Origin of the sequence: Photorhabdus heterorhabditis, from assembly GCF_018448905.1 — a bacterium.
In the GTDB taxonomy this organism is placed as follows: Bacteria; Pseudomonadota; Gammaproteobacteria; order Enterobacterales; family Enterobacteriaceae; genus Photorhabdus; species Photorhabdus heterorhabditis.
The window spans coordinates 115344-173014 of the sequence record NZ_RCWA01000001.1 but is presented as its reverse complement, the minus strand read 5'-3'; the positions used below and the strand labels follow the sequence as shown (position 1 = coordinate 173014).

52 protein-coding genes, 1 tRNA gene and 1 pseudogene (1 of these 54 only partly in view) are annotated in these 57671 nt (G+C 43.9%); 25 read left to right on the top strand and 29 right to left on the bottom strand.

Features of this window, described 5'->3' with window-relative positions:
* The 3 genes from dppC to dppA form a co-directional block, all read right to left on the bottom strand.
* Window positions 1-428, bottom strand: partial view of a dipeptide ABC transporter permease DppC gene (gene dppC / locus EAE89_RS00710; RefSeq protein ID WP_214085191.1) — the 5' portion only. It extends 475 nt beyond the left edge of the window; only the first 428 of its 903 coding nucleotides appear in the window; its start codon is at window positions 426-428; its stop codon lies beyond the left edge, outside the window.
* A gap of 11 nt (window positions 429-439) precedes the next feature.
* Window positions 440-1459: a dipeptide ABC transporter permease DppB gene (gene dppB, locus EAE89_RS00705; RefSeq protein WP_054479547.1), complete on the bottom strand. Its 1020-nt coding sequence runs from the start codon at window positions 1457-1459 to the stop codon at window positions 440-442.
* A gap of 216 nt (window positions 1460-1675) precedes the next feature.
* A complete protein-coding gene (gene dppA / locus EAE89_RS00700; RefSeq protein ID WP_214085190.1) occupies window positions 1676-3283 on the bottom strand; it encodes a dipeptide ABC transporter periplasmic-binding protein DppA in 1608 nt (535 codons plus the stop codon).
* A gap of 1170 nt (window positions 3284-4453) precedes the next feature.
* On the opposite strand from dppA, the gene EAE89_RS00695 reads away from it, so the two are divergent.
* On the top strand, window positions 4454-5338 hold the full coding sequence (locus EAE89_RS00695; RefSeq protein WP_214085189.1) for a DUF1266 domain-containing protein: 885 nt from the start codon (window positions 4454-4456) through the stop codon (window positions 5336-5338).
* A gap of 299 nt (window positions 5339-5637) precedes the next feature.
* Here the strand turns inward: EAE89_RS00695 and EAE89_RS00690 are convergent.
* The 4 genes from EAE89_RS00690 to glyQ form a co-directional block, all read right to left on the bottom strand.
* Window positions 5638-5714, bottom strand: a tRNA-Pro gene (locus tag EAE89_RS00690).
* Window positions 5715-5929: 215 nt separating this feature from the next.
* The gene (locus EAE89_RS00685; protein WP_161804229.1) at window positions 5930-6076 is read right to left on the bottom strand and encodes a hypothetical protein; all 147 of its coding nucleotides are present in this window, start codon (window positions 6074-6076) and stop codon (window positions 5930-5932) included.
* 33 nt (window positions 6077-6109) lie between these two features.
* A complete protein-coding gene (gene glyS / locus EAE89_RS00680) occupies window positions 6110-8179 on the bottom strand; it encodes a glycine--tRNA ligase subunit beta (RefSeq protein ID WP_214085188.1) in 2070 nt (689 codons plus the stop codon).
* Between the two features lie 9 nt (window positions 8180-8188).
* A complete protein-coding gene (gene glyQ / locus EAE89_RS00675) occupies window positions 8189-9103 on the bottom strand; it encodes a glycine--tRNA ligase subunit alpha (protein ID WP_012776420.1) in 915 nt (304 codons plus the stop codon).
* 195 nt (window positions 9104-9298) lie between these two features.
* Here glyQ and EAE89_RS00670 point away from each other — a divergent pair, with 195 nt between their 5' ends.
* Window positions 9299-9856: a DNA-3-methyladenine glycosylase I gene (locus tag EAE89_RS00670; RefSeq protein WP_054479539.1), complete on the top strand. Its 558-nt coding sequence runs from the start codon at window positions 9299-9301 to the stop codon at window positions 9854-9856.
* Window positions 9857-10062: 206 nt separating this feature from the next.
* Window positions 10063-11316 (top strand): valine--pyruvate transaminase, encoded by a 1254-nt coding sequence (locus EAE89_RS00665; RefSeq protein ID WP_054479537.1) that lies wholly within the window; start codon window positions 10063-10065, stop codon window positions 11314-11316.
* Window positions 11317-11550: 234 nt separating this feature from the next.
* On the opposite strand, the pseudogene EAE89_RS00660 reads toward EAE89_RS00665, so the two are convergent.
* The 3 genes and pseudogenes from EAE89_RS00660 to EAE89_RS00650 all read right to left on the bottom strand — a co-directional run.
* Window positions 11551-11724: pseudogene (locus EAE89_RS00660) on the bottom strand (helix-turn-helix domain-containing protein); the annotation flags it as partial.
* Window positions 11725-11727: 3 nt separating this feature from the next.
* Window positions 11728-11829 carry a type II toxin-antitoxin system HigB family toxin gene (locus EAE89_RS23405; protein ID WP_339423023.1) on the bottom strand — a complete coding sequence of 34 codons (102 nt, stop codon included), beginning with the start codon at window positions 11827-11829 and terminating at the stop codon, window positions 11728-11730.
* Window positions 11830-12064: 235 nt separating this feature from the next.
* The gene (locus EAE89_RS00650; RefSeq protein WP_167338262.1) at window positions 12065-12214 is read right to left on the bottom strand and encodes a hypothetical protein; all 150 of its coding nucleotides are present in this window, start codon (window positions 12212-12214) and stop codon (window positions 12065-12067) included.
* Between EAE89_RS00650 and EAE89_RS00645 the strand changes: the two genes are divergently transcribed.
* Window positions 12141-12446, top strand: coding sequence for a YceK/YidQ family lipoprotein (locus EAE89_RS00645; protein WP_054479533.1), 306 nt, complete (start codon window positions 12141-12143; stop codon window positions 12444-12446). The genes EAE89_RS00650 and EAE89_RS00645 overlap by 74 nt on opposite strands.
* 70 nt (window positions 12447-12516) lie before the next feature.
* On the opposite strand, the gene EAE89_RS00640 is transcribed toward EAE89_RS00645, so the two are convergent.
* Window positions 12517-13809: a YidR family protein gene (locus EAE89_RS00640; protein ID WP_214085187.1), complete on the bottom strand. Its 1293-nt coding sequence runs from the start codon at window positions 13807-13809 to the stop codon at window positions 12517-12519.
* Window positions 13810-13943: 134 nt separating this feature from the next.
* Here EAE89_RS00640 and EAE89_RS00635 point away from each other — a divergent pair, with 134 nt between their 5' ends.
* On the top strand, window positions 13944-14561 hold the full coding sequence (locus tag EAE89_RS00635) for a trimeric intracellular cation channel family protein (RefSeq protein WP_054479529.1): 618 nt from the start codon (window positions 13944-13946) through the stop codon (window positions 14559-14561).
* On the opposite strand, the gene ligB is transcribed toward EAE89_RS00635, so the two are convergent.
* The gene (ligB, locus tag EAE89_RS00630) at window positions 14555-16291 is read right to left on the bottom strand and encodes an NAD-dependent DNA ligase LigB (RefSeq protein WP_214085186.1); all 1737 of its coding nucleotides are present in this window, start codon (window positions 16289-16291) and stop codon (window positions 14555-14557) included. The genes EAE89_RS00635 and ligB overlap by 7 nt on opposite strands.
* Before the next feature lie 385 nt (window positions 16292-16676).
* On the opposite strand from ligB, the gene relB reads away from it, so the two are divergent.
* From relB to EAE89_RS00590, 8 genes are all read left to right on the top strand, one after another.
* Window positions 16677-17117, top strand: a complete 441-nt coding sequence (relB, locus tag EAE89_RS00625) for a type II toxin-antitoxin system RelB family antitoxin (protein WP_054479526.1) — start codon at window positions 16677-16679, stop codon at window positions 17115-17117.
* Window positions 17117-17389 (top strand): type II toxin-antitoxin system RelE/ParE family toxin, encoded by a 273-nt coding sequence (locus EAE89_RS00620; RefSeq protein WP_214085185.1) that lies wholly within the window; start codon window positions 17117-17119, stop codon window positions 17387-17389. Before relB ends, EAE89_RS00620 begins: the two co-directional genes overlap by 1 nt.
* Before the next feature lie 631 nt (window positions 17390-18020).
* The gene (locus EAE89_RS00615; protein WP_054479515.1) at window positions 18021-18341 is read left to right on the top strand and encodes a type II toxin-antitoxin system RelE/ParE family toxin; all 321 of its coding nucleotides are present in this window, start codon (window positions 18021-18023) and stop codon (window positions 18339-18341) included.
* A complete protein-coding gene (locus tag EAE89_RS00610; protein WP_214085184.1) occupies window positions 18338-18616 on the top strand; it encodes a helix-turn-helix domain-containing protein in 279 nt (92 codons plus the stop codon). The genes EAE89_RS00615 and EAE89_RS00610 overlap by 4 nt, the downstream gene beginning before the upstream one ends.
* 942 nt (window positions 18617-19558) lie before the next feature.
* Window positions 19559-20752 (top strand): RCC1 domain-containing protein, encoded by a 1194-nt coding sequence (locus EAE89_RS00605; RefSeq protein ID WP_149616159.1) that lies wholly within the window; start codon window positions 19559-19561, stop codon window positions 20750-20752.
* Window positions 20753-20822: 70 nt separating this feature from the next.
* The gene (locus EAE89_RS00600) at window positions 20823-22145 is read left to right on the top strand and encodes an RCC1 domain-containing protein (protein ID WP_054479509.1); all 1323 of its coding nucleotides are present in this window, start codon (window positions 20823-20825) and stop codon (window positions 22143-22145) included.
* A 1194-nt stretch (window positions 22146-23339) separates the two neighbouring features.
* Window positions 23340-24188 carry a hypothetical protein gene (locus EAE89_RS00595; RefSeq protein ID WP_244866033.1) on the top strand — a complete coding sequence of 283 codons (849 nt, stop codon included), beginning with the start codon at window positions 23340-23342 and terminating at the stop codon, window positions 24186-24188.
* Between the two features lie 902 nt (window positions 24189-25090).
* Window positions 25091-26395, top strand: coding sequence for an RCC1 domain-containing protein (locus EAE89_RS00590; protein WP_149616160.1), 1305 nt, complete (start codon window positions 25091-25093; stop codon window positions 26393-26395).
* Window positions 26396-26485: 90 nt separating this feature from the next.
* Here the strand turns inward: EAE89_RS00590 and EAE89_RS00585 are convergent, their stop codons facing one another.
* Complete coding sequence (locus EAE89_RS00585; protein WP_188093310.1) at window positions 26486-26629, bottom strand: hypothetical protein; 144 nt, start codon at window positions 26627-26629, stop codon at window positions 26486-26488.
* A gap of 1229 nt (window positions 26630-27858) precedes the next feature.
* Between EAE89_RS00585 and EAE89_RS00580 the strand changes: the two genes are divergently transcribed.
* The 4 genes from EAE89_RS00580 (at window position 27859) to spoT (ending at window position 32166) form a co-directional block, all read left to right on the top strand.
* The gene (locus EAE89_RS00580) at window positions 27859-28707 is read left to right on the top strand and encodes a hypothetical protein (protein WP_244866031.1); all 849 of its coding nucleotides are present in this window, start codon (window positions 27859-27861) and stop codon (window positions 28705-28707) included.
* 364 nt (window positions 28708-29071) lie between these two features.
* Window positions 29072-29695 carry a guanylate kinase gene (gene gmk, locus EAE89_RS00575; RefSeq protein WP_021326362.1) on the top strand — a complete coding sequence of 208 codons (624 nt, stop codon included), beginning with the start codon at window positions 29072-29074 and terminating at the stop codon, window positions 29693-29695.
* 54 nt (window positions 29696-29749) lie between these two features.
* The gene (gene rpoZ, locus EAE89_RS00570) at window positions 29750-30025 is read left to right on the top strand and encodes a DNA-directed RNA polymerase subunit omega (RefSeq protein ID WP_011144672.1); all 276 of its coding nucleotides are present in this window, start codon (window positions 29750-29752) and stop codon (window positions 30023-30025) included.
* Between the two features lie 17 nt (window positions 30026-30042).
* A complete protein-coding gene (gene spoT / locus EAE89_RS00565; protein WP_054480504.1) occupies window positions 30043-32166 on the top strand; it encodes a bifunctional GTP diphosphokinase/guanosine-3',5'-bis pyrophosphate 3'-pyrophosphohydrolase in 2124 nt (707 codons plus the stop codon).
* On the opposite strand, the gene EAE89_RS00560 is transcribed toward spoT, so the two are convergent.
* The 12 genes from EAE89_RS00560 to EAE89_RS00505 form a co-directional block, all read right to left on the bottom strand.
* Window positions 32098-32568, bottom strand: a complete 471-nt coding sequence (locus EAE89_RS00560) for a hypothetical protein (RefSeq protein ID WP_214085183.1) — start codon at window positions 32566-32568, stop codon at window positions 32098-32100. The two genes, spoT and EAE89_RS00560, sit on opposite strands and share 69 nt — an antisense overlap.
* A 35-nt stretch (window positions 32569-32603) precedes the next feature.
* Complete coding sequence (locus EAE89_RS00555) at window positions 32604-33095, bottom strand: CaiF/GrlA family transcriptional regulator (protein ID WP_054480509.1); 492 nt, start codon at window positions 33093-33095, stop codon at window positions 32604-32606.
* Window positions 33096-33238: 143 nt separating this feature from the next.
* Entirely contained in the window at window positions 33239-34657 is a 1419-nt protein-coding gene (locus EAE89_RS00550; RefSeq protein WP_214085182.1) for a hypothetical protein, read from the bottom strand.
* Between the two features lie 165 nt (window positions 34658-34822).
* Window positions 34823-37555, bottom strand: a complete 2733-nt coding sequence (locus tag EAE89_RS00545) for a fimbria/pilus outer membrane usher protein (protein WP_244866029.1) — start codon at window positions 37553-37555, stop codon at window positions 34823-34825.
* Window positions 37556-37639: 84 nt separating this feature from the next.
* Window positions 37640-38401, bottom strand: coding sequence for a fimbrial biogenesis chaperone (locus EAE89_RS00540; RefSeq protein ID WP_214085181.1), 762 nt, complete (start codon window positions 38399-38401; stop codon window positions 37640-37642).
* A 68-nt stretch (window positions 38402-38469) separates the two neighbouring features.
* Window positions 38470-39219, bottom strand: coding sequence for a fimbrial biogenesis chaperone (locus EAE89_RS00535; protein ID WP_244866027.1), 750 nt, complete (start codon window positions 39217-39219; stop codon window positions 38470-38472).
* 52 nt (window positions 39220-39271) lie between these two features.
* Complete coding sequence (locus EAE89_RS00530) at window positions 39272-39937, bottom strand: hypothetical protein (protein WP_214085180.1); 666 nt, start codon at window positions 39935-39937, stop codon at window positions 39272-39274.
* Window positions 39938-39997: 60 nt separating this feature from the next.
* Window positions 39998-40678, bottom strand: coding sequence for a fimbrial protein (locus tag EAE89_RS00525; RefSeq protein ID WP_214085179.1), 681 nt, complete (start codon window positions 40676-40678; stop codon window positions 39998-40000).
* Window positions 40679-40745: 67 nt separating this feature from the next.
* Complete coding sequence (locus EAE89_RS00520; protein ID WP_244866025.1) at window positions 40746-41372, bottom strand: fimbrial protein; 627 nt, start codon at window positions 41370-41372, stop codon at window positions 40746-40748.
* Window positions 41356-42099, bottom strand: a complete 744-nt coding sequence (locus EAE89_RS00515; protein WP_054480526.1) for a fimbrial biogenesis chaperone — start codon at window positions 42097-42099, stop codon at window positions 41356-41358. The genes EAE89_RS00520 and EAE89_RS00515 overlap by 17 nt, the downstream gene beginning before the upstream one ends.
* Before the next feature lie 125 nt (window positions 42100-42224).
* A complete protein-coding gene (locus EAE89_RS00510; RefSeq protein ID WP_054480528.1) occupies window positions 42225-42827 on the bottom strand; it encodes a fimbrial protein in 603 nt (200 codons plus the stop codon).
* 427 nt (window positions 42828-43254) lie between these two features.
* The gene (locus EAE89_RS00505; RefSeq protein ID WP_054480532.1) at window positions 43255-43821 is read right to left on the bottom strand and encodes a tyrosine-type DNA invertase; all 567 of its coding nucleotides are present in this window, start codon (window positions 43819-43821) and stop codon (window positions 43255-43257) included.
* Window positions 43822-44251: 430 nt separating this feature from the next.
* Between EAE89_RS00505 and recG the strand changes: the two genes are divergently transcribed.
* The 6 genes from recG (at window position 44252) to EAE89_RS00480 (ending at window position 49548) form a co-directional block, all read left to right on the top strand.
* A complete protein-coding gene (gene recG / locus EAE89_RS00500; RefSeq protein ID WP_214085178.1) occupies window positions 44252-46333 on the top strand; it encodes an ATP-dependent DNA helicase RecG in 2082 nt (693 codons plus the stop codon).
* A gap of 1100 nt (window positions 46334-47433) precedes the next feature.
* Window positions 47434-47712, top strand: a complete 279-nt coding sequence (locus EAE89_RS00495) for a hypothetical protein (RefSeq protein WP_214085177.1) — start codon at window positions 47434-47436, stop codon at window positions 47710-47712.
* Window positions 47713-47804: 92 nt separating this feature from the next.
* Window positions 47805-48065: a hypothetical protein gene (locus tag EAE89_RS00490; protein ID WP_214085176.1), complete on the top strand. Its 261-nt coding sequence runs from the start codon at window positions 47805-47807 to the stop codon at window positions 48063-48065.
* A 700-nt stretch (window positions 48066-48765) separates the two neighbouring features.
* Window positions 48766-48897, top strand: a complete 132-nt coding sequence (locus tag EAE89_RS23945; protein ID WP_262499899.1) for a type II toxin-antitoxin system CcdA family antitoxin — start codon at window positions 48766-48768, stop codon at window positions 48895-48897.
* Window positions 48898-49012: 115 nt separating this feature from the next.
* Window positions 49013-49273 carry a type II toxin-antitoxin system prevent-host-death family antitoxin gene (locus EAE89_RS00485; RefSeq protein ID WP_214085175.1) on the top strand — a complete coding sequence of 87 codons (261 nt, stop codon included), beginning with the start codon at window positions 49013-49015 and terminating at the stop codon, window positions 49271-49273.
* A gap of 2 nt (window positions 49274-49275) precedes the next feature.
* Window positions 49276-49548, top strand: a complete 273-nt coding sequence (locus EAE89_RS00480) for a type II toxin-antitoxin system RelE/ParE family toxin (RefSeq protein ID WP_214085234.1) — start codon at window positions 49276-49278, stop codon at window positions 49546-49548.
* A gap of 340 nt (window positions 49549-49888) precedes the next feature.
* Here EAE89_RS00480 and EAE89_RS00475 read toward each other — a convergent pair whose 3' ends face one another.
* Both EAE89_RS00475 and EAE89_RS00470 read right to left on the bottom strand, forming a co-directional pair.
* Complete coding sequence (locus tag EAE89_RS00475) at window positions 49889-50923, bottom strand: Rpn family recombination-promoting nuclease/putative transposase (RefSeq protein ID WP_214085174.1); 1035 nt, start codon at window positions 50921-50923, stop codon at window positions 49889-49891.
* Between the two features lie 422 nt (window positions 50924-51345).
* The gene (locus EAE89_RS00470; RefSeq protein WP_054476421.1) at window positions 51346-52119 is read right to left on the bottom strand and encodes a Fic family protein; all 774 of its coding nucleotides are present in this window, start codon (window positions 52117-52119) and stop codon (window positions 51346-51348) included.
* 287 nt (window positions 52120-52406) lie between these two features.
* On the opposite strand from EAE89_RS00470, the gene EAE89_RS23940 reads away from it, so the two are divergent.
* Window positions 52407-52538, top strand: coding sequence for a hypothetical protein (locus tag EAE89_RS23940; protein WP_262499901.1), 132 nt, complete (start codon window positions 52407-52409; stop codon window positions 52536-52538).
* A 30-nt stretch (window positions 52539-52568) separates the two neighbouring features.
* Here the strand turns inward: EAE89_RS23940 and gltS are convergent, their stop codons facing one another.
* Window positions 52569-53777 carry a sodium/glutamate symporter gene (gene gltS / locus EAE89_RS00465; protein ID WP_214085173.1) on the bottom strand — a complete coding sequence of 403 codons (1209 nt, stop codon included), beginning with the start codon at window positions 53775-53777 and terminating at the stop codon, window positions 52569-52571.
* Between the two features lie 242 nt (window positions 53778-54019).
* Between gltS and EAE89_RS00460 the strand changes: the two genes are divergently transcribed.
* On the top strand, window positions 54020-55405 hold the full coding sequence (locus EAE89_RS00460; protein ID WP_214085172.1) for a uracil-xanthine permease family protein: 1386 nt from the start codon (window positions 54020-54022) through the stop codon (window positions 55403-55405).
* 90 nt (window positions 55406-55495) lie between these two features.
* Here EAE89_RS00460 and EAE89_RS00455 read toward each other — a convergent pair whose 3' ends face one another.
* Window positions 55496-57049 carry a 4-hydroxyphenylacetate 3-hydroxylase family protein gene (locus EAE89_RS00455; protein ID WP_149616174.1) on the bottom strand — a complete coding sequence of 518 codons (1554 nt, stop codon included), beginning with the start codon at window positions 57047-57049 and terminating at the stop codon, window positions 55496-55498.
* Window positions 57050-57671: the final 622 nt, after the last annotated feature.

The window sequence follows — 57671 nt, the reverse complement described above, 5'->3', positions numbered from 1 at the left end:
GCCAGCATAATATCAACGATACGCATGATGATAATATCCACCACACCACCGAAATAACCCGCCAATACGCCCAGCATCACCCCCATAAGCAGGGATAACACCACAACCAGACACCCCACCAGCAATGACAGCCGGGCGCCATACATCAGACGTGAAAGTAAATCACGCCCTACATCATCAGTACCCAGAATAAACTGCCAGCTTCCTCCTTCTTGCCACACCGGTGGCGTCAGCAAGGAATCACGGAACTGCTCAGCTGCACCATGCGGAGCAAATACCCCCGCCAACAGCGCAATCAATAACATCAGGACAATATAAACCAGGCCAACAACCGCCCCTTTATTGCGCTTAAAGTAATACCAGAACTCCTGTATCGGCGTCATAATCTTAGGCGCATTGTTTGCTACAGGCTCAGTCACTTGAGACATAATGTGCCCCCCTATTTCTTATGACGGATACGTGGGTTAACAATGCCATACAACACGTCAACCACCAGATTCACCAAAATGATCATGAGCGCCACCAGCAATACGCCACCCTGCACCACCGGATAATCACGGCGTTGAAGGGCATCAATCAACCAGCGCCCAAGCCCCGGCCAGGAGAAGATGGTTTCAGTCAGGATTGCCCCCGCCAGCATAATACCCACCTGCAAGCCTATAACGGTCACAACTGGTAGCAACGCATTGCGCAGGGCATGAACCACAATCACTCGGATACGACTTAAGCCTTTGGCGCGTGCAGTACGGATATAATCCTCACCCAGCACTTCCAACATAGAAGAACGGGTCATACGAACAATGACCGCCAGTGGAATCGTCCCTAAGACAACAGCAGGCAAGATCATGTGCATCATGGCATCTTTGAAATCACCTTCTTCCCCCCAGATAAGGGTATCAATCAGCATAAAACCCGTCAGCGGATTGCTGTCATCAAGGAAAACGATATCGCTTATCCTCCCGGATACCGGAGTCAGATCCAACTGGACAGAAACCAGCATGATCAACATGATCCCCCACCAGAAGATCGGCATAGAATATCCGGTTAGGGAAAGCCCTATCGCAGTATGATCAAAAACCGATCCACGCTTGACTGCCGCCAGTACTCCAACTGGAATACCTACAGCAATAGCGAACAACATGGCGCATATTCCCAGTTCGAGGGTTGCTTTGAAACGGGGAACAAATTCTTCCCACACAGAGATGCGACTTTTTAGGGAGATGCCAAGATCTCCGTGTAATACACCGTTTACATAATGAAAGTACTGCTGCCAGAGTGGTTTATCCAACCCCATTTCAGCCATTAGTTGAGCATGGCGCTCAGCAGATATTCCACGTTCCCCAGCCATAATAGTCACCGGGTCTCCGGGGATCATATGGACAAAAGCAAAAGTCAGCAAAGTAATGCCGATAAACGTTGGGATCACTAACCCCAGACGTCGGAGTATGAACTGCAACATATCCCGAACTCTCTTTTTTTAAATGCCGGTTACAGCTCTCAGGCCGCTTGGCTTGATAAGGGGGAGGACTTTCCCCCTTTCGCTCACAACTCAATGAACTTCCTGCCTCTACTTGTTTGTCAGCCTTTCCCCGGCGATAACGGATAGTCGGGGAAAAGCCGCCATCTCCGTTAAAAAATCAGGAAGATGGCCTATCACAACCGAGTAAAAATAAGATTATTCAAGAGATACGTTGCTGAAAATATGCCTGCCCAGAGGATCAACGACATAACCTTTCACCTCTTTACGTACCGGTTCATAAACCGTGGAATGAGCGATAATCAGCGCCGGAACCTGCTCGTGCATTACAGCCTGAGCCTGTTTATAAAGCTCAACGCGTTTAGCATGCTCAGAAGCGATCCGTGCTGGCTGAATGACATCTTCAAACGGCTTGTAACACCATTTAGAGTAGTTGGAACCTCGTTCTTTGGCTGCGCAGCTAAACAACGTTGCGAAGAAGTTATCTGGGTCGCCATTGTCCCCCGTCCAACCCATCATCACAATCTGATGTTCGCCATCTTTAGCCCGTTTTAAGTATTCACCCCATTCATAGCTGACAATTTTGGCCTTAACACCAATTTTCGCCCAGTCAGCTTGAACCATTTCAGCCATGCGGCGAGCATTCGGGTTATATGGTCGTTGTACTGGCATTGCCCACAAATCGATAGCAAAACCATCACTCATCCCTGCTTCTTTCAGTAACTGCTTCGCTTTTTCCGGAGAGTACGAGTAATCTTTAAGAGCATTGTCGTAACTCCACATGGTTGGTGGGATCAGGTTTTTGGCTTTCTGACCAGCGCCCTGATAAACCGCATCAATGATAGCGTCTTTATTGACAGCCATTGCCAGCGCCTGGCGAACTTTGACGTTATCCAGTGGCTTTTTGGTGACGTTGAAAGAAACATAACCGACATTCAGACCAGGCTTTTCCATCAAGACGATATCTTTATCCTTCTTCATGCGGGCAATATCCGCTGGATTTGGATAGGGCATGATCTGACATTCATTTTTCTGTAATTTTGCATAGCGAACGGATGCATCAGGAGTAATAGAGAAAACTAACCGGTCAACTTTGGCTTTATCTCCCCAGTATTCTTTGAAGGCTTTATACAGAATGCGAGAATCTTTCTGATATTGCAGCAACTTGAACGGGCCTGTACCAATTGGATTCAGATCGACTTTCTCCGGCGTACCGGCTTTCATCATCTTATCAGCATATTCTGCGGACAGAATAGAAGCGAAATCCATTCCTAAGTCAGCCAGGAATGGCGCTTCCGGGCGGCTAAGTTCAATTCGGACAGTATAATCGTCTATTTTTTCAACCTTATTGATCATCTCACCCATACCCATACCAATAAAATACTCATAGCTGCCGCCTGACACCTTGTGGTATGGGTGATTTGCATCTTTTTGCCGCATGAAAGTGTAGATCACATCATCAGCATTGAACTCTCGGCTGGGTTTGAACTCTTTGTTATCGTGCCACTTAACGCCTTTGCGCAGATGAAAAGTGTAAACTTTACCGTCATCACTAACATCCCATTTTTCAGCCAGACTCGGGATAATTTCCGTTTTACCTGTTTTGAAATCAACCAAACGGTTATACAGTGGTCTTGAACTGGCATCATAAGTTGTACCCGCCGTGAACAGTTGTGGGTTAAATCCTTCTGGTGAGCCTTCAGAGCAGTAAACCAATGTTTTTGCCTGAACGCTGGCAGTGACGGCCAATGCAATTAAGCTGATCCCTAGCTTCAATAACCCTGTCTTTTTAGAGGAAGTTGTCATTCTCTTGCACTCCATTTGTGATGTTGTTGTGTACAGCAAGAACCTAGATTTTGTTTCAGGAACTGTGCTGTTTGGGGTTTTTTATTATTTTCAGCTTATCAATTAAACAACTGTTGTCTCTTGCGTCAATAAGATCTCAACAGATGTCATAAGCAACAGGAAAACACAAAGGAAACCTATTATTAACATAATTAGCACAAAAACATGACACAATGCACATTTTGCAGCCAAAAAAACCATAATAAGGTGATGGTTATAGCATGAGTAACTATTAGCCCATACGCAAAATTTGCGGTTAAATGCTTAAATAGTAAACGATTGTTTCAGTAGGAAAGGTAAAAACTGGCACAAAATATTGTATGCCGAATAAAATTGGCACCTGAAAAGTGAATCAAATAAGTGTAATACTCATCATGTCAATCAATATAAAAACCTGTTAGTGGTTTATTTAATTTTATAACTTCTGGCGGCCCCCATTTTATTAATGATATTACCAGCAAACAGATAATATCCAAACAGCCAAACCTGACCACGTAACCCAAAGTAGTTCCTGGGAAATGTTACCTAATCCTTAATCCAGTTTTTCAAATTAAAAATCCAGCAATTGTAATTAAGCAGAGCATCAATACCGCCTTATTTACCCTTCATCTTTCAAGCTGCTGCTTTGTTGGCTGCGTTCACTTACCCCAGTCACAGAGTTATCTATGCTCCTGGGGATGCGCTCACTTGCCGCCGCCCTGCAACTTGAAATCTATTGGGTATTAACTCATTAATTCCTAATAACAGTAAACATACTAAGTGAAACTCCTACATTCTTATCGATGCTCTGGAAACACAATTAATTTCTTAATATAAATTTAATAATTAGGCTTTATATTTAATGATAAAATTGTTAATATGTAAAACATGAGTTACTTTTTCATTTTATTTAAATACCCAATACCCATATCGTCACCGGTATCTTATCTTTTAAGGACATCGTATTACATTATATCGAGACTAATACAAGTTACCTATTTAACTAACTCATACAAATAACACGTTTTTTATATTAAATAAGGAATAGCCATAATCATGCTTTCAGATTTATTCTCAGATTGGAGATGGTATCACTATACTTTAGTTACCATTGTTTCTATTATTCTCTTTATTATCTTCGCTGTTATCATTATGAAATCAATTGTTGAGAGAAAAATCCTTAATAATTTGAGAAATGAATACCAAAGTCGAGCATCCGGCAAATTACCAAAATTTGAACCCAAAGACTGGGCTTATACACTGGGAACTCCCTATGCTGCTGTTGAAGAATATCCCTGTAATGATCCGATTATTATTCCCGGCAGCAAAGATGCAGGCTCACTTCAGACTGCCTGGGGTATTAATGACAGAGAAAGCCTGATTGCTCAATTATTTCATTTATTAACTAATGGTCATCGGCATAAATTCCGCCAAGAAGTCTATTTCTTCTCTGACATATCCGAATCAGACTATGAGCAAATAAAGAAAGACATTCAAAAAGAAGATGATGAAGATGGAGAAGCTAAAGAACTTCTCTGGCGGGCCGAAGTTGTTCGTAAAAATTTAAACAATATTCAAACAGTAAATTTTCTTGCCTGGGATTACGTCCGTTATATCAAGTTAATTTGCAATGGTATCAGTACAGAATATCTGAGTCGGGAAGAAGCAGACAATTTTGTACAAATTATCACTCACACCGTTCAGCGAGAATATAAGAGCTGGGAAGAGTTCTGGCATCACTTTTTACTGGGAAGATGGTACTGGAGCAGTACAGATATGCGCTGGACTATTACACAAGATCTCTATGGGAAAATCGTCACACTTATTAATGAAGAACCAGGCGGCCCATCCAACACATTAAACTGGAATACAAACTTATCAGAAGCTGATATCGCTCCCTTTGTTAATGCTGTTTTAACATTAGACTATGAAAATGAAGAGGGAGAAAAATTAGGAGAGGATGAAATAAAGAATATGATTCGGTCAACACTGGAAAATGGTGGATATTTTCCTGAGCCAGCCGAAATACAAGCCTAATTACTCAGCCAAAGATAAGGTTATTTTATCTCAATAATTATCCAATCGATAATTATGAATTAGATAATTATCGATTATTCTCCGAACAGAAATGTCCTATAAGAAAATCAATCTTTGTTATTCGATTATTGACTATCTTAATGACCGCAATAAAAAGCCATGAAAAAGACAAATAATCCACAAAACGGAATCTGGCAAATTTAAAGCAATAACGACAAAAAGCCTTACAGCGATAACTGTAAGGCTTTTCTACTTTCTTTTAAGTCTGCGGACTTATTCAACATCCCCAAACTATTAACTGGTCGGCGAGAGAGGATTCGAACCTCCGACCCACTGGTCCCAAACCAGTTGCGCTACCAAGCTGCGCTACTCGCCGAAAACGAGGCGAATCTTACTGCGCTCGTTACAGGCCGTCAATACCTTTTTGATAATCATGGGTTAGTTGCTGATAAAAACAGCGTGAATGCCGTTATGTCGCACTCTCACACAGTTTTTACAAAAAATACGTCATACGTAAAAGCCATGTCGTGGCTACTAAGCTATTTTGAACTTTTCTTTTCCTTCCTTAACCTGAATATTTTGGCTAACTCATCAGATACCAAGCTGCTCGAATAAACCATCAGCATCCTTTGTCTGATGAATATCTTCACCGCAATCGCTCTTAGCCAAAATACCTTTTCCTTCGCAACTTTCGTCAAGGTGATATCCACCAGAGCAATTAGATTCCGGCCATTGCATCTCACAACAGCCGGAATTGACTATTTCAGGTTATTATTGCAGTAACGAAATATCCGCAACTTTCAGGAATAACTCACGCAATTCACTTAACAAAGTTAAGCGATTCACTCGCACCTGCTGGTCTTCATCCATCACCATCACATTGTCAAAGAAAGCATCAACAACTTCACGCAAAGAGGCTAACTCAACCAGAGCTTCCTGATAGCATCCTTCAGCAAACAAAGGCGTCAACTTATCTTGTAAAACCACCAAATGCGTTGTCAGTTTCACTTCTTCAGGCGCTTTCAGCACAGAAGCACTGACTTTCTCATTCAACGTCTCCTCTGACTTCGCCAGAATGTTAGAAACGCGCTTATTCGCAGCTGCCAACGCTGCGGCTTCATCCAAGGTACGGAAGTGAGTCACCGCCTTAACGCGGGCATCGAAATCAGCGGGTTGGGTTGGGCGGCGGGCCAGCACAGCTTGAATGGTATCAATGCTGTAACCTTGTTCCTGATACCAAGCACGGAAACGGCCAAGCATAAACTCCACCACGTCATCTGTGACTTTGGTATTCGTCAGCTTGTCACCATACAAACGAACCGCTTCTTCTGTCAGTGCCTGCAAATCCAGCGGCAGTTTTTTCTCAACGATAATACGCAAAGCACCCAGCGCAGCACGACGCAGCGCAAACGGGTCTTTATCGCCTTTTGGATGCTGACCAATGCCAAAAATACCCGCCAGAGTATCCATTTTGTCCGCAATGGCTAATGCACAAGAAACACCGGAAGAAGGCAATTCATCACCGGCAAAACGCGGTTGATACTGCTCATTCAGTGCCAGAGCAACCTCTTCCGCTTCACCGTCATGACGGGCGTAATGCATCCCCATCACACCCTGCGTATCGGTGAACTCAAATACCATGTTGGTCATCAAGTCACATTTAGACAACAGGCCCGCACGGGTAGCATGATTAACATCAGCGCCGATCTGCCCTGCAATCCAGCCAGCCAACGCCTGAATACGATCCGTTTTATCACGCAAAGTACCAAGCTGTTTCTGGAACAGAACCGTTTCTAACCGAGGTAGATTATCTTCCAGACGCTGTTTACGATCCGTCTTAAAGAAGAATTCTGCGTCAGCCAAGCGTGGACGAACCACCTTTTCGTTACCAGAAATAATTTGCTGTGGATCAGAAGATTCAATGTTGGTGACAAAAATAAAATTCGCCATCAACTTGCCAACATTGTCGTAAACCGGGAAGTATTTTTGGTCACCTTTCATGGTGTAAACCAATGCTTCAGCGGGCACATCAAGGAATTTCTCTTCAAATTTCGCCGTCAGTACCACCGGCCATTCAACCAGAGAAGTGACTTCTTCCAGCAGACTGTCACTGATATCAGCAACACCACCCAATTTAATCGCCGCCTGTTCTACATCCTGCTTAATCAGCGCTTTACGGATTGTATAATCTGCAATCACTTTACCGCGTTGTTGCAAAATCTCTGGATACTGTTCCGCGTTATCAATCGTAAACTCAGATTCACCCATAAAACGGTGACCACGAATGACACGAGCGGATTTAATTCCCAGAATTTCTCCCTCAATCAATTCATTACCAAACAACATGGTAACGGTATGAACCGGGCGAACAAACTGAGTCTCTTTATCGCTCCAACGCATCAGTTTAGGAATTGGCAACTTACTCAGTGCATGGTTGACCATATTCGCCAACAACTCTTTGACACTGCGGCCTTTAACCAGCGCACGATACAGTAACCATTCACCTTTATCTGTTACCAACCGTTCAGCCTGAGCCGTCGTAATACCACAACCACGAGCCCAACCTTCTGCCGCTTTTGTCGGTTTACCCTCGGCATCGAATGCCTGAGCAATCGCCGGACCGCGCTTTTCGACTTCACGGTCGGCCTGAGCTTCATCCAAATTAACAACTTTCAGTGCCAAACGGCGCGGGGCTGCAAACCAGCTCACCTCACCATGCGCCAAATCCGCGTTATCTAACTCCGCCGCAAAATTAGCGGCAAATGCTTCAGCCAATGAACGAAGAGCCTTCGGCGGCAACTCTTCTGTGCCGATTTCCACCAGGAAAGTCTGTTGAGTCATGACAGCCTCTTAGTTCTGATTCTTTTTACACATAGGGAAACCCAACGCCTCACGGGAGGCATAATACGCTTCTGCAACAGCTTTGGTCAGGGTGCGGATACGCAGGATATAACGCTGACGCTCAGTCACCGAGATAGCTTTACGGGCATCCAATAAGTTGAATGTATGACCGGCTTTGAGGATTCGTTCATAAGCAGGCAAAGGCAGTGGTGTTTCCAGCGCCAGCAAATCCTGAGCTTCTTTTTCATATTGTTCGAAGCAGGTAAACAGGAAATCGACATCCGCATGCTCAAAGTTATAGGTGGATTGTTCCACTTCATTTTGGTGATAAATGTCACCATAAGTGGTTTTGCCCAGCAGGCCATCACACCAAACCAGATCATAAACACTGTCTACGCCTTGGATATACATTGCCAGACGCTCAAGACCGTAAGTGATCTCGCCGGTGACGGGTTTACATTCAAGGCCACCTACCTGTTGGAAGTAAGTAAACTGAGTCACTTCCATCCCATTAAGCCACACTTCCCAACCCAGTCCCCAAGCACCCAAGGTTGGGTTTTCCCAGTTATCTTCGACAAAACGGATATCATGAACCGTTGGGTCTAATCCTAGTTCCTTCAGAGAACCCAGATATAACTCCTGAATATTGTCTGGTGATGGCTTAATAATGACCTGAAACTGATAGTAATGTTGTAAACGGTTAGGGTTTTCACCGTAACGGCCATCCGTCGGACGCCGGGAAGGTTGCACATAAGCCGCAGCTATTGGCTCCGGGCCAAGTGCACGCAAGCAAGTGATTGGATGAGAAGTACCAGCGCCAACTTCCATGTCCAATGGTTGGACAATGGTGCAGCCCTGGCGCGCCCAATAATCCTGTAATGTCAGGATCAGCCCCTGAAAGGTTTTGGTATCAAACTTTTGCATGTTGGATTCGCACGCGATACATATGAATTTGAAAGGAAGTGGGTCAGTATACCCTTTGACCTTAAGATATACAGCCCTGAATTAATGTTCAATTCGGCCCTGAAATAAAAAAATCCTCATCTGACTATTTCACTTGTATGTATATACAGTTAAAGTATGATCAATTCTCAACCAACAGCACAGGAAATTATAACCATGGAATTAACACGCTGTCATTGGGTTACCTCTGATCCTAGCTATCTGGCTTATCACGACCACGAGTGGGGAAAGCCACAAAAAGACAGCCAGAAGCTGTTTGAAATGATCTGCCTGGAAGGCCAACAACCTGGGTTATCTTGGCTGACTATCTTGAAAAAACGCGAAGGCTATCGTCGATGCTTTCATCAATTTGATCCGATAAAAATTGCCGCTATGGATGAAAATGATGTTGAACGGCTGATGCTTGATCCCGCCATTGTCCGTAATCGTGCCAAAATTAACGCCATTATCAACAATGCGCGAGCATATCTTAAGATGCAGCAACAAGGAGAAGAATTCAGCACTTTTATCTGGCGCTTCGTCGATAACAAACCCATTATTAATCAGTGGAAAACGATTACAGAGGTCCCGGTAAAAACAGAGATTTCAGATGCATTATCACAAGCGCTGAAAAACAGAGGTTTTAAATTTATCGGCAGTACCACTTGTTATGCATTTATGCAGGCTGTAGGTTTAATCAATGATCACATAACAAGCTGTTTTTGTAGAAAATAAATTCAGTGAATTGCCATTGTCTCCTTAGATTCAACGAGTAATAAAGATGGACTTTAAACAAACGCTTAGCTCTTTATTTTAAATGTTAAATTAAATGCAATATTAAATAACCAATAGTCATAATTTTCCAGATTGCACCCCGATAATACGCGGGGTATGGTGTTATTTCTCCTAATTCAAACAACACACCGATAACGAACACGGCTATGATTTTTTCTCAATTCGGCAACAAATTCACACAAGATGCAGGTATAACCCGCCTGATGAATGATCTTAATCAAGGGTTGAGGACTCCCGGTGCAATTATGCTAGGCGGTGGCAATCCGGCACATATCCCGAAAATGGATGACTATTTTCAGCAATTACTCACTGAGATGGCCGCAAGTGGTCAACTGGCTGACACGCTATGTAACTATGATGGTCCTCAAGGTAAAGATACGCTAATTCAGGCACTGGCTGAGATGTTGCGCGAAAAGCTTGGTTGGGAAATTGGCACACAAAATATTGCCCTGACCAATGGTAGCCAAAGTGCATTTTTCTATCTGTTTAATCTGCTTGCTGGGCGCAGTGAAGATGGTTCTATTCGTAAAGTGCTGTTCCCACTGGCACCGGAATATATTGGTTATTCTGACTCAGGGCTAGATGACGGCTTATTTGTTGCCAATAAACCCAATATTGAATTATTACCAGAAGGTCAATTCAAATATCACGTTGATTTTGACCATCTGAATATTACCAAAGATATTGGCTTGATTTGTGTTTCCCGCCCAACCAACCCAACCGGTAACGTTATCACTGATGAAGAGCTACAACGGCTAGATCGCTTGGCCCAGCGACATCAAGTCCCACTGCTGATTGATAATGCCTATGGCGTCCCCTTCCCTGGTATTATTTTCAGCGAAGCCACGCCATTGTGGAATCCCAATATTATTCTGTGCATGAGCTTATCCAAATTAGGTCTACCGGGTTCACGCTGCGGAATTATTATCGCTAACGATAAAATCATTAATGCGGTCAGTAACATGAACGGTATCATCAGCCTTGCACCAGGTGGTGTTGGTCCAGCAATGGCATTGGAAATGATCCGTCGCAATGACCTGCTTCGCTTGTCACAGGAAGTTATCCTCCCGTTCTATCAACAACGAGTTCAGGACGTGATTAAGATTATCCGTCGCTATCTGCCAACAGAGCTTTGCCTTATCCATAAACCAGAAGGTGCCATTTTTCTGTGGTTATGGTTTAAAAACCTGCCGATAACAACAGAAACGCTTTACCAAAGACTGAAAAAACGCGGTGTGCTAATGGTTCCAGGTCACTATTTCTTCCCCGGACTGGAACAGAACTGGCCGCATGCTCACGAATGTATGCGTATGAACTATGTTCCTGACCCAACAAGTATCGAAAAAGGTATTGCAATTCTGGCGGAAGAGATTGAACTGGCACATCAGCAAGCCGCCTGACATTAACAATAAAAAGCTCCTGCTGGGAAATGCAGGAGCTAAATGACAACGAGGACTTTTACATGATTATTATCAGAGTTTGTAGAATGTGTTATGCATTAAGAAAAAGAGAATAAACATTCCTTATCTATCTAATCTTCTTAAACAGTAGCTATTTAATCAGAAAATTATAAATCCAATAGCTTGAATAGGCCGGTTTTTGTGCGTTTACTGAGGGCTAGTGCAAAGCATTAGGTTTGGCGGGCCAATCGGGAAATGTTCAGTCTCGTAAGCTTCAATCAGCAAAACCATAACTTCCATATAATCAAATTCGGGAGATCCAATTTCAGGCTGATTATCAAACCATGGTGAGATGGCTTTTAAAGCTGCCTTATAATCCTGCTCTGTTCTGATTGGTTTAATATTCATAGCTTACTCCGGCTCAATTATGTTGGCGTCTATCGCATCATATTGCTGATGTGTTCCAACAAATTTCACATGCCACCAGTCAATCGGGTAAAAAATGGAAACAATTAAGTGTATTAGCTCAGACCAAATTACTTTACCCTTAAAGATGGTTTAAATTAATAGGCTACATAACGCATTATATGGCTTGAATTGCTTTTTATTCATCAAAAAGATATAGAAAAAATCGTGTGACATAAAAAATTCACCATTCTCAGGTGTTCGTCCTATGTTCAATGTTGCATAGTGTGATTATAGTAGTTGATATAGAAGCCTTTAGCTAAGCTCTCTTGGTAAATATTAGTCACCCGACAAGTAACAGAGAACTTAGGTAAAGTGGAATATTCTGGCTGTTTGACCATACGAGATCTATAGAACCGATGAAGAGTAATAAATTAATTCTATTTTGCGTCACATTAGGATGGCTGTTAACCAGCGGATGTACCAGCATCATGATGCACTCAGGACCTAGCCGCGGTTATTATCCCGGCACCAAAGCAAATATCGAAATGCTGAAAGATAATGATACTGGCTGGGTAGTGAGGCCATTGCTAGCGATTGACCTCCCTTTTTCTGCGCTGTTAGATACCCTTTTATTACCTTATGACTATATAAAATCTGATGAGGACCAGTCAGCAAGTTCACCAAAAGAACGCATTGAAAAAATAGAAAAAGCACAAAATTAGCCTAAAACCAATTAATCACTCGTTCTGATTGATTGCACCAATGGATAGAGCCAACTGGTAGCAAATATATTTATTTTAGTCCGGTCTCCACCAGGAAAATTTGCATATAGCCATCAACTTCACGCATAAAGGCAACATGACAGCTATCAGGTGAAATCACAACGGCATCCGCCGCAGGTGCTTTCTCGGTACGCTTTGTCAAACGCTGCATTTGACTATTTTGTACATCACACCACATCACACTGTTATCACAAATAAAAACAACATACTGACCGCTTCGATCCCAACTGAAAGCAGATTGAATACCATAATTACTTTTAGTTATCTGACACAGTTCGCCCCCATTTGGCGATATTGTCCACAGTTGTATAATGCTATTGTCATCTTTCATCAGAAAACCAATCTGCTCACCATCCGGTGAAGCCCGTAGCCAGTGACGCGGATTAATCACCACCCCCGGCCAGCGTTTGTGATTGGTAAATGTTAAACGGCGTTGCTTTACGCCAGCAGGCGGAGCAGGCAATGTTGTTTCCGTACCTTCCAGTGGTTTTTCCCCTGCTATTGCATAATCAGCATCCTGTTCGGGTAAATCAACAATATAAACTTCTGGTACTTTTTTCCCTGTTTCAGGGGAAATAGTATCACCAATAAATGCTAACGCCCAACGCTGCCAACTGCCATCCTCTTTACGATATCCAGCTTGACCGACCCAACACTCTTCATAGGCTCGGTTAATCTCATCACTACCCGGCTCTGGCTGAGGTGTTGTACTACTGACTACAACGGAGAAATAGCTACCATCATGTTCACGGGGATGTCGTTTAGATGATTCAACAGATTTGAGAGGCACCGCCACGGCGATATTGCGCAAATCCAATGCTGGATCAAGCTCATGCATAACATGGTCGTTATAAGTAAAACTCAGACGACTACCATCTGGGCTGAATACATGAACATGGCTACCTCCGCGTAGCGCTCCCGGTGTATAAGGTGCGGTAATATCCATGGCATCCAATGTGACCGCTTTTCTGGGTAAATCCTCACTGACAATCACCCCTCGCCGGTGATGAAAATCATAATGCCATTGCTCATCTGGGAATTCAGGCCCATGAATAAACGCGTACCGGACAGGTTCTGTTGGGCTGACCGTCACCACGCCAACATGAGCGCCCTCTTTGGCCTGATAGATAATTTCTGTTTTGCCACTGTATGCATGAATTTTTTCTATTGTTAAACCGGTAAAAGAAGCCCCATGGGGACGAACATCATAAACTAACCACTGGCTGTCTGGTGTCCAGACATTAATATTAGTAAGCTGGTGGCTACGATTGTCAAACGTGATTTGCCGTTCCTGAAAGGCCATTACATTATCCTTATATCAGGTTTTTTCGGATAAATAATAGTAATCCGAAATAGATAGAACTAAAAAATTTCAGTCGAGACTTTACCATTTCGACATTACCCTTATCTTTTTACGCTGTGCACATCGAATAATCTATGTTACTGAGTGTTCTTTATATCATTGGTATTACTGCTGAAGCGATGACGGGTGCTTTAGCCGCTGGCCGCCGTAAGATGGATATGTTCGGCGTGATTATTATTGCTTCGGTCACTGCCATTGGCGGTGGCTCCGTTCGGGACATACTTCTTGGGCATTATCCCCTTGGTTGGGTTAAACACCCTGAATATATCGTAACCGTCGCCTGCGCCGCTGTGATAACTACCTGGGTCGCCCCCATGATGAAACATTTACGCCGTCTGTTCCTGATCCTTGATGCCATTGGTTTGATTGTTTTCTCCATTATCGGCGCCCAGATTGCATTGGATATGAACTATGGCCCGATCATTGCTTCTATTGCTGCGGTTATCACCGGCGTTTTCGGTGGTGTGTTACGCGATATGTTATGTAACACCATTCCGTTAGTTTTCCAGAAAGAGATTTATGCCGGTGTCTCCTTTGCCGCTGCCTGGTTATATATTGGCTTACAACACACGCCGTTACCGCCAAACGGCATTGTTCTGATTACCCTGATCGCAGGTTTGACAGCAAGATTGGTTGCTATTCGCTACCGTCTTGGATTACCTGTCTTTAATTATGAGCACTCCGATCACTGAACCATATCAACGGGGTTAACCACGACCCCATTTTCCCGTTCAAAACCCGTTATCCCTGCTACTGACAGTTTATCTGCAATTATTTTAATCTGTGCGTCATTGATAAAATCAGACAATTTTTTCAATTGCCCGGCAGTGAACTGTTGTTTTAACTGTGCTCCGGCTAATTTCTGCTCCAGCTGCCGCCAGTGATCAACATCGTCGGACAGCTTAGCCATATAAGGCACCCCAATGCCTTTCATCCAATAAGAAAAAGGCTGATTTTTTGCCTTGCTGAATTGTGAATAAATAGACCGTGCTCGTTTATCTCCGATTCCCGGTAAGGCCGCCATTTGTTGAACTGAAAGTGCTAACCAACCGGTTAAATCAGTGACTAATTTCTGTTCAGTCAACATTGCCCAGCTACCGCTACTGACACCTGTCATGTGCAGATTTTCACCAAGCCATTTCAGTCGCGCATTAAACTGTTGTTCACAGCCCGCCGTTAACGTCAAACAACTCAGCGCATGATAACGCTGCTTATCGGGTGGCTGAATATCCTGACGCTCTTTAATCCGCCACACCACTTGATCTAATTTCGGGATACCATGACCGGCTAGTGTAAGAGTCACCCGATCCCCCGGCAACACATCCAACTGTTGCCAACGACGGACCGACCCAATATTGACTCGGCTGACTTGTCGGTCATCCAGTTTTACCTTATCCAGCCCAAGCACAACTGAGATTTTGCCCGTTCTGCCAATAGTAAAACTCACTTCCCTGACATGTGTGACCTGATGGCGTAAAGGGTGTTTCCATGCCATAGCCCAACTGTTAGATCCAGACCGCCACTGATTTCCTTTAGGTTCAATTTCCTGTTTCAGCACGATACCGTCTGTAGCGAAAGGCATGGGTTGTTCAAAATAGTGCATCCGCAGTTTCTGTACTTGTTCTGGTCTCTCTATTTTATGGCTATAGCGAAGCGCTAATGGAAAACCCATATCCGCTAGTTTTCGCAATTTATTTTCCATCTCGGCAGGACCATCCGGCCAGCTCCAGATAAACAAACCTACTTGCTTTAATTCTGGCGAATGCTCCTTGCGCATCATCAAACCCGCGACACGATTACGGGCGCCATCACTGCCAGAAGATTGCTGTATATGCCCATCCTTATGCAGAAAAAGCTCCCCTTGCAGCACCATATAAGACGGTCCATTTTCTATCTCTTGAGGAATCTCGGAGATATATTGGCTCTTCGCTGTCCAATCTATGCCTTCAGAACCATTACCCCGGCTGATTAATGAAACTAATTTTCCTTTCTGGTAAACCAATGTTACCGCCACGCCATCAATCTTTGGCTGTAACCAGACAGGTAATCTGCCCTGCAACCATCGATTAATTTCCCGTTCGTCTTTTAGTTTACTTAATCCAGTATGAGCAACCGGATGAACAAGCTTATTATCCGTAATAACTGCCACAGGAAAATCTGAATGAGGTACTTGTTTCAAACAGAGTTGCCAATGAATTAGCTCCGCCATTAATTGATCATAAACTTCATCATCGATCTCGCCGATCCCTTTCTGACGATAGAGTTGATCCCATTGAGCCATCTGTTGCATCAGACTTTTTGTTTCACGTTGTAATTTGTCTTGCGACCATGCAGGGCAATCTTTCTCTGTATCCAATGTCTCAGCCGCAACTATCGGTGCACTGAAAATAATGAACAGGATTAATATCAATAAATTAAGCATCCGTTGCTCCTTGGCTATCCATGCATAACAGCAAAATAGAGGATAAAGAGAGGCTGTCCAAGGCTAAAATAATAACTTTGCGAAGCAGTTCGAAGGAATAACTTTCTGAAATCCCAAGATAACGAACTTTTTCATATACTGCATAGAGCGGATATCACGGTGAAAATCTGATTCATTTAACTATTTATTGCATTGCAATTAATAATTAAATGCATATGCTACTCTAAATATACCCTATGGATTTCAAGATGGATCGCGGCGGCAAGGGAGCGAATCCCCGGGAGCATAGATAACTCTGTGACCGGGGTGAGTGAATGCAGCCAACAAAAAGGCAACTTGAAAGATAACGGGTATGCTTGCATATAAATAACTCAGGAGAGCATTTATGGTCACAGAAACAATCGATCATTCCACACTAAATCGGCTGGTTGAAGCCGGCGCTGTTAACTCGGTACATGTGGTAGGCCATAACGATGGATGGACTCTGATGGTGAAATATGGCGCGGTGGAGCGTCCTCTGATTGCCCAGCGCAGTCGCCAAGTACGCCTGTTTAAACGACTGGAAACCCTTGTCACTTATCTTAAAGACATAGGCATTGCACAGTTCAATGTAGATGCAGCCAATTATAATCTGGGTACACCAACGAAAACGGCCCGTCCAGACCGTGCAGAAGCTCTGAAACGGGCGCATAAGGCTGCTGCCTATGATGCATGGTTCCGTCAGCAAGTTCAGGCAGCTATCGATGATCCCCACCCCAGTGTTCCTCATGAGGAAGTTAAAGCACGGTTTGCAGCCAAAAAAGCGGCCCTACGTAAGGAGATATAATGGAGCTGGAATGGAAGCCAATGGCTTTGGCTGATCGTGAAGCTATTATGGAATATATCGCGCTGGATAATCCGCTGGCTGCAATTGAACTGGATAATGAATTTGAAGTGACGGCAGAAATGGCCTGCCAACATCCCAATATGTATAAACTTGGTAGGGTAAAAGGGACACGGGAGGCTGTCGTTCATCCCCATTACGTGATGATCTACCAGGTTCGGAGAAACCTTTTACAGGTACTCAGAGTGTTACATACCGCCCGGCAATGGCCCTAGCTATTCACGGTGATAAAATTTTTCTTACCTTGTTTTCTGATATATACCCTATGGATTTCAAGATGCATCGAGACGGCATGGGAGCGAATCCCCGGGAGCCTAGATAACTCTGTGACCGGGGTGAGCGAGTGCAGCCAACAAAGAGGCAGTTTGAAAGATAACGGGTATATCCATCTAGCTGCGAGCTGGCGCTAGAACGATCATAGCGCCTGAATATGTCATCATGTAAAAAATACCCGCTCAATCAGGGCAATTTTTCTCTGTATTCAATGTTTCAGCCGCAATTATCAATGTACTGAAAATAATGAACAGAATTAATATCAATAAATTAAGCATCCGTTGCTCCCTGACTATCCATGCATAACAGCAAAATAGAGGATAAAGAGAGGCTGTCCAAGGCTGAAATAATAACTTTGCGAAGCGGTTCGAAGGAATAACTTCCTGAAATCCCAAGATAACGAACTTTTTCATATACTGCATAGAGCGAATATCATGGTGAAAACCTGATGTATTTAATACTTGGTTCAGTGCTGCTATCAATAATCTCCGCCCCCAGTGGTTTTCATCGAAAACAGAGTCTTGACAACTTACAAACTTATCACATAAGATAAGATTAAGGGCAATATTGAATATGAACTGGAACATTGAACTCTATGATGGCGTCGAGGATGCAATCCTCAATATGCCACCCAGAATTCAGGCTCGCATGCTAAAACTGCTTGAGCTCATTGAAGAACATGGCGCTAATCTTGGAGAGCCACACACTAAGTCAATGGGAAAAGGTCTATTCAAGATTCGCGCCAAAGCGCAAGAAGGTCTAGGACGCGGATTGTTTTGCTATCTACAAGGTTCAAATATCATTGTCCTTCATGCGTTTATTAAGAAAAACCAGAAGATATCTAAAAAGGATCTTGATCTCGCTTATGAACGAATGAAAGAGGTTACAAAATGAGTAGCTTAAAGTCTCTAAAATCCCAAGCATTAGCTAACCCAGATGTAAAAGCTGAGTATGATGCGCTAGAACCAGAATTCGAGTTAATTAATACTCTATTACGCATGCGGCGTGCTGCTGGTTTAACTCAAAATCAAGTTGCACAGCGGATGGGAACGAAAGAAGCGAATATTTCCAGGCTTGAAAAAGGAAATGGAAACCCAACACTTAAAACACTATTGAACTACGCCAGAGCTTGCAATTGTGCACTGCATTTTGGTTTCAAAACAATTTAATCCAAGCGATATAGAAAAGCATCTTCGGGTGTTTTTCATATTTGTTTTCTTTTGTAATAGCCATGCGGGTGAACAACCGAAGGGTTAGCTGGGTAAGCTTCAATACCAAAGTGCATAGCGATACGGTTAGTCAATCTATTAAGTATTATTTTGTTATCACAAACCACTAATCAATGACGGAATAAAATATAATAACTCAGCCTGTCGAATATTCATTTGAAATCTCATTGCGCACTCCCGATGTTATTATCAAAATCAAATTTCAAATAAATATCAAAAGGCAATAATTTCACGAAATAGTTTGAAAATAAAACACTACCCAAAAATAACGGACTTTTTATAAATTATATAGAACAAATATTACGACAAAAATATTAATAATCATTCATTTCCAGCTTTGTGATTAATCATTAGTAAATTAATTTATACATTTACATATTATTAGCAACTATACCCAATAGATTTCAAGTTGCAGTGCGGCGGCAAGTGAACGCATCCCCAGGAGCATAGATAACTATGTGACTGGGGTAAGTAAACGCAGCCAACAAAGCAGCAGCTTGAAAGATGAAGGGTATATAATGATATAAATAAGGTTTCATAATTCTGATACACACATGGTCTTCGACCCTTACTATACATAGGATTATACGTTGTACAAGGTATAGCACTATTTTGGAATGTTATTTATATTTCCGCTAAGTTCTTCTAATCAAACTTAAAAATTGTAGTTTTTGTCACTTATTTGGTAGAAAAACAATTGAAGCCGGATTAAAAAATAGACTTGTCATTAGGTATTAATTATTTTTCCTATTATATTTAAAGAATAGACAACGTTCTTCATATCAGTAGAAATGCAGCTTAACCCGCAAGGGATAGATTTCATGACATAGACTCCCTGTGGGTAAAAGATAAATTCTATATAACCTTCATTAGGAGAATAATATGAGTCAAAATAACGATTTCTCACCAAATATGGATACCAACGATAATCCTATAAAACAATATTGGCAACCAAACAGGAATAGTGACGCTGATAATAATACGCCCATCGCCTCTACTAAAGAGGCAACTGCCATGTTATTACCAAATGGCAGAGTGATCGCTTGGGGAAATGGTCCTAGTAGTCAAATCCCGCCCAACATTGCTCAATTACAGGATATCGTTAGCCTGAGTGCAACAAATGATACTTTTACGGCACTACGGAAAAACCGGAGCGTGGTCGCCTGGGGAAACGAAAACGAAGATAACGATGGCCAAGTTCCACCCGACATTTCCCAATTAACGGATATTGTCAGCCTGAAAGCAACAAATTCTGCTTTCGTGGCTCTACGAGCAAACAGAAACATAGTCGCCTGGGGCAATGAATTTTCTGGCGGTCAAGTACCTGATGAAATTGCTCAATTGCAGGATATTACCAGCCTGAGTTCAACAATAAACGCATTTGCAGCCCTACGAGCAAATCGCAGCGTAGTCGCCTGGGGAATTAAGAATTGGGGAGGTCAGGTTCCGCCAGAAATTGCCCAATTGCGGGATATTGTCAGTATTAGTGCAATAGCTTCTGCTTTCACAGCTCTACGGTCAAACCGCAGCATCGTCACCTGGGGATTCCAAGACTTAGGTACTCAAATCCCACCAGAAATTATTCAATTGCAGGATATTGTCAGCATAAGCGCAACAAATTTTGCTTTTGCGGCTCTACGGGAAAATCACAGTGTCGTTACTTGGGGCGCCCCATCTTCGGATGGCAATATTCCGTCGGATATTGCCCAATTACAAGATATTGTCAGTCTGTGTACAACATCGAGTGCTTTCGCGGCCCTACGGGCAGATCGCAGTGTGGTTGTCTGGGAAGGTAATGATATCAAAACTCCACCCGAAATTGCCGTATTGCAGGATATTATCAGTATAAGTGCAACAGAAACCGCATTTGCAGCCCTACGGATGAACGGTAGCGTCGTTGCCTGGGGATATGGCAATTATCAAGGCAATCAAGTCCCTCCCGGGATAACTCGATTACAAGATATCGTTAGCCTTAGTGCATCAAGAAACTCATTCACAATAGTGCGAACCAATGGTCAGAGGGTAGGCTGGGGCTCTATTTACGACAATAAACTACATAATGAATATGATAGTTAGTTAATCCATTGAGCAGAAGTTTTACGGTACAGAAAAGGTAAATCCGATATGACCTTATTAGGAGAAGAAGATGAACCAAAATAACAATTTCTCACCAAACATGGATATCCGCGATAATTCTATAAAGTTATACCAACAATTTGGGACATACGGTAATAGTAACTCCAACGACAAGATCTGCATCGTCCCTACGGCCTGGTCAACCGCCATGTTATTACCAAATGGCAGAGTGATCGCTTGGGGAGATGATGATGTCAGAAATATCCCACCCGAAATTGCTCAATTACAGGATATAGTCAGCCTGACTTCAACAACCTCTGCTGTAGCCGCACTGCGGGCAGACCGTAGCGTGGTCGCTTGGGGTGATCGAGACAAGGGCGGCGAAGTCCCACCAGAAATTGCCAAATTACGGGATATTGTCAGTCTGAGTTCAACGTCGAGTGCTTTCGCCGCCCTGCGGGAAAACCGTAGTGTAGTCGTTTGGGGAGCTCCAGATCAGAAAGCGCCAAATTGTGGAAGCCCAATCCCACCCGATCTTGCTGAATTACAGGACATTGTCAGCCTAAGTTCAACACATTCTGCCTTCGCCGCCCTACGAGCGAATGGTAATGTGGTCGCCTGGGGAAATCCATATCAAGGAGGGCAAGTCCCATCTGACATTGCCCAGGACATTGTCAGAATAAGTACAACTGCGAACACATTCGTGGCCCAGCGGGCGAATGATCAAGTAGTCTCCTGGGGTAAATATTCTGTACCTTCTAATATAGACTACAAGTATTTCGTCAGCCTAAGTTCAACATGGGCTTCTTTCGCAGCCCTGCAAAAGGATGGTAGCGTACTCTCCTGGGGAGATGGAGAATCAGGCGGCAGCGTTCCGACAGAAATTGCCAATTTGAAGGATATTGTCAGCCTAAGTGCAACAGACAAAGCATTTGCTGCCCTGCGGGCAGACCGTAGTGTAGTTACCTGGGGTAATCCGAACTCTGGCGGTCAGGTTCCACCCGAAATTGCCTCATTAAAGGATATAGTCAGCCTACATCCCGCAATAAGTTCACATCTAGTAAGAGGCTCATTCGCTGCCTTGAGGGCAAACCGCAGCGTAGTCATCTGGGGGGCAAGTACCAGCATCCCACCCGAAATCGCCAACTTAACGGACATTGTCAGCCTAAGTGCAGCAAATGATGCGTTCGCTGCCTTACGGGCGAATGGTAGCGTGGTCTCTTGGGGACACTGTGGTCCAAACGTCAAACTCCCATCTGGGATAGCCCGATTACAGGATATCGTCAGCCTAAGTACAACAGGTAAATCTTTCGCAGTCTTACGACAGAATGGTCAGATATTAGCCTGGGATGTTGGTAACGATAATATAGTACATAGTGAATATGATGATTAGCCCATTGTTATTATGAATCATTAAAAAAACACTAAAACCAAGGCTGAGCCATATACCTCGGTTCAGCCTGTCGTTTATTCCATTTGAAATATCGGCTCCCTTTCCCACTGTTATTACTAAAATAACCGTCCAAATAAAGATGAAAAGACAATAATTCCACTAAACAGTTTGGAAAATAAATATTAAAAGCCTTAAAATAACTGATTTTTATAAACCACATAACACAAGAATTACGACAAAACCCTAACAACACCTTACTTCCTACTTTGCCATTAATTATTAGCAAATCAAGTTACTCATTCACGTAATAATAGTCATAAAGATGTATATCCCTGCTAAATTATTCTGCCTAAACCTCATTATTATCACTCTTTTAATTTATTTGTGGAAAATAATCTAAGACCCACTACCCACAATCAGATTTAGTGTTAACCAGAGGTTATCAGTTGATAAATTTTTTCTATTATCTTTTATTAAAAAGGTTGCTATCCTTATTTATGTCTTCATAGCAATAAAAAGTCAGCTTACACCGCAAGGGATAAGTTTTATGGCATCAACTCCCTGTGGGGTAAAGGTAAATCGGATATAACCTTACTAGGCGAGTAATATGAATCAAAATGACATTTTCTCTCCAAGCATCGATATTAGCGATAACCTTATATACCCAATAGATTTCAATTTGCAGCGCGGCGGCCAGTGAACGCATCCCCAGGAGCATAGATAACTATGTGACTGGGGTAAGTGAACGCAGCCAACAAAGCAGCAACTTAAAAGATGAAGGGTATAAAGGCAATACCGAGATCCTATTCTGGAAAAAGTAATAGCTCTCGTAGCAATACCCGTATTCTATACGCAACTCCCTAAGTTTTTGGGATAAGACTCATTATCCGGGATAGTCTTCCCTCCGGCCTCAACAATGGGCAATAGTCATGTTGGATTATCCATGTGTACGGCCAGTAATTGCTGATAAATCTGGCAGCAATAACGGAAGATGGCAGGCAAATATACCTTAAGCAATATGCCATCATCCTGGATCTTGAAAGTGATGTGAGGCAATTGAACGAAACCTGCCATTAAGGCAGGTCAGTGTAATAACGGCCTGCACGGGTGATCCGATGCAGAAAATAATCATCTGAAAAAGGAGGGCCCTCAAAAGGCCAATACAATCTGGCCGGGACAGGGTTATCACAGAGAATGAAAATTTTTAACCTAACAATCTGGGGATCATCCCCATCTGAATATTTAATGAATGCTAGCAACACATTCATCAGCGGAGTGAAACAGAATATTGGCCGGATAACGGCACATTGTCGCCGGTGGCCGATATGGGTGGGGGGAGTGAGCTTATCTGTAAGTGCGCTTTTCTCTACATCGGTTCTTGCATATACAGCTGAAGTCATGAACTGGGCTCCCCAACGAGCGATTGCTGCCCTCGGGCTGCCGGTATTGGATGGGGAAAACAATAACGGTAAGCCAGTTCGTTATCCACCAAAAGGGACAAGAAACTTAATAGGTGTTTTTCCACCCAAATCCAATATTAAATTTCCATTAACAAGTTATCCCACCGTGTTAAAAGATCTCATGCTTTGGGTTAGAGCGCAAAACCGTCTCTTCGTTGTTCCGCACGTCGTTACAGGACAGTACACCTGTGAGATGGCGGCCTACCGCAAAGACAGGACACCAGGAATAGCCAAGGCAACACTTTTTACAGATGCAATCGTTGTAAATAGGGATCTCCACCGGTTCACAGGGGATAGTAACGTGATGGAGTCCAAACTAGTAGATCTGTATTACTCTGTAACCTGTAAGGGAACAGGTTTTTCATGGCAGCGGAAACCTGAAGAGAAAGTCAAATTCGAAAGTGACTGGAAGAATGGGGTGCCGTCAATTGAAATGCGAGACTGCAAAGATCCCCGCCATTATATCTATAACGTTGTTTTCTGGAGTCCGCCAGATGGTTTAAATCCCAATTTTAAAGATCCAGCCATAGTGCTGCAATCTCACGCAGAAAACAATGATAACCAGCAGCAAGTGACCCCCTAAGCGTAAAGGTAATTTACCCGGGAGGGGTGATGGCAACAAATGGTCATCTTTAACAAGGCAGCCGGGGAACAATCCCCGGTTGAATAGGACGTGTTAGACATTCAGCCTATAAATCCCGAAATATCCACTAGCCAACTTCCCCCCCAGAAAATTTCTGTGGAAATGCATCGGTAACGCGACACGTATGAGCAGGTACGTGTATACTGTTACAAGAATTTTATTCTGCTTTATTTATACTCAATAGATTTCAAGTTACAGCGCAGCAGTAAGTGAAAGCAACAACCTGAAAGATGAAGGGTATACATTGTTATCACGAGCCACTAATCAATGACGGGATAAAATATAATAACTCAGCCTATCGAATATTCATTTGAAATCTCATTGCGTACTCCCGATGTTATTATCAAAATCAACTTTCAAATAAATATCAAAATAAAATAACTCCACTAAACAGTTTGGAAAATAAATATTAAAAGCCTTAAAATAACTGATTTTTATAAACCACATAACACAAGAATTACGACAAAATCCTAACAACACCTTACTTCCTACTTTGCCATTAATTATTAGCAAATCAAGTTACTCATTCACGTAATAATAGTCATAAAGATGTATATCCCTGCTAAATTATTCTGCCTAAACCTCATTATTATCACTCTTTTAATTTATTTGTGGAAAATAATCTAAGACCCACTACCCACAATCAGATTTAGTGTTAACCAAAAGTTATCAGTCGATAACTTTTTTTATTATCTTTTTTTTAAAAGGTTGCTATCCTTATTTATGTCCTCATAGCAATAAAAAGTCAGCTTACACCGCAAGGGATAAGTTTTATGGCATTAACTCCCTGTGGGTAAAGGTAAATATGAAATAATCGGATATAACCTTATTAGGAGAGTAATATGAATCAAAATGACATTTTCTCCCCAGATATGAGTCACAACGATAGTTTTATAAATCAGTATCGGGCATCTGGAAGAAATAGTACTTCTAGTAGTAATACCTTTATTGTATCTAATGGTGGAGCGACCGCTCTGTTATTACAAAATGGCAGTGTGATCGCTTGGGGGGATGAGCTTTATGGCGGCTTGGTTCCACTAGAAATCGCCGCTCTAAAGGATATCGTCAGCGTGCATGCAACAGGTAAGGCTTTCGTGGCACTACGGGCGAATCGTAGCCTAGTCGCTTGGGGGGATCGGGAATATGGCGGCCTCATTCCACCAGAAATTGCCGCATTAAAGGATATTGTCAGCCTGAGTTTAGCAAGTACTGCTGTCACAGCCCTAAGGGCAGATCACAGCATAGTCGCTTGGGGGACTCACGGTTGGGGCGGACAAATCCCACCAGAAATTGCCAAATTGAAAGATATCGTCAGCATAAGTGCAACAAATTTTGCTTTCTCAGCCCTACGGGCAGATCGCAGCCTAGTCGCTTGGGGATATTCGGATGCTGGTGGCAAGTTACCACCTGAGATCGCCAAATTACAAGATATTGTCAGTCTGAGTACAACAAGCCTTGCTTTCGCAGCCCTACGGGCAAACCACAGCGTAGTCACTTGGGGGAATCAAGGCCGAGAAAAAGAACAGCTTCCACCTGAAATCGCTAAATTGCAGGATATTGTCAAGCTGAGTTCAACAGGTATATCTTTCTTAGCGCAGAGAGCTGACCGCAGTCTGGTCACTTGGGGAAATTCAGATGCAGGTGGCCTACTTCCACCTGAAATTGCCAAATTACAGGACATTGTCAGTTGGAGTACAACGGGAAATTCATTTGCTGCTCTGCGGGCAAACCATAGCGTGGTCGCTTGGGGCGATGAAAAATCAGGCGGTCTACTCCCACCTGAAATTGCCAAATTGCAAGATATCGTCAGTCTGAATTCATCAGTATCCTCATTTTCAGCTCTGCGGGCAGATCGTAGCGTGGTAGCGTGGGGAAATCCGGATTCCGGCGGCCAAGTCCCATCTGAAATTGCTAAATTACAGGATATCATCACCATTGAAGCAACAATATCTGCATTCGCGGCCCTACGAGCAGATCGCAGCATAGTCGCTTGGGGTGATCCAAATTCAGGTGGCCTCATCCCACCTGAAATTGCCAAATTACAGGATATCGTCAGCTTAGATTCTGCCGGAAAAACATTTATGGCCTTACGAGCGAATGGTCAAATAGTAGCTTGGGATACTAAAGTGCATAGTGAATATGATTAGCTCACATCCATTGCATTGCTTGTTTATGTGTAGACCCAAAAAATATGCCAGTGGAAAATATACCTGAACGGTATACCGTCAAACGGGCTATTAAAGGTGAAGAGGGAAAATACATCGGGCAGTCAATACAAGGTGTTGTTTAACTTTTGGCAACACCTCCAACAGACAGCGCTGGAGTCCACCAGATAACGTCAGCAAACAACCCAATGGTGAGTTTTTTAACGACCCTGCCATCCTTGATACCCAAGAGAAGATGAAGCCCTGACAGATGAATATCATTTATCCGGGATGTAGCGGGTAGTAACAAATATAAATATTTAACAAAACAATCGGAAAGCAATTCCCGGTTGAATATCCAATGAATTATTTAAATGAATTATTTAAAGGAATACGAACATGTTTACTTCCAGATTAACGATGTTGCACTTATTATGTGAATCTACCAAAAACCTTAAAATAACTGATTTTTATAAACCACATAACACAAGAATTACGACAAAACTCTAACAACACCTTACTTCCTACTTTGCCATTAATTATTAGCAAATCAAGTTACTCGCTCACGTAATAATAGTCATAAAGATGTATATTCTCTCTAAATTCTTCCGTTCAAACCTCATTGTTATCACTCTTTTAATTTATTTGTGGAAAATAATCTAAGACCCACTACCCACAATCAGATTTAGTGTTAACCAGAGGTTATCAGTTGATAACTTTTTTCTATTATCCTTTTTCAAAAAGAGCTGCTAGTATTATCTATGTCTTATTAGTCACAGTAGAAAATCAGCTTAACCCGCAAGGGATAATTTTTATGGTATAAGCTCCCCTGTAGGTAAAAGGTAAATCCGATATAACCTTAATTTAGGCGAGTAATATGAATCAAAATGACATTTTCTCTCCTGGCATCGATATTAGCGATAATTTTATATACCCAATAGATTTCAATTTGCAGCGCGGCGGCAAGTGAACGCATCCCCAGGAGCATAGATAACTATGTGACTGGGGTAAGTGAACGCAGCCAACAAAGCAGCAACTTGAAAGATGAAGGGTATAAAGGCAATACCGAGATCCTATTCTGAAAAAAGTAATAGCTCTCGTAGCAATACCCATATTCTATACGCAACCCCCTAATTTTTTGGGATAAGACTCATTATCCGGGATAGTCTTCCCTCCGGCCTCAAACGCAATGGACAATAGTCATGTTGGATGATCCATGTGTACGGCCAGTAATTGCTGATAAATCTGGCAGCAATAACGGAAGATGGCAGGCAAATATACCTTAAGCAATATGCCATCATCCTGGATCTTGAAAGTGATGTGAGGCAATTGAACGAAACCTGCCATTAAGGCAGGTCAGTGTAATAACGGCCTGCACGGGTGATCCGATGCAGAAAATAATCATCTGAAAAAGGAGGACCCTTAAAGGCCAATACAATCTGGCCGGGACAGGGTTATCACAGAGAATGAAAATTTTTAACCTAACAATCGGGGGATCATCCCCATCTGAATATTTAATGAATGCTGGCAACACATCCATCAGCGGGGTGAAACAGGATATTGGCCGGATAACGGCACATTGTCGCCGGTGGCCGATATGGGTGGTGGGAGTGGGCTTATCTGTAAGTGCGCTTTTCGCTACCCCGGTTCTTGCATATAGAGCTGAAGTCATAGACTGGGTTCCCCAACGAGCCATTATTGCCCTCGGCCAGCCGGTATTGGATGGGGAAAACAATAACGGTAAGCCAGTTCGTTATCCGCCAAAAGGGACAAAAAACTTAATAGGTGTTTTTCCACCCAAATCCAATGTTGAGTTTCCAGAAACAAAGTATCCCACCGTGTTAAAAGATCTTATGCTTTGGGTTAAAGCGCAAAACCATCTCTTCGTTGTTCCGCACGTCGTTACAGGACAGTACACCTGTGAGATGGCGGCCTACCGCAAAGACGGGGCAAAAGGAATAGCCAAGTCAACACTTTTTACAGATGCCGTCGTTGTAAATAAGGATATCCACTGGTTCAAAGGGGATAGTAACGTGATGGAGTCCAAATTAGTAGATCTGTATTACTCTGTATCCTGTAAGGGAACAGGTTTTTCATGGCAGCGGAAACCTGAAGAGAAAGTCAAATTCGAAAGTGACTGGAAGAATGGGGTGCCGTCAATTGAAATGCAAGACTGCAAAGATCCCAAATATTCTATCTATAACGTTGTTTTCTGGAGTCCACCAGATGGCTTAAATCCCAATTTTAAAGATCCAGCCATAGTGCTGCAATCTCACGCAGAAAACAATGATAACCAGCAGCAAGTGACCCCCTAAGCGTAAAGGTAATTTACCCGGGAGGGAGGTGATGGCGACAAATGGTCATCTTTAACAAGGCAGCCGGGGAACAATCCCCGGTTGAATAGGGCGTGTTAGATATTCAGCCTATAAATTCCGACGGGTAAAACCAAACAAGCGGCGATACAAAAATATCCACTCGCTAGCTTTCCCCCAGAAAATTTCTGCGGAAATGCATCGGTAACGCGACACGTATGAGCAGGTACGTGTATACTGTTACAAGAATTTTATTCTGCTTTTATTTATCCCCAATAGATTTCAAGTTGCAGCGCAGCAGTAAGTGAAAGCAGCAACCTGGAAGATAAAGGGTATACATTGTTATCCAATCAACCAAGATATCATCATGATCCAAGGCACATTATATATTGTCTCTGCGCCAAGCGGGGCGGGTAAATCAAGTCTGATTCAGGCTTTATTAAAAACACAACCTTTGTACGATACTCAGGTTTCTGTTTCCCATACCACGCGCGCAATGCGTCCCGGTGAAAATCATGGTGAACACTATTTCTTTATCACTGAAGAAGCCTTTTGCCAAATGATCGATAATCACGAATTTCTGGAACACGCCCGTGTTTTCGGTAATTATTACGGTACATCCCAGAAAGTGATTGAAGAAACCCTGACCAGTGGCGTTGATGTCTTTCTTGATATCGATTGGCAAGGCGCGCAGCAGATCCGCAAACAAATGCCCTCTGCCCGCAGTATTTTTATCCTACCACCGTCAAAAGAAGAGCTTTGCCGCCGTCTGCGCGGTCGGGGTCAGGACAGTGAAGACATTATTGAAAAACGCATGGAGCAGGCTGTTGCAGAAATGGTTCACTATAACGAATATGATTATTTAATCGTTAATGACGATTTCAATACTGCATTGGCCGATCTGCACACCATTATCCGTTCAGAACGCCTGCATCGGGAGCGCCAGGCACAACGGCATGATGCTTTAATCAGCAAATTATTGGCAGACTGAACCCAATTTCAGTATTATGCCCAGTCATTTCTTTACCTGTGGAGTCGCACACATATGGCACGCGTAACTGTTCAAGACGCTGTAGAAAAAATTGGTAACCGTTTTGACCTGGTGTTGGTCGCTGCTCGTCGAGCACGTCAACTGCAAACAGGCGGTAAAGACCCGCTGGTTGCTGAAGAGAACGATAAAGTGACCGTTATCGCTCTACGTGAAGTGGAAGAGGGCCTGATTAACGGTAAAATCTTGGATGTCCGTGAGCGCCAGGAACAACAAGAGCAGGAAGCAGCAGAAATGCAGGCGGTTTCCGCTATCGCGGAAAGTCGTCGTTAATCTACGGTAGGTCTGCCTTGTATCTGTTCGAAAGCCTGAATCTGCTTATCCAAAAATACCTGCCTGGGAGTCAAATTGAACTCCTCAAGCAGGCTTATTCTGTTGCACGGGATGCCCATGAAGGGCAAACCCGTACCAGTGGTGAACCCTACATTACGCATCCTGTCGCGGTTGCCTGTATTCTGGCCGAGATGCGTCTCGACCATGAGACACTGATGGCCGCTTTGTTGCATGATGTTATTGAAGACACACCCGCCACCTTTCAGGATATCGCACAACCTTTTGGCCCTGTGGTCGCTGGGTTAGTTGAAGGGGTTTCCAAGCTTGATAAGCTGAATTTCCGCGATAAAAAAGAGGCACAAGCAGAAAACTTCCGCAAAATGATCATGGCGATGGTGCAAGATATCCGCGTCATTTTGATCAAACTGGCAGACCGTACCCATAATATGCGTACTCTCGGGGCGCTACGTCCAGATAAACGCCGTCGTATCGCCCGGGAAACGTTAGAGATCTACAGCCCCTTAGCCCACCGTCTGGGGATTCATCATCTGAAAACGGAGTTAGAGGAATTAGGGTTTGAGGCCCTTCACCCTAACCGCTATCGGGTTATCAAAGAGGTGGTAAAAGCGGCCCGTGGTAACCGTAAGGAGATGATCCAGAAAATTTTGTCTGAAATTGCAGGCAGGCTGGCTGAAGCCAATATTGAGTGCAAAGTCAGTGGCAGGGAAAAACATCTCTATTCTATCTACCGGAAAATGCACCTCAAAGAGCAACGTTTCCATTCTATTATGGATATCTATGCATTTCGGGTCATTGTTAATAATGTTGATATCTGCTATCGGGTTTTGGGGCAGATGCACAGCCTGTATAAACCCCGCCCGGGCAGAGTCAAAGATTACATTGCTATTCCTAAAGCCAACGGTTATCAATCCCTGCACACTTCTCTGATTGGCCCTCATGGGGTGCCAGTTGAGGTCCAGATCCGCACCGAAGATATGGATCAAATGGCTGAAATGGGCGTCGCAGCACACTGGGCTTACAAAGAACAAGGTGAATCCGGTACCGCCGCGCAAGTTCGCGCTCAACGCTGGATGCAAAGTTTGCTGGAGCTACAGCAAAGTGCCGGCAGCTCTTTTGAATTTATCGAAAGCGTTAAATCTGATCTGTTTCCTGATGAGATTTACGTTTTTACCCCGAAAGGGCGCATTGTGGAATTACCCGCCGGTGCCACCCCAGTTGACTTTGCTTACGCCGTACACACCGATATTGGTCACGCCTGCGTGGGTTCGCGAGTGGATCGTCAGCCATATCCACTGTCCCAATCGCTTGCCAGCGGCCAAACCGTTGAAATTATCACCGCACCGGGCGCTCGTCCAAATGCGGCCTGGCTGAACTTTGTCGTCAGTTCAAAAGCCCGCGCTAAAATCCGCCAGTTGCTGAAAAACCTTAAGCGGGAAGACTCCATTGGGCTGGGCCGCCGCCTGTTAAATCACGCGTTAGGTAATGGGAAAAAACTTGTTGATATTCCACAGGAAAATATCACTAAAGAGTTGACGAGAATGAAACTCTCAACAATAGATGATCTACTGGCTGAAATCGGGCTTGGCAATACCATGAGTATCGTCGTCGCCCGCAACCTGTTAGGCGCACAGGAAAATACCACAAGCACAAGCACCAGTAGCCATAACAGCAGAGCACGTAAATTGCCCATCAAAGGCGCTGACGGTGTACTTATTACTTTCGCCAAATGCTGCCGCCCCATCCCCGGAGACCCAATTATCGCCCATATCAGCCCCGGCAAAGGGTTGGTTATCCACCATGAATCCTGCCGTAATATTCGGGGCTATCAGAAAGAACCCGAAAAATTTATGGCCGTTGAATGGGATAAAGAGATCAATAACGATTTCACCGCCGAAATAAAAGTGGATATGTTTAACCACCAAGGGGCTTTGGCAAATCTGACTGCCGCCATTAACGCAGCCAATTCCAGTATTCAAGGTATGAATACTGAAGAAAAAGATGGTCGTGTTTACTGCGCTTTTATCCGGCTGACCACCAAAGATCGTATTCAGTTAGCGAATATTATGCGCAAAATCCGAATTATGCCGGATGTGATGCGAGTCAGCCGTAACAGAAACTAAACCGGATAGCCCGTGCAAATCAGCAGGTGAACAGCCAACCGCGCTATCCACAGCCGACCCACAAGACACTACCGGCAATGACGGCACCAGCCGCACGTCATCCCGGTTATCAAAGAACAGACCAATCAATGCTGAATCAACCTCATCCAGTATGCGGTCTAACCAACCCTCTCCCCCCACACCAAACATCAATACCAACCCGATAGCGATAAACAACAGTGGCAAAATCCATGTTCGGCACCAATACGCTAACAGCAGACGGGGATACAGCGAGTAGCGAATTTTGTTGCCCAATAAAAATCCACAGACAGTCAACAATACAATACCGATAACCAGTACCACCCGGCTTATCAGCATCCCATAAGGCATCACACACGCAATCGATAAAAACTCATCTTCCATCATGTCCCACCAAACAGCCACATGTGTGATACGACTCAGGAGATAAACGGAACACAAGCCCGCTGCAAAAACCAAGTGCGCATGTGATTAGCTTGTGATGACGTCCGGGAGCGCGTCGATTTCACCGTTTTCGTTACCGGCGCCTGACCCTTCTGGGGCATAGGTTCAACAACTGCCGTAACAATCAGCATCAGCCGACGGCTTCCCTGCTTCTCACGAAAGAAGACTTTTTCACAGGCAATCACATCACGTCGCTCATTGTAGATATAATTCATTACATCTGTTGCCCGGCGTTCCGTCACTCGGAACACCTGGCTGATTTCACTTTTGGTAAATCCGCGTCCCTTCAATAATCCCCAATACGCGACCGCCATGTACAACGGTGTATCATTCAAATGAGACAAGCAGGCAGGCAGACGAAAATCCCCATGATTACTTTGTTTACCCGTAATAGTCTGACTTCCAAGCAAATCGGTCTGACTGCCGCTTATCTGAAGCAGCATTGAATCATTAACATTGATTGTCATTTTACTCTCCCCCGGTGACTAACTGGTTTTCCTGTTACCACATGAGAAATGAAATACTGTGATTTATCTGAAATGAAATACCTATAGGCTAATCCGCCCACCATATTTAATGATTTGTGTAAAAATAACGCTCGTCGCAGGCGCTATGGCCTTACCAACGTCATGTCAAAACTCGTCTGGAAAGCACCATAATCCGAACGCGTCAATCTCCGGAGTTGCCAGACGCTTCCAGTGAAAGAGAACCGAAAAGTCGTAGTCTGTTGTGTAGGTGGTGTAGATGGTGTAGGGTTCTCCACTTGAAGGCACACAAAACCACCCGTTCCTGCATCTTTACTATTATTACCGTCGGCAAATGTTATTTGCTTATTCATTGACTGCGTTGTATTACCTTTACCCACAACAATATTCCCCCCACAACTAAATTTAGGATCAGCACTGAAACTAACCGGACCACTCTGAGAAGGTCCCTGGACTTCTACGCTAGACAGCGCAAGCTTTACCCCCAACGCTTCATTATTAATCTCTTTATTATCCTCCTCTGCATTATGTATCACCCGCAACATTTGATTCTGAGTACCTGGCATTAGATATTGGGAAGATGCCACCACAATTACCGTGCCGCCTGTATTTTCTCCTTCGGTGACAATGCAGGAAACTTTCATCATACGCCAGCTCATATCCTTGAGTTTGACGGGGTTGAAGTGACCGCTTCCCGGGGGGTCGTCTACTGGCTGAACCTCACCAAAGCCAAATGTGAAGCCATAATTAGAGTCCGCCGGAAAAAAACACTCTGGCGGCTGCAATATTACTGTAGGGTCTTTAATCTCAGGGAGACTACCTAGTGGTCGTTGCCAAACCACAAAATCGTTCTCACGTGAGGTCTTAACCTGAAATCCTACAAGATCACCATTAGGACTCGTGTCGAATTTGATCTTCTGGTCGGGATGTCGCTGCCATGAAAAGTTGTCCCCGCTACAAGAAGCATCGAATTTGAAATCTTGCAATGCCGCATTTTTTACATCTTCATCAATCTTGGTATCGCCATTGTTTACCTCAAGAGATTCGTATTCAGTTTGATTAAGACCCGAATTATTCATCATATCCAGCGAAAAGCGCTTTTCCGCTGTTCCCGGACGATTATCCTTAAAGCTAGCTTTAATTTTACAGTTGTATGTACCCGAGCTAACTTGCAAAGCGTCAAAGATTTTCCCCTTAGATACGAGCCGAAACTTAGCGTTCTCCATCGTTATTTTGGGGTCATCTCCTTGCCACAACATTGATGATACATTGGGAAACACAATATTTGCGCCTAAGTTTGCTTTCCCCGATGCGGGATAAGTGATGACAGAGCGATTCCACGGCACTGCTTGCCTAGGCCCAAGCGCATCACTAACTGCCGCTGCGTTCCAGTATTCTACTTGTGTAGCAAGTACCGAGGAGGAAGAAAAGATACCCACAGATAGGCATATTACGCCTGCCCATGTCGGCCGCTGGCAACGATAAGCTACCATCCGACCAACAGCCTGCATTATCCTGTTAATAAACATTTTATTCATATTCATGCGATACCCAACCAAGGATTACTCCCCAATTGTCCTGTTAGAACTTCTCATTCGTTGCCATCACCCCGTCTCAGCCGAAATACATCCACCTCTCAGGGGATTCCTCTTCTTTTGGTTTTCTGCATTGGATTGCCCGTGCAGATTGTCACCATACAGCATCCCTTTTTAACGGCAGGTTTCGTTCAGTTGCCTCATTGGACTCCAACTCTTATCGCCTTTCTTCTTTATCGGAGGCGCTCCCAAGTCAAATGCCACCTCGCACTGGCTATCCGGTGTATTACTCCACTTCACTTTCAGTACCCCCTTAGACGGCATACCACTCAGGTACACTTGCCCACCATCTCCCACTATCGCCGCCAGATTTGTATCTGCCTCCCCTTTCAGCCCCGCCATTGCCCCAAACGGTACAGGTTTACCGCGATAGGTGAGATTCATCAGCAATTGCTGCCCAATACGTACGGGGTAATCCACTATCACAACAGCCCCCTTCGTCGGGAATACGTTCTTGCTGCCTTGCTCCATATTCGCCCCTTCAGGCAGTGATGACGGGTCTAAGCTGATACTGTTACGGCTGTATGTCCTAGCATATGGCATAACCGCATACCCCCAGCGATCAGTAGTAACCGAGCTGGAGTTCATCACACGCACACCTTCAACCCCCGCGGTTCGCACTAATACAGCAGCATCGCCAATACGCGACGTCAAGGTGACGCCATGCTGATGAGCAACCAATCCTCCGTTAACCCCATAGTTCACACTACGCCCCCCCTGTGAATCGTAGTTGTATCCCAAGTTCGCCTGCCCGAAAGCGCCATTGTATCCCATCGACACGGAGCCACTGTTTCCTTGCCCTTGATTAGCCTGGCTTTGTGATACGCTCCAGGACAGACTATTGTCATCCAGTACGGAGCCACCTAACCCTAGCTGGCTATTGCTACGCCCGGAACTATCACGGAAAAAATTATAATTAACATACGCATTATTCAGGGCCGCATAGGAGCCAAATAAGCTCAGAGGAACATTCACGTTCAACGAAATTTGCCGATTCTCAGGCCAATCACCATTACCTCGCATGCGATCAATGCTGTAATTAAGCCCCCAACCCACACGGTAGAAAGAACCATTCAACCCCATCGACAGCGTGGTATTGGTTTTAGAGCTGCCCCAGTAGTTATCCCGCCGACCACTGAGCCACAAGGAATAATTACCGGGCAATGACTGGCTTAGTCTCGTTTGCCAACTGCTACGCCGCCGTTCAGACATCCAATAGGGAAGTTCTCCCCAAACACTGTAGCCTTGGATATTCGCATCCGAGAAACTCAGATAATTACGGGTGGAATAGCGGTACGCGGTTAAATCCACTGTCGTGCCAGTGGTCAGCATACTTTTCGAATATTTAGCACGGTAAGACTCCCCGCGCAGGAAGTTAGTCGCATTTTGCAACCGAGTTCGAGCCGTCGTGACATCCGCAGATAACGCCCCCATCATACCAAGGGAAAACCCAGCCCCCAGCGCCGCAGACTGGTACGATTGCGCCACCAACCCCCCACCGTATAATGTGACGTTGCCAGGCAAACCGTAAATCATCGAGGCCATGCCAAACACCGGCTTACGATTGTTGTATCCCCCCGCACGATAGCGCCCGGCTGCCACTTCGTACTTAAATTGCCCCTGCCGCAGCATCATGGGCAAACTAGAATAGGCTTGACTGAACCCATGGTGGGTACCATCCGCCTCAGTTATCGTTACCTGTAAGTCGCCTGCGGTACTGCTGCCGACCAGATCTGTGATACGAAATGGGCCTGGCGCGACGTTGGTTTGGTAAATCACGCTTCCATTCTGCGTCACCGTAATCTGCGCATTGGATTTAGCTATCCCGCTGATAATCGGTGCAAAACCACTCTGCCTGCCAGGCATCATTGCGTCACTGGAGGCAAGCCCAATACCCCGATAAGGAAAACCATCAAATACCTGACCCGCTACGTTGCCAGTCGAGGTATCCCCTATCGTCAGGTCACTGCGTAACATCACTACATCACGCTGCAAATAGGTTTGTAAAAAATTCCAACTTTGTTGGGATTGCGTCGTTTTCTTCGCTGGACCATTAAATGAGTCATACCAATTATAAGTCTGAGTACTATAAGAATAGGTGGCAGTATTACGCAGACGCCAGGCCCCCAAATTCAACCCAGAATTAAAGCTACCGAACAGACTCTGACTCGTCTGTTTATTGCCAAATTGTGAGCGTCGGTTCTGATTGCCATTAATATTGTAATTCAATAAAAAAGCCGGAATCCCCTCTTGCCACAACTTTGGATCAACCAAACCATTCTCCAAAGGTTTCATCGCTATCTGGGGAACACTCAAGCTCAACTTCATCTGAGAAAAATTCAGATGAGCCGTGGCCTGAGGAATGAATTTGCTTAATGGACTACCCATTGGTTTATCCGGCGGCAATGCTTTTAATGCCGGTATACTACCCACATTGACACCCGCAGCCTCCAATAAATTTGGGGTAAGTACAGGAACCAGCGCGTTACTATCAGCACCATTATGCTGGAACGTAACATCACGTGAATCAAAGAAAGTACTATTAATGTAGATGTCAACTCGGTAAGTTCCCGGCGCCTGACCACCAGCAGTTTCAAACTGTGATAAATCCACCGTCTGCCCTGAACTTTGACCAAACTCCAATAAAGAAGGATCAAAATAGTCACGCGCTGTTACCTGAGTATGCCAACCCGCCAGTAATACCAACATCATCCGGTAAAAAACCGGTGAAAGGCACAATTCTATTCCGCATTTTGACAAGGACATAGCGGTGGAAATGCCCGGACTTATACGACAAATAGACGGACGTTCTGAACGACGGCTTATTGCCGGAATTATTACTTTCATTCTTAATTGCCATCTCTATTATTTAATACTAGGTCCGTTGCTCACCTATCTTCTGTTGATATCTGCAACGCCACTCACTATTAGCTAGCGGCTGCCAGAGACAACAACGGACCGGCTCTCTTCATCGGTATTTAAACCAAATTCATCGATAGCTCGCCACAATACTGTGACATGACTACCCGGTAGTGCTTTACCCGATGGCAGTGACCAGCTCTGCTGACTCAATGGCGGCACCATACTGAACAAACTCCCAACAGGCATAGCAAACGAATTCACCTTCAAAGTCTGCAACGTTATCCAGAACGGCGACGGATTCGTTAGAGTCACAGTATCTTCCTTGACCGATACCTGTAACTGCTTCACTGCTCCAGCAACCCCCTCTTTTGGTAATCCTTTCGGGCGATAGAACAACTTCACTGCCAGAGTCATGATCACTTTCATCTGGACAAAGTTATTTGGCGCAGAATTTTCCTTCTCGGAAGGCAACAGACGCACATTCAGAAAGAACACCGACTCACGATCTTTTGGAAAGTCCCCACCAGTACGAAGGATTTTCAGTACTTGGCTACTATGCGCATTCACCTTGCCCAGAGGAGGAATCACGATAAACGGCGCATTAACCGCTGTCGGTAAACCGCTCTTTGGGTCCATTTCCCGTACCATTGACTGAATCAGGTAGTTGTCGTCACTGTTATTACTGAAAGTCGACATGGCACCATTGCTGGATGATCCAAGGTAGATCACACGCGGCTCATCGATAAACGTCCCCCGCAGCTCTGCCTTCAGTCGCGATACAGGCAAGATCATTAACAAAGTACACAACACAGCTGTATATATCTGTTTCATTGAAGTATCCCATTCATGCCATGTAGTGTTTCTTCATCCCAAAAATATTACTCAGTCCCAAACATTGGTTAGTGGCTCTGCAATACACCGTTCTGCGGCTTACTTTCTCCCCCGAAATCGGTCATCATCGCCCACGTCACCTTATCAGCCGCTTTACCGGCCAAGCCGGTCAGGGAATAAGTCACCTGACCAAAAGGCGCTAACATGGATGGCGCTTTATTCAGGTTTATGCTTTCACCAGCCAGGTTCAGCCAAGAAAACGTTTGGTAATACGGCGTCGGATTAACCACCACAACGGTATTGCTGGTTCGCGTAAACGTCAGCCGGGAATACGCCTGTTTCGGTGTCATCGGTAGATTATCTGGCCGGTAAATAAATTTAATGTTCATACCTAGCGAGATAGACAAGGATGCATCAACCTTATCCTGTTGCCCATCAGACTCACGGGGAGCTACCCCCGCAGGAATCGCATTGATGCGAAGACGAAACAGTGACTCACGATCAGCCGGGAAATCACCACCGGTACGGATAACGCGCATCACATTCGCGCTGTTACCCTCTAGACGAAATAAGGGGGGCAGCACAGTAAACGCCGATGACCGAGCCTTGATATCATCCCAAGAGGTCACTGCCGCTTGTATCAGATACGCGCTATCACCCGAATTCTGCAACGAGATACTTTGTACTTTGTCGCTTTGATGATAAACCAGCCGTGTCTGTCCTAGCATCAGACCGGCATGAGCCGGTAACGCCATCATTGCCCATAGCCCCAATAATCCTATTATCCACGCTTTCATATTCACCGTTTTTATATTCATACCTTCCACTTCACTTCCGGCAACATTTATCAGGCGTACCTGAATTTAGTTATCACGAATACTCAAACTCAAAATGTATAATGGCAATTAGAACTCCTCCGACCACTCTATGTCCTTTATCACCGGCCATAACCGCCGAAAATGTCATGGATTGACCATCGTTATTATCAAGGTTCGGTTCAAAATCGAAGCGTACCGGGTCGAGAATAGACTTCACCTCGACTAATCCCGGGTTAACGCCCCCCTCTTTGCTCAGCAACATTCCCACCCACTTAGCGTTAGAACCTATCGTCCTGAAAAGGTAAGGATTGTTACTATCAGTGTCCTTATTACCCCATACGAACAGGGTCGGTTGCTTTCTAATTTGAGTACCGTCCCCTTTGAGAGGCGCCTGATTACAACCCGACAGAGTGAATTTTAACGTTCTTCTCGTTTCTTCCAGAGATGCACCATCCTTGAACTGACTGGCCCTGTAAGGTTTTTCGTAATTTATAGAATATGTGCCACCGGACATGCCATTCACTGACAGCACACAAGTCGGGGGCAACAGAAAACCGGTCAATGAAAAATTAGCAGTTGTCTCGTAAGGTCCAGTTTGAGCTTGCACCGGCAGAACCAGATTGGCACTCAACCCGACCATTATCATGACGAGTAACAAAGACTTTGTCCGATTGCGATAGCCTATTAAACAACTGTTCATACGTTTTTTATTATTCATTTTCATCCAACTCCCCTTATCACTCGTTTCCCACTTTATATCCTCCGTGACAAACTGCCCTCACCGATAGGTAAATGTAAAAGTGACACTCGCATGTAATTGACCCGGTCGAATAACACCATCACCCTGCGGCTCCCTAGCGATCGCTACCACTATAGGAACTTCCGCCTGCTGGTCTTCAATTTCAATACTAAGATCATTGTTTAGCGATACACCCCGGCCAGCGATTATTAAATCATCCCAATCAATCTCGTCGTCTCCATCATCCGACACTGAATACATGAGAACAAATCCCAATCCCTCAGAACTATCAGGGCCATCAGAATCACGGAACATGGTGCGTCCGTTGTTGATGGTAGTACCTTCCACAAATATCTCGGGATCACTGCCAGTATTAGCATTCGGATAGCCACAATTAGTCAACTTCAATTGAAGCTTATGAGGGCTTAATATATCCCCTGGCTTTGCAAAACTCGCTGCCGACAACGAACCGAAATCCAGCGTACCTCCGCTGCTTATCTCCATATCACAAGGGTCTGGAATAATCGTAGCTTGAAACTCCACATCCACTCCACTCGTTTTTGTTTCGTAATGCCCCTCAGCCACCCCACTGACCGCCAGAAACAATAGAACCAATATAGAACAGCAGAAGCAGCGCATTACCGCATATCTGCCCTTGGTCAGACAGGCCAACGGGTCATTCAGCCTATTCTTTTCTTGTCCTGTCACTGTCCCAAACATCGTACTTGCCTCAAATTAATTCTATGACTTTTCTGTTAACGGATATCGCACTGCAATGCCGATAACATCAGCGATAATCAAACGTAAATGTCATCGTTGCGCTGATTTTGCCTGTCTTTTTGCAATCAGCTGCCAGTTCACCGGCGACTTGAGCACACCTCAGTGAAAACTTGACCGGCACAGAAACAGAAGGGGCGTGGTCATTTATGATTGTGCCTTTATTAGCCAAGTGAAATGGGACACCATTCTTCAAATTCGAGGACCACTCCCCGCCATTGAGTGTCTTCAATTGCACAGTAATGCCCATTTCCGCCGTTGAAGCTGTACTTTCTGTACCACGATTACGAAACAGTGTTTCATCCGTATCAACGTGATCGCCGGTAACGGTGATTGTGGGAGTAATACTGTCTTTATTGACCACAGCAGTGCAATTTTTCAGCGTCAGATAGGCTTCCTTGTTGATTTTGCCTGATACTACGTCTTTAAATTGCACAGTACCTAGTTCGATATTGCTGTCGCTCGCAGAGATATCACACGTCCCTTGAGTAATTGTGGCCTTAAACTTGGCATCGACAGAATTCTTCGCCCACAAAGGAGCAGAAAAAAGCCACAAAACCCCCGCCATGCCGATGTAACTCAGGTACCTGCGTACATACAGAACCATTGAGATACCGGTTTTATTGGATTGCGCCATCGAAGTTATCTCCTCCACCGAGATCGTTGATCACCGCCCATTCCACTTTCTTTTTATTCTGACTATTCTGAGCGGGATAAACGTGGGTACTAAAAGGTGCCAGCATTTGCGGATGACTTTCAGAAAACTTCACTGGTGCCCCATCAACTTTGATCTGGGTAAAGCTGATGTGATAAGGCGAATTGTTACTGACTTGAATGCCCCCGGCAGCATGGGTAAAGCGCAGCGCTTTGTATGCCTGCTCTGGTGTACCCACTAACCCCGTTGGCCGATAAAATAGTTTGATGGTGTTGCCGATGGCATAAGTTATTCCACCGCCAATTTTGGCGCTTTCAAAGCGCTGGCCCGGAGGATTATTACTACCGGGAATAGCAGAGGCATTAAAATAAAAGACACTCTCCCGATCGGTTGGCAACTTACTGGTATCACCTAAGATGCGCAGGACATTGGTTCCCTTAGGGTCCAAACGGAATAAAGGAGGAGAGACGTAAAAGGGTGCTTTACCGTTACCGTCAACAGTGCGAGTAATCTTAGTTGTCACTAGGTAAGGGATATTGGTTGTTGTATTGCGTACTGAGACTGTTGTTTCGGTTTTATCTTGTAAGAAAATAATACGTGTAGCATTGATGCCAAACCCGCCTTCAGCCAGACTCTGTGACGCGTACAAAAACGCGCTCAATACCAAGCCTTTTATTATTATGTTAGGAAGTCGGAGTTTATTAATCATTTTTTGTTTCTCATATTTTGGCTCGGTTAGCCAATAGTCGCCTAATAAAAGGCACCATCAATCATCTAAAATTTTTCATCGAAGGAGCCTGAGGAAGCATCCCTCAGGCTGAAACAACATAAGCATTAGTTATACGCATAGGAGAAGGTGATGGGGGCAGTAATCTGCTGGTTTCCAGGAATATCTTCGCCCGTTGTGGCTATATATACAACAAATTCTGCATGACTATTCGTCATATCAGGTTCCTCTTTGTTGTCTTTTTTCACAGTAGAAACAATCATAGGAACCGTGCTTTCACTTTTAATAGGCGTGAATACATTATTTTTTAGAGAATTTAGTAGTACTATACCTGCCGATTTATCAGTCTCTTTGTTAAAGAGATAACCCCCTGATTTCTGCAAGGTTTGGCCTGTCACATACAACTTAACTTTACCTGCATCTGTATTTTCTTTAGAGCAGTTACTAAGACCAATAGTGAAATGCCTTTCACTTTCCTTTATAAATTTTGAAATTCCTGTGCCTGGAAATTTCGTACCTGCGGCGTCAAAAGCTGTGTTTGTATGGTTCCCCGTATCCACCGACCCATTTGAACCAGGGTTGGTAACATCACATGTTGCAGCCACAATCATACCGGTAACATTTACTATGGCATTATTCGCCGCATTAGCAGCCGAAGCTGCCCCCAAAACCAACGCCGCCACGACGCTTATCTTTAATATCTTTTTCATTTCATTAATCCCGCTTAACTATCGAACAAAAATCAGACTTAACTTTACATACCATTTGCTGATTATCAGCAACACTTAGCTGTACATAAAATTGTCAATTAGGACCATTTTGACAATCAAGATACACCCTGAAACTTATGTTCAAAAATTCGCCACAAACAAAATAATTCAATGACTATTTACAAAATTTAAGAATATTTTATTGTTGAATCTGAAAAATGAAATCAACAATTTCAAGAAAGGAGCCTGGGAAGCGAGGTATTTTGGGGGGATTCAGGGGAAAATTAGGTTATTTTGATATAGCTGTGTTAGAATACATAATGCTTTACAAAGATATACAATTCTGTATCTTTCTTTATTAGAAAATCTTCAGTATAGTTTCGCGGTGGGTGTATCTTGATTGTCAAAATGGTCCTAATTGTAGTGATTAAAGTTTACCCTTCACGCCCCAAACTCCTTGAAAACGTTCAGCATTACTCGCGGTATAACGTACAGTATGGCGAATGTTTTTATGTCCAAGATAATCTTGTATCAGTCGAGTATCCACTCCCCGGTCTGCAAGGGCAAAACCACAGGCATGACGCAACATATGCGGATGCGGAACGACAGCAATATTCGCCAATTGCCCTAATCGAGTAATAATCTGGTAAATCCGCTGGCGCGTAAGTGGCTTCCCTGAGCGTGACAAGAACAACCAATCACTATCCGCCCCCAAGAAAGTTTTGCGCACTTTCAGCCATGCCTTAATCGCCCGCACCTCACGACGCAATAGGGGATGGTTAGTACAAAATCCCCCCTTTAATCGCCGGATGTACAGGCATCTTTCTTTCAACTCCATGTCAGATAATCGTAAATGCCTGGCTTCGCTGACACGAAAACCATGGATAAAACTCATGTACACCAGACAATAGTTCCGCTCTGGATTAGCACCGACTTTCGCCATTTCCAACATACTTTCCACTTCTGACTGAGTCAGATATTTTCTTTGGCCCATGACTATTTCTCCAAACATATTGATAGCATAACCCGGCTATTATTCCCCCCTGACAGAATCGTTCCCAACTTCGAGACATAAGCCAGCAACAAACAGAACCAAGGAATAAAATACACACCATCAATTTGCCCAAATGGTATGTTGTTCACCGGGGACACAGAGGGTTATACAGATGAGAGGTAGGATTTAAACACCTTTTTTTGATTATTTTTTCATCATTACGGGAACATGCTGTTAAATTTGGTTGATAACCTTGATGATTACAGGTGTTTCCCCGCAGTGTATTGACATGATTTTCAACCAATTATTAGGAAAATATTACGTTGATTACCTTAACCCGGTCTGTATTATTATGGAAAATAAGCAAGACCGGTTCGCAACCAATGAAACATGACGAACTGTCAAGCAATCAATGGAGAGAATAAATCGCATGAAAGGCCAACTGCTTGATGCCATCCCTTTAACTTCCCTGCATGGCGTCGGGGCAAGTCAGGCAGCTAAACTGGCAAAAATGGGCCTGATCAACTTGCAGGATCTGCTATTGCACTTCCCTCTTCGTTACGAAGACCAGACCCGCCTTTATACGATTAATGATCTTTTGCCCGGTATCCATGCCACAATCACAGGGGAAATCCTGCGCACTGATATTGTTTTTGGTCGCCGCCGGATGATGATCTGCCAAATCAGTGATGGTACCGGTGTGCTTACACTGCGCTTTTTTCACTTCTCTGCGACAATGAAAAACAATCTGGTCAAAGGGAAACAAGTTGTTGCCTATGGTGAAATCAGAAAAGGGAGTCAGGGCGCAGAAATTATCCATCCTGAGTATAAGATTCAAAACTATGCTGGAAATGTACGTCTTCAAGAAACATTAACGCCTATTTATCCGACAACAGAAGGGGTTCGTCAGGCAGCTCTCCGCAAGCTGATTGATCAGGTGCTGGAATTGCTTGATACCTGTGCGATCAACGAACTCCTGCCGGAAGAACTTAGCCGTTCGATGATCAGCCTGCCACAAGCATTACATACCCTGCACCGTCCACCGCCAGATATTGCGCTGGCTGATCTGGAAACCGGCAAACATCCAGCCCAGCGCCGTCTGATCCTGGAAGAACTTCTGGCGCATCATTTGAGTATGTTAGCAGTTAGAGCGGGTGCACAACGCCATCACGCTCAATCGCTGCCGACTGAAAACAAGTTAAAACAGCAGTTCCTCAACCACCTGCCATTTTCTCCAACTAACGCGCAACAACGGGTTGCAGCGGAAATTGAGCAAGATCTGGCAAAAGATGTTCCCATGATGCGGCTGATTCAGGGAGATGTTGGTTCGGGAAAAACGCTGGTTGCCGCATTGGCTGCGTTGCGGGTTATTGCGCATGGTAAGCAGGTCGCCTTAATGGCGCCAACTGAGCTACTGGCAGAACAACACGCAAATACATTCCGACAATGGCTGGAGCCTTTGGGTATTCAGATCGGCTGGCTGGCTGGCAAGCAAAAGGGGAAAGCACGTCAGAAACAGCAAGAAGCCATTGCCAGCGGGCAGGTCGCCATGATTGTTGGTACACATGCCATGTTTCAGGAACAGGTGAAATTTTCCGGTCTGGCGCTGGTGATTATTGATGAGCAACATCGTTTTGGTGTGCATCAACGTCTGGCTTTGTGGGAAAAGGGGCGCGAACAGGGTTTTCATCCGCACCAATTGATTATGACGGCCACCCCGATTCCCCGTACCTTAGCCATGACCGCTTATGCAGATCTCGATACTTCTATTATTGATGAGCTGCCACCGGGGAGAACCCCGGTCACAACGGTTGCGATCCCGGATACACGCCGTGAAGAGATTATCAAACGGATCAAAAATGCCTGCCTTGATGAAAACAGACAAGCCTATTGGGTCTGTACACTGATTGAAGATTCCGATGTGCTGGAAGCTCAGGCTGCGCAAGTCACCAGTGAAGAATTGACGCTCGCCTTGCCGGAATTAAAAGTTGGGTTGGTACATGGCCGAATGAAAGCCGCAGAAAAGCAGCAAGTGATGGAAGCTTTTAAGCGTGGAGAACTACAGCTTCTGGTTGCAACAACGGTTATCGAAGTGGGTGTCGATGTGCCAAATGCCAGTTTGATGATCATTGATAACCCGGAACGGCTTGGCTTGGCGCAACTACATCAATTACGCGGACGAGTTGGCCGTGGGGCTATCGCCTCTCATTGTGTTTTACTTTACAAAACGCCGCTAAGCAGTACCGCCAGAATACGCCTGCAAGTGCTTAGAGACAGTAATGATGGGTTTGTTATCGCACAGAAAGATCTGGAAATTCGTGGCCCCGGTGAATTGTTGGGGACGCGTCAAACAGGGAATGCGGAATTTAAGGTGGCTGATTTGTTGAGAGATCAGGGAATGTTGCCGGAAGTACAGCGTATTGCCCGGCATATCCACCAACACTATCCTGAACATGCTCGCGCCTTAATTGAACGCTGGTTACCGGAACGGGCACATTATAGTAATGCGTGATTGAGAACATACCCGTCATCTTTCAAGTTGCCTCTTTGTTGGCTGCACTCACTCACCCCGGTCACCAGGGCGGGATCTCACATTTTCTATATGGTTATTGTGGATAAAAACAACCCTCTACTAGCTCAATAAATGTTCATGCTAAATGACGTTTCATAATTTTGCTACACATGGCCTTCTTCAACCCACTGTTATACATAGAATTATGGGTGGTATAAGATGTAGCACTATTTTGGAATCTTATTTAGATATCAAAACCTATCAATAAAATCGTATTGAATGTGAGAAATTATCAATATCTGCGAAATGTATAATTTTTACGCAAAGTAGAATCCCGCCCTGCCCCGGTCACAGAGTTATCTATGCTCCCGGGGATTCGCTCCCTTGCCGCCGCGATCCATCTTGAAATCCATAGGGTATATATCAGAGCGGGCTTTTCGTTTCTCACCGCTGCCAAAAATACGGATATCTGGCTTTATTCAATAATTAAGATGCTCTGCTACAGAGCTTTCTTTTAATTATTCTATTAAATTGATAATGTATTATTGCTAAAGGAATGGAAAATAGAACCACAATTATTCCTAAATTAGCACCAGCGTTAAAATATATTCCCAGAAAATATAATTGGGGTGACAGGCGGTTCCGCTATTTTTCATCAAATTCAGTTGATGGCGTGTGCGGTATTAGCGCAATGTTATGCTCAAAGGTTAAAACGGAAATATACCCGTCATCTTTCAAATTGCCTCTTTGTTGGCTGCACTCGTTCACCCCGGTCACATAGTTATCTATGCTCCCGGGGATTCACTCCCTTGCCGTCGCAATGCATCTTGAAATCCATAGGGGATAGATAAATCTATGATAGGAAATTTTAATTAATGTAATATCGAATTACTAAGTTTAAATAGTAAATATTTCTATTAACCCAATGAATGTAATTTTGAATATTTTCTTTTCGAAGTATAAAACCTTGATGGAGGTCACGCAAATAATAGTAGTTTTGTTGGTTTTCTTATCTATACTTATATTTCATTATGATACATATTAGGGTGTTTTTAAGTTAGAGCTAAATAAATCTACGTTGATATAATGGAGAGTTTAATATGATTTATGCCAAAAATATTTCAGATAATGTGGTTAAAGTTGCAATTAGTAAATGGAGTAGTGACGAAGGTGATGATGAATATATTGATATTCCTCCAGGAGAGGTGGCTCAATGGGGTAGATCAGATAAGCGCGGTTATTTAATGTCAGTAGCACGAAAAGATAGTGCCACAATGTTGTATTCAATAAAATCAAATGGCTACATAATTATTTATACTAGCTATGTTGAAAATAACGGTAGCCGGATAGACTCTTTATATTCGATACCAGCTGTCTAAAAAATTTTATTATCGCACTAGTTTTTTTATTTAATTTTTCTTACATCATTGAATTTAATAAAAACATTCATTATTGATATAGTGGAGGATTTATGATTTATGTTAAAAATCTCTCAACTGAACCAGTTAAAGTTTCGGTTAATAAATGTGGAGAGGAAGGTAGAGAGGAATATTTAGATCTTGATTGTGAAGATGTCAAGGTGTGGGATCTCTCCGATACGCATGGTTTTATATTGTCAGTAATACAGAGAGGTATTGAAAAATCATATTCTGCTTCGCAGAACAGTTTTATTATTATTTTTGATGATTATGTACAAGATAGCGGCACCAATATATCTCATCAAGATAAATAAATGAGAATTTGTCATCCGATTTAATTGAGTATGAGACCCAATTAAATCACTATAATCAGGAATGGAATCTCCATTCCTGAACTATTTATATTCAACGGTCTGCTACTTTCGCCCCTAATGCTTGTTTTTCTGCTTGATTGATAAAGATATCTCCAGTCTCTTTATAATTAATCAGTTGTTTTATCAACTTCTTCTGTCAGCGTTTCCAGACCAGGTGTTTAGCCCCAATATTTGATATATCAGATAATAGAAAAAAATTATTTCCTGATACCTATAGATTAATACTAAATTGTTTTTTTGTAGTTGGTTTTAGATTATTTTTATCAATAAAGAGTAAAAATTAAAATTATGAGGATTGAGCAGAATAATTTAATAAAGATGTACATCTTTATGGCTATTCTTATTAATACGCAAACATGCAACTTAATCTACTAAGTATTATCTGTAAAGCAAAGAATAAAAATCACCAAAAGGGGCGCAATATATTTTCTATTTATAAAAAAGTGAGTTGCTTTGATTTTTTATAGGTTGAATTATTATATTTTTCTCAGACATTGGTTAATGGTCGGCAATAACAAAATAATACTTAATAGATTAACTAATCATATTTACTATGCACTTTCAGCTTAGAACTCCTTGATGATGCTCACTATCTGCTATAAATTTATGGGCATGTTTTATGCGCATAAATAGGTGTCTGATGAAAATACAATGCGTCTCAACCGTAGAACGAAAACAATCCGGTAAACGTAGTACAAATGTGTATTTGACCGCTAAGGTGGTAGATGAAGCCCGTGATTTAGATCAATTTCAAAATAAGGTTTCAGTGTAGGGGTTGTAAACCTGGACCATCCAAAAGGTTGGCGGTTGGCTATTTTGATTACTGGTAGCTCTATGCACTTTTAACCATAATAGCTATTCGAACCATTTTAGACGGTAGGTGATGTATGGAAATTATTCCCGCACAACTGGCTAAGAACCAGTTTGGTGATCTGATTATGAAAGTTCAGCGTGAGCCTGTGGAAATTAGTAAGCATGTGGCCGTGGTTATCTCTCCTGAAGAGTATGATCAGTTCGTACAACTCAAGTTACAGAATTTAAAAACCGTTCTGGCTGAATCTATTACACAAGCTGATCGTGGCGAATTGCATAGTATTGATAATGTATTTGCACCGTTGACGGTTGATGAACTTGAGGGTAAGGCTTAGGGATAAGTGTCCAGTTTACGAAGAAAGCCAGAGAGCATATTCGTGCAATAAAACTCTATTCTATGCGCCGATGGGGGGCGAATGTTGCGGAAGCTTATTCAACTTCGTTACGTGTGACTATGACGAAAATTCTTGATCGTCACCCATCCCCCGGTCGTGATCGCAGTGAGGATCTTTATTTTGGTGTGCTGAGTTTCCCCGTAGAGAGCCACATCATTTACTACTGGGAAGTTCCGACGGGTATTGAAGTGTTGGCGGTGTTACATCAGACGTAAGATCCACATAACCATCTATAGAGCATAAAACATGGGGCACTTTATTTAACCTCAGCTCTGCTTAAGAACAGAGATTTCAGAAGCACGTAGATTCAGACTCGGTCTTATCGCTTGGAATGTAAATGCGCCGCTTCTATGCGTTTCGTGCATTGACTCAAGCATTTTTATGCCGATAACGTATCAATAGTAAGTTTGTCAGGCATTTGTTCAAGCTCAGTCCAGTGATTTTCATCACTGTTTCACGGTCGATACTCTCACTTCGGTGACTGTTCTGACAGTCACCGTAAGATCCTCTTTTAACATGAATCATTGAATACTGATTAAAAACTCTCAGCACGAGTTAGTGGCGTATTTGCTCAAGTTCGTTCTGACTCAACCCAGTCGTTTTCATTATCGTTTCACGGTCGATACCCATGTCGATCATCGCACATGCGATTTTCAGTATCCCCCGTTTTTCGCCTTTATTCAATCCTTCTTGGAGTCCTTCCTGACGTCCTTCTTGGTGCCCTTCCTGACGTCCTTCTTGGTGCCCTTCCTCGCGTCCTTCTTGGTGCCCTTCCCGGCGTCCTTCTTGGCGCCCTTCCAGACGCCCTTCAATAAACCCTTTCTGGTGCCCCTTCTGCTCCAGTTTCTGCGCTATTGTCATCAGTACCTCCTCATACCTCGGGGACTGTTCTGCCAGTCGCCGGATAAAACCCTCTGGATCGGCAGTATCTCCCGCCTGTAATAAGTAGTTTAGCACGCTTTTTAGCTGTTCATCCGTATAGTAATCATACGTCAGCAGTATGACCAACTCTTGCAGTAACTCTGCCATATCTCGCTGCCGGATATGTTTTTGCACCATTTCCAATAACGCGACCCGTTTGTGCGTCAGGATTTCATCATCGGATATGACCGTCACATCGACCAGCGGGAAGGGACCGGAATAGATTTCCTTCGCCAGGGCCGGATCATCGAAGCAGTCGAGCCAATTGGTACTCCAGGGATACGGCTGTATTTTCCCGTGATAAAACAACACCGGAATGACCAGCGGCAATTTTTCATGTCCCTGCTCCAGATGCCGTTGCATGGCTGAAATCCCGTAACGTAATAACCGAAATGCCATCATTTTGTCCGGGGAACTCTGGTGTTCGATCACACAATACACGTAACCGTCACCCTGCGCCGTTTTCAATGAATACAAAATGTCGGAATAATGCGCCCGCAGATTGTCTTCAATAAACGATCCTGATTCCAACCGCAATGTATCCAGATCACAAACTGCCCGTAATGTCGCAGGCAAATGAATCTCCAGGAAGTCTCTGGCCGTATCGATATGACTTAAAAACTTTTTAAAAACAGCATCATGCGGTGTTGGTGTGTTTTTTCTCTTCATCGGTGAATGGTAGCATACTTTCTTTTATATTGAAGGAATATTAAGCAAGAAACCGAGCTGACTGAGATGTCTTAAATTTTCTTTGACAAAAATGTTGATCGTATCTCAGATATTTTTATTTTCTTCTTAAGCGAAGTTCAGGTTATTTAATTCGCAATAAAATAAGCGGCTAAACTTTTTTATCAGATAGATGAATTACCACATGGCAGGGTAAACAAAGTGGAATCCCGCCATGGGCTCATACCAGAGACCATTTTGAGAGCGAAAATAAGCGTTGACGATAAAAACAAAATGACTTTTTTATCGTCAAGCGTTGGGAAAGAACATAAATTGAACATTGGTTACCCGAACGCACACATTATGATAATACATGATTGAAAACATATCGGGACGAATCCCAAACAGGCCAAGCGCAGTGATCGCTAATTTCGTGTATTCGCCGCACGAATTTGCTCTGCTTCCGGGTGGCAATCCACAAGGAATATCATCATCTCAGTCGCATCTTTGCTCAAGTAGAAGCGCACCATCTTTTCGTTGAACTCATGTAGTTTTGCCGCAGGCACGCTGATTGCATCGATGCCATTCGACATCAAGATACCGTTCATCATGAAACGCGAAGTACGTTTGTTACCGTCGAAAAAGAATTGCTGTAATGCCCCAAAAAGGAAAAATGCGGCCCCCTTTTCGAAAGGCTGACACTCATCCAATGCCGCCATACCGGCTTGAAAAATGCGGTTCAATTCTGGTGCATCGGGTACGGTAGGTAACGGAGTATGCCGGCCATACTCACCCAAACTGACATCTGGAGTGTAATTTATCTCCTGCCCTTCTCCACGGAACCGTCCCCACTCCAAGGCTTCGTTGCGGGCAACTATGCTGTGAAGTTCAGTAAATGTAGCTTTGGTCAACTCAAATTGACCTTTTTTCACCAGAGATAACAAGCGTTTAGAACTTTTTGCGAGATTAAGTACTTGCTCCTGATCAGAAACCTTCCTACCACCGACAGTTACACCGTCCAATAATGTCTTCACTTCCGGGAAAGTAAAAGGATTGCCTTCAAGCACGCTGGCATCCCAAACAAATTCTGGCAACATCCGGTGAAAACGGAAGCATACCCGTTCAATGGAGTAAATCGGGATAATAAGAGGAACAGCAGACCGGTCCCAACGAAATCCCAGAACGTTGAAAAGCTTCATTGTTGCTCATCCTTTTTACTATTTCGAATTCGATAAATTATAAGTAAAACACAGTAAAAGACCACCTCGCCAGACTTTCCCGCCAGAGACGATAGAGCGCAGTTTTGTAGATGCGAAGCCGTACACGGACACCGTTATTTTTAACAAGGTTTGTCAGCGGTCTGACTATTTACCATGTAAATGGTGTTCCATATACTGTCAATTATTCATTGTTTCATAAACATAAATGAGGTTTTGGCTGACAAGCTGCAACATGCGCGGCCCTTGGTGGCCGCCTAGTTGCGAATATGATTTGCTTTGTTTCCGCTAACCTTGGTGTAGCAATCCTACCTGCCAATGTAGCGAAAATTGCCCACGGCTTGGTAGCGATTCCTCTTCTGGAAACAGACGCGACACAATCACAATACTGCACCAACTGAATCGCTGGCGCAGTATCTTGCTAATTTCCCCTACACCGCCGGGAATACCGGTAACAGCAGATAGAGCTTAATCACAATCGCGTTGACGATATCAATAAAGAACGCGCCTACCATCGGCACCACTAGAAACGCCACATGAGATGGTCCAAAGCGATCGGTAATCGCCTGCATGTTCGCAATAGCGGTAGGTGTTGCCCCTAAGCCGAAACCACAGTGACCCGCCGCCAGAACCGCAGCATCATAGTTTTTACCCATCACCCGATAGGTGATAAAAATTGCATACAACGCCATGACGATGGCTTGGATGGTGAGGATAACCAACATTGGCAATGCCAGTGACGCCATCTGCCACAGTTTCAGGCTCATTAATGCCATTGCCAGGAACAGTGAAAGACTCACGTTACCCAGTACAGAAACCGCCCGGTCAAAGACCCGGTAAAAACCTAACACCGACAAACTGTTACTCAGGATAACCCCGATAAATAACACACAAACGAATGTCGGTAATTCAAACCATGTACCTTGCAGAAGTTCAGACACAAAATTACCTGCCATCAGACAGATGGCGATCAATGCGATTGTTTCCAACATGACCAACGCGGTGATCATCCGACCGGTATAAGGTTTTTCAAATGCGGTTGGTACTTCCGTATCATCTGACCTCAAACCCGGAGTTTGGGTGTTTCTCACCAGAAAACGAGCAACTGGACCACCAATCAAACCACCCAGTACTAAACCGAAAGTCGCACAGGCCATTGCCACTTCTGTCGCATTTTCAAAACCATAACGCTCACTAAACAGTTTACCCCACGCAGCCCCCGTACCATGACCACCAGACAACGTAACAGACCCCGCCAGCAAGCCCATTAGTGGGTCCAGTCCTAGCAGTTCAGCCAACGCGATACCCACCGTGTTCTGAACCAACAACAAGCCAACAACGACGAAGACAAAAGTGAAAAGAACCTTACCCCCCGCTTTCAGGCTGGAGAGATTCGCGTTCAAGCCGATAGTAGCGAAGAAAGTTAACATCAAAGGGTCTTTAAGAGACAAATCAAAGTTGATTTCCCAACCAGTCGTTTGCTTCAGTATTAAAAGAATCAGAGCAACTAACAGGCCACCCGCGACAGGTTCAGGAATGGTGTATTTTTCAAGAAATGGAACTGATTGTACAAGTTTACGCCCAAGTAATAGTACTAATGCGGACGCAACGAGCGTGCCATAAACATCAAGATGATACATCTATGTACCCCAGCTATATTGTTAAAATTATGTAAGTTATTACGACGTTATACTCATCCTTTAGAAAACGCCAAAAGCAGGCAACGCTGGATTAGAAAAAAAATCTGCAACAAACACAAGTTAAAACATATAAAAATGTGACCAGAGTGAATCATGATAAAGAATAGAATTTTTACGCAAACGATTGCTTTTGCGCAGTTGATCATTAAAATGCGTTTTTTGTCAGTCCGGAATTTCACACCATGTTCACTTCATCCCCTGAACAAGCTGCAACAATATCCCCGAAAAAATCAGACAATGAATTGATTTATCGCCTGGAAGATCGGCCACCGCTGCTACAAACGTTGTTTGCTGCTTGCCAGCATTTACTGGCAATGTTTGTCGCGGTTATCACACCAGCAATTTTAATCTGTCAGGCGCTGGGGCTGCCTGCTCACGATACACAGCGGATTATCAGCATGTCCCTGTTCGCTTCAGGGGTAGCTTCATTAATCCAGATCCGAACCTGGGGGCCTGTCGGTTCTGGTTTACTTTCTATTCAAGGAACCAGTTTTAACTTTGTTTCTCCATTAATTATGGGCGGTCTGGCACTCAAAAACGGTGGGGCAGATATCCCGACGATGATGGCAGCACTATTCGGTACTCTAATGTTGGCATCCATGACAGAAATTCTGTTATCCCGCGTATTGCATCTGGCCCGGAGAATTATCACACCGCTGGTTTCCGGTGTTGTTGTAATGATTATCGGTTTGTCTCTGATTCAGGTTGGATTAACTTCTATCGGTGGCGGATTCTCTGCTATCGAAAATCATACTTTTGGTTCTCCAGATAATCTGTTTCTGGCAGGTGTTGTGTTAGCGGTGATTGTTTTGTTGAACCGCCAGCGTAATCCTTACCTACGTGTCGCTTCTCTGGTAATTGCAATGGCGGTTGGTTATGTTGTCGCCTGGCTAATGGGGATGCTGCCACAAGCAACGGTACCGGAGAATAGTTCATTGATAACGATTCCTACGCCACTCTATTATGGTCTTTCCTTTGACTGGAATCTGCTGATCCCATTAATGCTGATTTTTATGGTCACTTCACTGGAAACCATCGGCGATATTACCGCAACGTCTGACGTTTCAGAGCAACCGGTCAGCGGGCCTCTATATATGAAGCGTATTAAAGGCGGTGTTTTAGCTAACGGCCTAAATTCTATGCTTTCTGCCGTATTCAATACTTTCCCGAATTCTTGCTTTGGACAGAATAACGGGGTTATCCAGTTAACCGGTGTTGCCAGCCGTCATGTGGGTTATGCCGTGGCGTTGATGCTGATTCTGTTAGGTCTGTTTCCTGCGGTGGCAGGATTTGTACAACAGATCCCTGAACCGGTATTGGGAGGTGCCACTATCGTGATGTTCGGTACAATTGCCGCGTCTGGTGTCCGTATCGTTTCCAGAGAGGCACTTAACCGCCGGGCAATTATGATTATTGCACTCTCTTTAGCGGTTGGGATGGGCGTTGCTCAACAGCCACTGATTTTACAATTCGCGCCTGACTGGCTGAAAACACTACTCTCTTCCGGTATTGCCGCTGGTGGTCTGACAGCTATCATTCTTAATCTGGTATTTCCTCAGGAAAAATAATATCCGCCGAGAAATCCAATATCAGGTTGCAGATACCCAACTCAATAATCACGCACATCAAATCATAGTCGTGCGTGATTATGGTTTAGCCTAGCGACTGGAAGGCCAAATAAAATCGTCACCAATCCAACCATTAAGATCGTATTCACTCATACACTGCTCAGCAAATCCCTTAAATTGATCCACTAACCCTGATTCCTGGGCAGCTGATAGCAGTTCAATTCTTATATTTTCATGGTTGCCAGAGTAATTGCGCTCATATAATTCGTGCCTACCGGCAAATTCTGTGCCGATAGAGTCCCAAATCAGTTTCATCAGTTTTACGCGTTCAACAGCACTATAACCATTTGAGCCACGCACATACTTATTAAGATAAGGAGCAAGTTCCGGGTTAGTAAAATCACTGGCATGGGAATTAACATAAATCAGCGCACTCCCTAAATCCTGCTCAATAATTTCTTTTATCCGTGGGTAGCCTAGTGTCATAAACCAACGATAAGCCATTCCATACTCAGATCGCGGTAATAAAGCCCCCCCATGCCACAGTTGAGGTGATTTAACCATTGCATCACTCATCGCCCAAAACATATTACGCCATGCTAATACCTCACCAATACGTGTTTGCACACCACGGAAACCCTGCGTACCCGTCGCTTCAACGCCTTTAATAATTAATCCACAAAGAAAATCAAGTTTAACGGCTAGCCGGGTGACGCCATGTAGTAATGCCCGATGAAAAAAGCCAGCTTCAGAAAAGAACGACGATGTTTTCTCGACATCACCATAGATAAATATGTTTTCCCAAGGGACCTTCACTTTATCCAAAACAATAATGGTATCGTTCTCATCAAAGCGGGAAGAGAGTGGGTAATCAAAAGGGCTTCCCATTTTATTCGCCGCCAGTGCATAAGAGGGGCGACAGATTAATTTTAACCCCGGTGAATTCATCGGCAAAGTAAAGACCAATGCAAATTCCCGTTTTTTGATCGGTAAACCATAATGGCCGATAAAGTTGTAATGGGTGATCGCTGATCCCGTGGCAACGACTTTAGCACCGCTAACAATTAATCCATCATCACACTCTTTTTCCACATGAACACAAACATCACCAATTTCATCTGCGGGTAAATGACGATCTATTGGCGGGTTAATAATTGCGTGATTCCAGTAGAGCACTTTTTCCTGTGAACGGGTGTACCAGGTTTTCGCATTATCAGCAAAATCACCATAGAACTCTGGATTTGCGCCCAGTGTGGTAAGAAACGAAGCCTTATAATCAGGGCTTCGCCCTAACCAACCGTAACTTATGCGCGCCCACGCGGCGATAGCATCACGATCAGCAATTAAATCTTGCTGTGAGCGCGGGATACGAAAAAAGGGATGTGTCACACCACAGCTGCCCGTATCCGTCGCTGTAGTCAGTACGTCACGATGAGCAGGATCGTGCAAGGCATCATAGAGTTTCGCAACAGCGCGGGCTGGATTTTGAAAAGCAGGATGGCGGGTAATATCGTGGATACGCTCACCATAAGCCCAAATTTCCCGACCATCATTTAACCCTTCCAGATATTCCTTGCCATTTAGTGGGCGGGTGATACGGGTATTATTTTCATCCGGCGATTTGTGTTTCATTTCATCTGACATAGTATATTCCTGACATTATTTATACCCTTCATCTTTCAAACTGCTGCTTTGTTGGCTGCGTTCACTTGCCGCCGCCCTGCAACTGGAAATCTATTGGGTATATTCACTGGAAAATAAGTAAAATCAATCACGACGTTTTATTCCAAACATCCATAAAACCAAGATAAAAATAGGTTTAATCATGCAATTAAATTATTACTTTATTGCTAATCACTTCGTGATACATTAATTTATTGGCAGAGTTTTTCGATATTACTAAACCACTCTTGATAATTTTAAGCGTTATATTAATCAGACAATATAACTATCAATAGAACTAAAAATGCTCTAAAATTTTAACAAAAAATTCAGCTTTGTATAGGAAATAAAAATACAATTAAATAAAAATAAATACTTAGAGATTATTTTCATTGAAATAAACTCACTAATAATGACCTATTTTTTCATTTATTTTGACATCTTACATCATAAAAGCGGGTAATCGACATGGTTATCGATTGGTTTCTCTATTTTTATGCCCAATTATGCAAATGTTACAAATAATAACCCCTGCTGATTCATAACTTTTATACTCTTCATCTTTCAAGCTGCTGCTTTGTTGGCTGCGTTCACTTGCCGCCAC

Coding starts and splice junctions, on each gene's coding strand:
- EAE89_RS00520 (WP_244866025.1), bottom strand. CDS start 41,372: ATGGCGCAATCCAATAAAACCGGTATCTCAATGGTTCTGTATGTACGC.
- EAE89_RS00510 (WP_054480528.1), bottom strand. CDS start 42,827: ATGAAAAAGATATTAAAGATAAGCGTCGTGGCGGCGTTGGTTTTGGGG.
- EAE89_RS00645 (WP_054479533.1), top strand. CDS start 12,141: ATGAAGAGTAATAAATTAATTCTATTTTGCGTCACATTAGGATGGCTG.
- EAE89_RS00515 (WP_054480526.1), bottom strand. CDS start 42,099: ATGATTAATAAACTCCGACTTCCTAACATAATAATAAAAGGCTTGGTA.
- glyQ (WP_012776420.1), bottom strand. CDS start 9,103: ATGCAAAAGTTTGATACCAAAACCTTTCAGGGGCTGATCCTGACATTA.
- EAE89_RS00635 (WP_054479529.1), top strand. CDS start 13,944: ATGTTACTGAGTGTTCTTTATATCATTGGTATTACTGCTGAAGCGATG.
- EAE89_RS00490 (WP_214085176.1), top strand. CDS start 47,805: ATGATTTATGTTAAAAATCTCTCAACTGAACCAGTTAAAGTTTCGGTT.
- EAE89_RS00695 (WP_214085189.1), top strand. CDS start 4,454: ATGAAATCAATTGTTGAGAGAAAAATCCTTAATAATTTGAGAAATGAA.
- EAE89_RS00555 (WP_054480509.1), bottom strand. CDS start 33,095: ATGACAATCAATGTTAATGATTCAATGCTGCTTCAGATAAGCGGCAGT.
- glyS (WP_214085188.1), bottom strand. CDS start 8,179: ATGACTCAACAGACTTTCCTGGTGGAAATCGGCACAGAAGAGTTGCCG.
- EAE89_RS00535 (WP_244866027.1), bottom strand. CDS start 39,219: ATGAATATAAAAACGGTGAATATGAAAGCGTGGATAATAGGATTATTG.
- dppA (WP_214085190.1), bottom strand. CDS start 3,283: ATGACAACTTCCTCTAAAAAGACAGGGTTATTGAAGCTAGGGATCAGC.
- EAE89_RS00550 (WP_214085182.1), bottom strand. CDS start 34,657: ATGAATATGAATAAAATGTTTATTAACAGGATAATGCAGGCTGTTGGT.
- gltS (WP_214085173.1), bottom strand. CDS start 53,777: ATGTATCATCTTGATGTTTATGGCACGCTCGTTGCGTCCGCATTAGTA.
- EAE89_RS00580 (WP_244866031.1), top strand. CDS start 27,859: ATGAAAATTTTTAACCTAACAATCGGGGGATCATCCCCATCTGAATAT.
- EAE89_RS00650 (WP_167338262.1), bottom strand. CDS start 12,214: ATGATGCTGGTACATCCGCTGGTTAACAGCCATCCTAATGTGACGCAA.
- EAE89_RS00640 (WP_214085187.1), bottom strand. CDS start 13,809: ATGGCCTTTCAGGAACGGCAAATCACGTTTGACAATCGTAGCCACCAG.
- EAE89_RS00495 (WP_214085177.1), top strand. CDS start 47,434: ATGATTTATGCCAAAAATATTTCAGATAATGTGGTTAAAGTTGCAATT.
- EAE89_RS23945 (WP_262499899.1), top strand. CDS start 48,766: ATGAAAATACAATGCGTCTCAACCGTAGAACGAAAACAATCCGGTAAA.
- EAE89_RS00560 (WP_214085183.1), bottom strand. CDS start 32,568: ATGGAAGATGAGTTTTTATCGATTGCGTGTGTGATGCCTTATGGGATG.
- recG (WP_214085178.1), top strand. CDS start 44,252: ATGAAAGGCCAACTGCTTGATGCCATCCCTTTAACTTCCCTGCATGGC.
- EAE89_RS00685 (WP_161804229.1), bottom strand. CDS start 6,076: ATGCAATGGCCGGAATCTAATTGCTCTGGTGGATATCACCTTGACGAA.
- EAE89_RS00605 (WP_149616159.1), top strand. CDS start 19,559: ATGAGTCAAAATAACGATTTCTCACCAAATATGGATACCAACGATAAT.
- EAE89_RS00600 (WP_054479509.1), top strand. CDS start 20,823: ATGAACCAAAATAACAATTTCTCACCAAACATGGATATCCGCGATAAT.
- EAE89_RS00620 (WP_214085185.1), top strand. CDS start 17,117: ATGGAGCTGGAATGGAAGCCAATGGCTTTGGCTGATCGTGAAGCTATT.
- EAE89_RS00460 (WP_214085172.1), top strand. CDS start 54,020: ATGTTCACTTCATCCCCTGAACAAGCTGCAACAATATCCCCGAAAAAA.
- EAE89_RS00545 (WP_244866029.1), bottom strand. CDS start 37,555: ATGAAAGTAATAATTCCGGCAATAAGCCGTCGTTCAGAACGTCCGTCT.
- EAE89_RS00485 (WP_214085175.1), top strand. CDS start 49,013: ATGGAAATTATTCCCGCACAACTGGCTAAGAACCAGTTTGGTGATCTG.
- gmk (WP_021326362.1), top strand. CDS start 29,072: ATGATCCAAGGCACATTATATATTGTCTCTGCGCCAAGCGGGGCGGGT.
- EAE89_RS00540 (WP_214085181.1), bottom strand. CDS start 38,401: ATGAAACAGATATATACAGCTGTGTTGTGTACTTTGTTAATGATCTTG.
- EAE89_RS00595 (WP_244866033.1), top strand. CDS start 23,340: ATGAAAATTTTTAACCTAACAATCTGGGGATCATCCCCATCTGAATAT.
- EAE89_RS00455 (WP_149616174.1), bottom strand. CDS start 57,049: ATGTCAGATGAAATGAAACACAAATCGCCGGATGAAAATAATACCCGT.
- EAE89_RS00670 (WP_054479539.1), top strand. CDS start 9,299: ATGGAATTAACACGCTGTCATTGGGTTACCTCTGATCCTAGCTATCTG.
- rpoZ (WP_011144672.1), top strand. CDS start 29,750: ATGGCACGCGTAACTGTTCAAGACGCTGTAGAAAAAATTGGTAACCGT.
- EAE89_RS00610 (WP_214085184.1), top strand. CDS start 18,338: ATGAGTAGCTTAAAGTCTCTAAAATCCCAAGCATTAGCTAACCCAGAT.
- dppB (WP_054479547.1), bottom strand. CDS start 1,459: ATGTTGCAGTTCATACTCCGACGTCTGGGGTTAGTGATCCCAACGTTT.
- EAE89_RS00525 (WP_214085179.1), bottom strand. CDS start 40,678: ATGTTTGGGACAGTGACAGGACAAGAAAAGAATAGGCTGAATGACCCG.
- EAE89_RS23940 (WP_262499901.1), top strand. CDS start 52,407: ATGATTTGCTTTGTTTCCGCTAACCTTGGTGTAGCAATCCTACCTGCC.
- EAE89_RS00475 (WP_214085174.1), bottom strand. CDS start 50,923: ATGAAGAGAAAAAACACACCAACACCGCATGATGCTGTTTTTAAAAAG.
- EAE89_RS00530 (WP_214085180.1), bottom strand. CDS start 39,937: ATGAATAATAAAAAACGTATGAACAGTTGTTTAATAGGCTATCGCAAT.
- ligB (WP_214085186.1), bottom strand. CDS start 16,291: ATGCTTAATTTATTGATATTAATCCTGTTCATTATTTTCAGTGCACCG.
- EAE89_RS00590 (WP_149616160.1), top strand. CDS start 25,091: ATGAATCAAAATGACATTTTCTCCCCAGATATGAGTCACAACGATAGT.
- relB (WP_054479526.1), top strand. CDS start 16,677: ATGGTCACAGAAACAATCGATCATTCCACACTAAATCGGCTGGTTGAA.
- EAE89_RS00665 (WP_054479537.1), top strand. CDS start 10,063: ATGATTTTTTCTCAATTCGGCAACAAATTCACACAAGATGCAGGTATA.
- EAE89_RS00470 (WP_054476421.1), bottom strand. CDS start 52,119: ATGAAGCTTTTCAACGTTCTGGGATTTCGTTGGGACCGGTCTGCTGTT.
- EAE89_RS00585 (WP_188093310.1), bottom strand. CDS start 26,629: ATGGCAGGGTCGTTAAAAAACTCACCATTGGGTTGTTTGCTGACGTTA.
- EAE89_RS00505 (WP_054480532.1), bottom strand. CDS start 43,821: ATGGGCCAAAGAAAATATCTGACTCAGTCAGAAGTGGAAAGTATGTTG.
- EAE89_RS00615 (WP_054479515.1), top strand. CDS start 18,021: ATGAACTGGAACATTGAACTCTATGATGGCGTCGAGGATGCAATCCTC.